This is a genomic window from Mycobacterium sp. E3251, from assembly GCF_001666835.1.
Lineage (GTDB): Bacteria > Actinomycetota > Actinomycetes > Mycobacteriales > Mycobacteriaceae > Mycobacterium.
In genome coordinates, this window is sequence record NZ_LZJF01000085.1 from 1 (window position 1) to 57,671 (window position 57,671).

At 68.3% G+C, this 57,671-nt stretch carries 47 protein-coding genes and 3 tRNA genes (1 of these 50 running past the window's edge); 18 read left to right on the forward strand and 32 right to left on the reverse strand.

Features of this window, described 5'->3' with window-relative positions:
* Positions 1-912 (reverse strand): PirG (locus A5697_RS11630; RefSeq protein WP_197500977.1); only part of this gene is annotated, 912 nt, incomplete at its 3' end.
* A 265-nt stretch (positions 913-1,177) separates the two neighbouring features.
* On the opposite strand from A5697_RS11630, the gene glf reads away from it, so the two are divergent.
* From glf to A5697_RS11685, 11 genes are all read left to right on the forward strand, one after another.
* Positions 1,178-2,401 carry a UDP-galactopyranose mutase gene (glf, locus tag A5697_RS11635; protein ID WP_068010482.1) on the forward strand — a complete coding sequence of 408 codons (1,224 nt, stop codon included), beginning with the start codon at positions 1,178-1,180 and terminating at the stop codon, positions 2,399-2,401.
* Positions 2,401-4,290 (forward strand): glycosyltransferase, encoded by a 1,890-nt coding sequence (locus tag A5697_RS11640; protein WP_067948244.1) that lies wholly within the window; start codon positions 2,401-2,403, stop codon positions 4,288-4,290. The genes glf and A5697_RS11640 overlap by 1 nt, the downstream gene beginning before the upstream one ends.
* Positions 4,283-4,822: a phosphatase PAP2 family protein gene (locus A5697_RS11645; RefSeq protein ID WP_067948246.1), complete on the forward strand. Its 540-nt coding sequence runs from the start codon at positions 4,283-4,285 to the stop codon at positions 4,820-4,822. Before A5697_RS11640 ends, A5697_RS11645 begins: the two co-directional genes overlap by 8 nt.
* On the forward strand, positions 4,815-5,732 hold the full coding sequence (locus tag A5697_RS11650) for a decaprenyl-phosphate phosphoribosyltransferase (RefSeq protein WP_067948248.1): 918 nt from the start codon (positions 4,815-4,817) through the stop codon (positions 5,730-5,732). Before A5697_RS11645 ends, A5697_RS11650 begins: the two co-directional genes overlap by 8 nt.
* A complete protein-coding gene (aftB, locus tag A5697_RS11655; RefSeq protein ID WP_304442479.1) occupies positions 5,719-7,689 on the forward strand; it encodes a terminal beta-(1->2)-arabinofuranosyltransferase in 1,971 nt (656 codons plus the stop codon). The genes A5697_RS11650 and aftB overlap by 14 nt, the downstream gene beginning before the upstream one ends.
* Positions 7,690-8,017: 328 nt before the next feature.
* Positions 8,018-9,070 (forward strand): esterase family protein, encoded by a 1,053-nt coding sequence (locus tag A5697_RS11660; protein WP_067948253.1) that lies wholly within the window; start codon positions 8,018-8,020, stop codon positions 9,068-9,070.
* Positions 9,071-9,226: 156 nt separating this feature from the next.
* Positions 9,227-10,129: an esterase family protein gene (locus A5697_RS11665; protein ID WP_067948319.1), complete on the forward strand. Its 903-nt coding sequence runs from the start codon at positions 9,227-9,229 to the stop codon at positions 10,127-10,129.
* Positions 10,130-10,312: 183 nt separating this feature from the next.
* Positions 10,313-11,323, forward strand: a complete 1,011-nt coding sequence (locus A5697_RS11670) for a cutinase family protein (RefSeq protein WP_067948255.1) — start codon at positions 10,313-10,315, stop codon at positions 11,321-11,323.
* A 288-nt stretch (positions 11,324-11,611) separates the two neighbouring features.
* The gene (gene fadD32, locus A5697_RS11675) at positions 11,612-13,510 is read left to right on the forward strand and encodes a long-chain-fatty-acid--AMP ligase FadD32 (protein WP_067948257.1); all 1,899 of its coding nucleotides are present in this window, start codon (positions 11,612-11,614) and stop codon (positions 13,508-13,510) included.
* Between the two features lie 11 nt (positions 13,511-13,521).
* On the forward strand, positions 13,522-18,849 hold the full coding sequence (gene pks13, locus A5697_RS11680) for a polyketide synthase Pks13 (RefSeq protein WP_068010483.1): 5,328 nt from the start codon (positions 13,522-13,524) through the stop codon (positions 18,847-18,849).
* Between the two features lie 8 nt (positions 18,850-18,857).
* Positions 18,858-20,423 carry an acyl-CoA carboxylase subunit beta gene (locus A5697_RS11685; RefSeq protein ID WP_156673262.1) on the forward strand — a complete coding sequence of 522 codons (1,566 nt, stop codon included), beginning with the start codon at positions 18,858-18,860 and terminating at the stop codon, positions 20,421-20,423.
* 134 nt (positions 20,424-20,557) lie between these two features.
* Here the strand turns inward: A5697_RS11685 and A5697_RS11690 are convergent, their stop codons facing one another.
* The 9 genes from A5697_RS11690 to A5697_RS11730 form a co-directional block, all read right to left on the reverse strand.
* Entirely contained in the window at positions 20,558-22,351 is a 1,794-nt protein-coding gene (locus A5697_RS11690; RefSeq protein ID WP_068010487.1) for an acyl-CoA dehydrogenase family protein, read from the reverse strand.
* Between the two features lie 10 nt (positions 22,352-22,361).
* Complete coding sequence (locus A5697_RS11695) at positions 22,362-22,808, reverse strand: FHA domain-containing protein (RefSeq protein WP_067948265.1); 447 nt, start codon at positions 22,806-22,808, stop codon at positions 22,362-22,364.
* Entirely contained in the window at positions 22,805-23,269 is a 465-nt protein-coding gene (locus tag A5697_RS11700) for a hypothetical protein (RefSeq protein WP_067948267.1), read from the reverse strand. Before A5697_RS11700 ends, A5697_RS11695 begins: the two co-directional genes overlap by 4 nt.
* 108 nt (positions 23,270-23,377) lie before the next feature.
* A complete protein-coding gene (locus A5697_RS11705) occupies positions 23,378-23,884 on the reverse strand; it encodes a hypothetical protein (protein ID WP_068010491.1) in 507 nt (168 codons plus the stop codon).
* Between the two features lie 157 nt (positions 23,885-24,041).
* Positions 24,042-27,239 (reverse strand): arabinosyltransferase domain-containing protein, encoded by a 3,198-nt coding sequence (locus A5697_RS11710; protein WP_068010494.1) that lies wholly within the window; start codon positions 27,237-27,239, stop codon positions 24,042-24,044.
* The gene (locus A5697_RS11715) at positions 27,236-30,562 is read right to left on the reverse strand and encodes an arabinosyltransferase domain-containing protein (protein WP_068010496.1); all 3,327 of its coding nucleotides are present in this window, start codon (positions 30,560-30,562) and stop codon (positions 27,236-27,238) included. The genes A5697_RS11710 and A5697_RS11715 overlap by 4 nt, the downstream gene beginning before the upstream one ends.
* Positions 30,563-30,629: 67 nt before the next feature.
* Positions 30,630-31,253 carry a maleylpyruvate isomerase family mycothiol-dependent enzyme gene (locus A5697_RS11720; protein ID WP_068010498.1) on the reverse strand — a complete coding sequence of 208 codons (624 nt, stop codon included), beginning with the start codon at positions 31,251-31,253 and terminating at the stop codon, positions 30,630-30,632.
* Positions 31,250-31,735 carry an SRPBCC family protein gene (locus A5697_RS11725; RefSeq protein WP_067948276.1) on the reverse strand — a complete coding sequence of 162 codons (486 nt, stop codon included), beginning with the start codon at positions 31,733-31,735 and terminating at the stop codon, positions 31,250-31,252. The genes A5697_RS11720 and A5697_RS11725 overlap by 4 nt, the downstream gene beginning before the upstream one ends.
* Positions 31,732-32,058, reverse strand: a complete 327-nt coding sequence (locus A5697_RS11730) for a helix-turn-helix transcriptional regulator (RefSeq protein ID WP_068010500.1) — start codon at positions 32,056-32,058, stop codon at positions 31,732-31,734. The genes A5697_RS11725 and A5697_RS11730 overlap by 4 nt, the downstream gene beginning before the upstream one ends.
* 131 nt (positions 32,059-32,189) lie before the next feature.
* Here A5697_RS11730 and A5697_RS11735 point away from each other — a divergent pair, with 131 nt between their 5' ends.
* Positions 32,190-32,540 carry a hypothetical protein gene (locus tag A5697_RS11735; protein WP_068010502.1) on the forward strand — a complete coding sequence of 117 codons (351 nt, stop codon included), beginning with the start codon at positions 32,190-32,192 and terminating at the stop codon, positions 32,538-32,540.
* Positions 32,541-32,543: 3 nt separating this feature from the next.
* Here A5697_RS11735 and A5697_RS11740 read toward each other — a convergent pair whose 3' ends face one another.
* The 9 genes from A5697_RS11740 to A5697_RS11780 form a co-directional block, all read right to left on the reverse strand.
* The gene (locus A5697_RS11740) at positions 32,544-35,822 is read right to left on the reverse strand and encodes an arabinosyltransferase domain-containing protein (RefSeq protein ID WP_156673259.1); all 3,279 of its coding nucleotides are present in this window, start codon (positions 35,820-35,822) and stop codon (positions 32,544-32,546) included.
* Positions 35,822-37,699: a galactan 5-O-arabinofuranosyltransferase gene (locus A5697_RS11745; protein ID WP_068010505.1), complete on the reverse strand. Its 1,878-nt coding sequence runs from the start codon at positions 37,697-37,699 to the stop codon at positions 35,822-35,824. Before A5697_RS11745 ends, A5697_RS11740 begins: the two co-directional genes overlap by 1 nt.
* Before the next feature lie 2 nt (positions 37,700-37,701).
* The gene (locus A5697_RS11750; RefSeq protein ID WP_067948284.1) at positions 37,702-38,466 is read right to left on the reverse strand and encodes a decaprenylphospho-beta-D-erythro-pentofuranosid-2-ulose 2-reductase; all 765 of its coding nucleotides are present in this window, start codon (positions 38,464-38,466) and stop codon (positions 37,702-37,704) included.
* A 10-nt stretch (positions 38,467-38,476) separates the two neighbouring features.
* Positions 38,477-39,868: an FAD-binding oxidoreductase gene (locus tag A5697_RS11755; protein WP_067948286.1), complete on the reverse strand. Its 1,392-nt coding sequence runs from the start codon at positions 39,866-39,868 to the stop codon at positions 38,477-38,479.
* Positions 39,869-39,900: 32 nt separating this feature from the next.
* A complete protein-coding gene (locus tag A5697_RS11760) occupies positions 39,901-40,329 on the reverse strand; it encodes a GtrA family protein (RefSeq protein ID WP_067948288.1) in 429 nt (142 codons plus the stop codon).
* 42 nt (positions 40,330-40,371) lie between these two features.
* Complete coding sequence (locus A5697_RS11765) at positions 40,372-40,851, reverse strand: GreA/GreB family elongation factor (protein ID WP_067948290.1); 480 nt, start codon at positions 40,849-40,851, stop codon at positions 40,372-40,374.
* Between the two features lie 97 nt (positions 40,852-40,948).
* On the reverse strand, positions 40,949-42,088 hold the full coding sequence (locus A5697_RS11770; RefSeq protein ID WP_067948292.1) for a flotillin family protein: 1,140 nt from the start codon (positions 42,086-42,088) through the stop codon (positions 40,949-40,951).
* A gap of 57 nt (positions 42,089-42,145) precedes the next feature.
* Entirely contained in the window at positions 42,146-42,361 is a 216-nt protein-coding gene (locus A5697_RS11775; protein WP_082953347.1) for a hypothetical protein, read from the reverse strand.
* 43 nt (positions 42,362-42,404) lie between these two features.
* Positions 42,405-42,926: a 6-carboxytetrahydropterin synthase gene (locus tag A5697_RS11780; RefSeq protein WP_068010507.1), complete on the reverse strand. Its 522-nt coding sequence runs from the start codon at positions 42,924-42,926 to the stop codon at positions 42,405-42,407.
* 90 nt (positions 42,927-43,016) lie between these two features.
* Here A5697_RS11780 and A5697_RS11785 point away from each other — a divergent pair, with 90 nt between their 5' ends.
* The gene (locus A5697_RS11785; protein WP_068010509.1) at positions 43,017-43,382 is read left to right on the forward strand and encodes a DUF732 domain-containing protein; all 366 of its coding nucleotides are present in this window, start codon (positions 43,017-43,019) and stop codon (positions 43,380-43,382) included.
* A 56-nt stretch (positions 43,383-43,438) separates the two neighbouring features.
* Here A5697_RS11785 and A5697_RS11790 read toward each other — a convergent pair whose 3' ends face one another.
* The 5 genes from A5697_RS11790 to A5697_RS11810 are packed head-to-tail and all read right to left on the reverse strand — an operon-like array spanning position 43,439 to position 48,524.
* The gene (locus A5697_RS11790; protein ID WP_067948300.1) at positions 43,439-44,269 is read right to left on the reverse strand and encodes an ABC transporter permease; all 831 of its coding nucleotides are present in this window, start codon (positions 44,267-44,269) and stop codon (positions 43,439-43,441) included.
* On the reverse strand, positions 44,266-45,180 hold the full coding sequence (locus A5697_RS11795) for a glycosyltransferase (RefSeq protein WP_068010511.1): 915 nt from the start codon (positions 45,178-45,180) through the stop codon (positions 44,266-44,268). Before A5697_RS11795 ends, A5697_RS11790 begins: the two co-directional genes overlap by 4 nt.
* Complete coding sequence (locus tag A5697_RS11800; RefSeq protein WP_068010514.1) at positions 45,173-46,012, reverse strand: ABC transporter ATP-binding protein; 840 nt, start codon at positions 46,010-46,012, stop codon at positions 45,173-45,175. Before A5697_RS11800 ends, A5697_RS11795 begins: the two co-directional genes overlap by 8 nt.
* A gap of 10 nt (positions 46,013-46,022) precedes the next feature.
* Entirely contained in the window at positions 46,023-46,529 is a 507-nt protein-coding gene (locus tag A5697_RS11805) for a bacterial proteasome activator family protein (RefSeq protein ID WP_068010516.1), read from the reverse strand.
* 21 nt (positions 46,530-46,550) lie between these two features.
* A complete protein-coding gene (locus A5697_RS11810; RefSeq protein ID WP_068010519.1) occupies positions 46,551-48,524 on the reverse strand; it encodes a DUF6541 family protein in 1,974 nt (657 codons plus the stop codon).
* Positions 48,525-48,642: 118 nt separating this feature from the next.
* Between A5697_RS11810 and A5697_RS11815 the strand changes: the two genes are divergently transcribed.
* Entirely contained in the window at positions 48,643-49,839 is a 1,197-nt protein-coding gene (locus A5697_RS11815) for a cysteine desulfurase-like protein (protein WP_067948311.1), read from the forward strand.
* Positions 49,840-49,853: 14 nt separating this feature from the next.
* Here A5697_RS11815 and A5697_RS11820 read toward each other — a convergent pair whose 3' ends face one another.
* Complete coding sequence (locus A5697_RS11820) at positions 49,854-50,822, reverse strand: NAD(P)H-quinone oxidoreductase (protein WP_067948321.1); 969 nt, start codon at positions 50,820-50,822, stop codon at positions 49,854-49,856.
* Positions 50,823-50,859: 37 nt separating this feature from the next.
* Here A5697_RS11820 and A5697_RS11825 point away from each other — a divergent pair.
* Positions 50,860-50,946: transfer RNA gene (locus A5697_RS11825), tRNA-Ser, on the forward strand.
* Between the two features lie 4 nt (positions 50,947-50,950).
* Here the strand turns inward: A5697_RS11825 and A5697_RS11830 are convergent.
* The 4 genes from A5697_RS11830 to A5697_RS11845 are packed head-to-tail and all read right to left on the reverse strand — an operon-like array spanning position 50,951 to position 54,410.
* Positions 50,951-52,069, reverse strand: coding sequence for a hypothetical protein (locus A5697_RS11830; protein ID WP_067948313.1), 1,119 nt, complete (start codon positions 52,067-52,069; stop codon positions 50,951-50,953).
* 34 nt (positions 52,070-52,103) lie between these two features.
* Entirely contained in the window at positions 52,104-52,295 is a 192-nt protein-coding gene (locus A5697_RS11835; protein ID WP_066953390.1) for a hypothetical protein, read from the reverse strand.
* Between the two features lie 29 nt (positions 52,296-52,324).
* Positions 52,325-53,560, reverse strand: a complete 1,236-nt coding sequence (gene lipE, locus A5697_RS11840; RefSeq protein ID WP_068010521.1) for a lipase LipE — start codon at positions 53,558-53,560, stop codon at positions 52,325-52,327.
* Between the two features lie 25 nt (positions 53,561-53,585).
* Positions 53,586-54,410: a crotonase/enoyl-CoA hydratase family protein gene (locus tag A5697_RS11845; protein ID WP_067948317.1), complete on the reverse strand. Its 825-nt coding sequence runs from the start codon at positions 54,408-54,410 to the stop codon at positions 53,586-53,588.
* 23 nt (positions 54,411-54,433) lie between these two features.
* On the opposite strand from A5697_RS11845, the gene A5697_RS11850 reads away from it, so the two are divergent.
* On the forward strand, positions 54,434-55,018 hold the full coding sequence (locus tag A5697_RS11850) for a TIGR03086 family metal-binding protein (RefSeq protein ID WP_197500978.1): 585 nt from the start codon (positions 54,434-54,436) through the stop codon (positions 55,016-55,018).
* A 53-nt stretch (positions 55,019-55,071) separates the two neighbouring features.
* On the opposite strand, the gene A5697_RS11855 is transcribed toward A5697_RS11850, so the two are convergent.
* Complete coding sequence (locus A5697_RS11855; RefSeq protein WP_068010524.1) at positions 55,072-55,533, reverse strand: DUF4334 domain-containing protein; 462 nt, start codon at positions 55,531-55,533, stop codon at positions 55,072-55,074.
* Between the two features lie 11 nt (positions 55,534-55,544).
* Complete coding sequence (gene hisC / locus A5697_RS11860) at positions 55,545-56,612, reverse strand: histidinol-phosphate transaminase (protein WP_068010526.1); 1,068 nt, start codon at positions 56,610-56,612, stop codon at positions 55,545-55,547.
* An 84-nt stretch (positions 56,613-56,696) separates the two neighbouring features.
* Here hisC and A5697_RS11865 point away from each other — a divergent pair.
* Both A5697_RS11865 and A5697_RS11870 read left to right on the forward strand, forming a co-directional pair.
* Positions 56,697-56,785 (forward strand) — tRNA-Ser (locus A5697_RS11865).
* A 42-nt stretch (positions 56,786-56,827) separates the two neighbouring features.
* A tRNA-Arg gene (locus tag A5697_RS11870) sits at positions 56,828-56,900 on the forward strand.
* 444 nt (positions 56,901-57,344) lie between these two features.
* On the opposite strand, the gene A5697_RS11875 is transcribed toward A5697_RS11870, so the two are convergent.
* Positions 57,345-57,671 carry the 3' end of a serpin family protein gene (locus A5697_RS11875; protein WP_156673260.1) on the reverse strand. Its footprint extends 993 nt past the window's final position, so 327 of the gene's 1,320 nt are visible here — the last part of the coding sequence; its start codon lies beyond the right edge, outside the window; its stop codon occupies positions 57,345-57,347.

Here is a 57,671-nt window from a genome sequence, read left to right on the forward strand (position 1 = left end):
GGTGGCGGTGGCACCGGCCTCGGCGGCGGTGGCGGCAGCAGCAGTGGCGGCGGCGGCCTGGTCAACGACGTGATGCAGGCGGCCAACCAGCTCGGTGCAGGCCAGGCCATCGACCTGCTCAAAGGCCTGGTAATGCCGGCGATCACGCAGGGCATGCATCACGTCGTTGACCAGGCCGCCGCCGCCACTGCTGCTGCCGCCACCGCCGCCGAGGCCGGTGCCACCGCCACCGAGCGGTGATCCGTTGCCGAAGGACGACGGGTCGCCGAGGATCGGGTAGGTGCCGTCGGCGCCCGGGTCCAAACTGGCCGGAGCGGTGATCGGCACTTCACCCGCGGCCGTCGGGGTGCCCAGTCCGGGCGCGACTCCGGCCGGGCTGGTCAGCCCGGGGTTGGAAAGCGCCGGGTTGAGCCCCGCGCCCGGGGTCGCCACTCCGGCGCCCGGGGTGGTCGGCAGCGCGCCGGGCGCGGTGAGTCCCGGCGTCGTGGGCGTCAGGCCGGGGCTCGCCAGACCCGGGCTCGTCAAACCGGGACTGGTGAGTCCCGGGCTCGTCAAGCCCGGACTGGTCAAGCCCGGACTGGTCAAGCCCGGACTGGTCAGGCCAGGCGTCCCCAGCCCTGGGGTCCCCAGGCCGGGGCTGGCCAGGCCAGGAGTGCTGGCGGCGGTGCCGCCGTTCAGAGCGGGCACCGGGGGCAGGTTGATCCCGAATTGCGACAGCCCCTGCGACAGCGCTCCCATCAGCTCGCCGGGCAGGTCGGTCATCACGGCAGCCTGCTTGAAGTCGTGGTGCTCGGGCTGCTTGCTGCCGGCCGTCGATTCGTAGACAAGGAAGTATGCGCAAGGACTCGCCACTGCCAGGGCGGCGACCGCGCTCATGGCTGTCGAAAGCTTGCGTCGGCGTCGGTTCGGCACGGAAGTCTCCTCAATCTGGACAACTCAATCTCAACTGTGTTGTTTCGGTGCGGCCTGCCGTTCTAGCCGGCGAGAACCACACAGAGTCGATGGTACGAGTGAGATTGCTGTGACTAGAGTGGTGATATTGAATCGTGAGGTAATTGCGACTCGGGCTGTGATCCTCCTTGGAGGCGTCCCGCGGGCGCCGTCATTTGGCCGAAGGCGGACTCCCTGGCCTCGCCAGATGGGTTAGGCCGACGCGGTCGGATACCCTAAGCAACCGATGACCGCTCGTTTCGATCTCCTCGTCGTCGGCTCTGGATTCTTCGGCCTGACCATTGCCGAGCGCGTGGCTACCCAACTCGGGAAGCGCGTGCTCGTGGTTGAACGCCGCCCGCACATCGGCGGCAACGCCTATTCCGAGGCCGAGCCGCAGACGGGCATCGAGGTCCACAAATACGGCGCCCACCTGTTCCACACCTCTAATAAGAGGGTCTGGGACTACGTGCGGCAGTTCACCGACTTCACCGACTACCGGCACCGGGTATTCGCCATGCACGACGGGCAGGCCTACCAGTTCCCGATGGGGCTGGGCCTGGTGTCGCAGTTCTTCGGCAGATACTTCACCCCGGACGAAGCGCGCAAGCTGATCGCCGAGCAGGCCGCCGAGATCAAAACCGAGGACGCGCAGAACTTCGAGGAGAAGGCGATCTCACTGGTCGGCCGGCCGCTCTACGAGGCATTCCTCAAGAACTACACCGCCAAGCAGTGGCAGACCGACCCCAAGGAACTGCCCGCGTCCAACATCACCCGGCTGCCGGTGCGCTACACCTTCGACAACCGATACTTCAGCGACACCTACGAGGGTCTGCCGGTAGACGGGTACACGGCGTGGCTGCAGAACATGGCCGCCGACGACCGCATCGAGGTCCGGCTGGACACCGACTGGTTCGAGGTCCGCGACCAGCTGCGGGCGGAAAGCCCGGATGCGCCCGTCGTGTACACCGGCCCGCTGGACCGCTACTTCGACTACGCCGAGGGCCGGCTCGGTTGGCGCACACTGGATTTCGAGGTCGAGGTGCTGCCGATCGGTGATTTCCAGGGCACCCCGGTGATGAACTACAACGACCCGGACCCGCCCTACACCCGCATCCACGAGTTCCGCCACTTCCACCCCGAGCGCGACTACCCCACCGACAAGACGGTGATCATGCGGGAGTTCTCGCGGTTCGCCGAGGACGACGACGAGCCCTACTATCCGATCAACACCGAGGCCGACCGCACCCTGCTCGCCGCGTACCGAGCGCGGGCGAAGGCCGAAACCGCCTCCAACAAGGTGCTTTTCGGTGGCCGGTTGGGCACCTATCAATACCTGGACATGCACATGGCGATTGCCAGCGCACTGAACATGTACGACAACACCGTCGCGCCGCACCTGCGCGACGGCAAAGCTTTAGTGGAGGAAGGCGCGGGGGGCGCGCCGGCGACGGGGAGGAGCGGCGCCTGATGACTGCTGTAAGCCTGCTTTCCAGGATCATCCTGCCGCGTCCGGGGGAGCCCCTCGACGTGCGCAAGCTGTACTTGGAGGAATCGACCACCAATGCGCGGCGCGCGCACGCGACCAGCCGCACTTCGCTGGAGATCGGCAAAGAGTCCGAGGTGTCGTTCGCCACCTACTTCAATGCGTTCCCCGCGAGCTACTGGCGCCGCTGGTCGATCTGCACGTCGGTGGTGCTGCGGGTCGAGCTGACCGGAACCGGACGCGTCGACCTGTACCGGACGAAGGCCACCGGGGTGCGGATCTCCGTGGACGGCCGCCAATTCGTCGGCACCGACGACCAGCCCGCAATCGTGGAGATCGAGGTGCCGCTCAAGCCGTTCGAGGACGGCGGCTGGATCTGGTTCGACATCACCACGGACACCGCGGTCAACCTGGTGAGCGGTGGCTGGTATGCGACCGAGCCCGCCCCGGGCACGGCCAACATCGCCGTCGGCATCCCCACGTTCAATCGGCCCGCCGACTGCGTCAACGCGCTGGCCGACCTGACCGCGGATCCGTTGGTGGACGAGGTGATTGGGGCGGTGATCGTCCCCGACCAGGGCACCCGCAAGGTGCGCGATCACCCGGACTTCCCGGCCGCCTCCGCCGGCCTGGGCAACCGGCTGTCCATCCACGACCAACCCAATCTCGGCGGTTCTGGCGGTTACAGCCGCGTGATGTACGAGGCGCTGAAAAACACGGACTGCCAACAGATTCTGTTCATGGACGACGACATCCGCATCGAGCCGGACACGATCCTGCGGGTGCTGGCGTTGCACCGCTTCGCCAAGACGCCGATGCTCATCGGCGGCCAGATGCTCAACCTGCAGGAGCCGTCGCACCTGCACATCATGGGCGAGGTCGTCAACCAGTCGAACTTCATGTGGACGGCCGCACCGCACGCGGAGTACGACCACGACTTCGCCCAATTCCCGTTGAACGACAAGAACGCCCGGAGCGCGCTGCTGCACCGGCGCATCGACGTCGACTTCAACGGTTGGTGGACGTGCATGATCCCGCGGCAGGTCGCCGAGGAGCTGGGCCAGCCGCTGCCGCTGTTCATCAAGTGGGACGACGCGGAATACGGCCTGCGTGCGGGAGAGCACGGGTATCCGACCGTCACGCTGCCCGGCGCGGCGATCTGGCACATGGCCTGGAGCGACAAGGACGACGCCATCGACTGGCAGGCGTACTTCCATCTGCGCAACCGACTGGTCGTCGCCGCGATGCACTGGGACGGTGACATCACCGGACTGGTTCGCAGCCACCTGAAGGCAACGCTGAAACACCTTGCCTGCCTTGAGTATTCGACCGTGGCGATCCAGAACCGGGCCATCGACGACTTCCTGGCCGGCCCCGAGCACATCTTCTCGATCCTGGAATCCGCTCTGCCCGAGGTACATCGGCTGCGCAAGGAATATCCGGACGCGGTGGTGCTCCCGGCGGCGAGCGAACTGCCGCCGCCGTCGAACAAGACCAGGGCGATGAAGCCGCCGGTCAACCCGGTGTCGATCGGTTATCGGCTGGCCCGCGGCATCGCGCACAACGCCACCAAGGCCGATGCCGAAGCCCACCGCCGCCCGCAATTCAACGTGCCGACCCAGGACGCGCGCTGGTTCCGGCTGTGCACCGTCGACGGCGTTACCGTGACGACGGCCGACGGGTGCGGCGTGGTGTACCGGCAGCGCGACCGCCGCAAGATGTTCCAGCTGCTGTTCGCCTCGCTGCGGCGGCAGCGCCGGCTGGTGAGCCGGTTCGACGAGATGCGCAAAACGTACCGGGACGCGTTGCCCGTGCTGTCCAGCAAGCAGAAGTGGGAGACGGCGCTGCTACCTGCCGAGCGAGAGCATGCCTGAATCGCCACCCCCTACGGGTGAGGTGGCCGCGCTGGTGGCTGTGCAGTCGGCCCTGGCCGACCAGCCCGGCGTGCTGACGGCGGCGCGCGGTCTGTCGCACTTCGGCGAGCACAGCATCGGTTGGCTGGCCGTCGCGGCCGTCGGCGCGCTGCTGATGCCGAAGCGGCGCCGGGAGTGGCTGGTGGCCGGGGCCGGCGCGTTCGCCGCACACGCCGCCGCCGTGTTGGTCAAGCGCGTGGTGCGGCGTCAGCGGCCCAACGATCCGGCGGTCGTGGTGAACGTCGGCACGCCCAGCCGGCTGAGTTTCCCGTCAGCACACGCCACCTCGACGACGGCCGCGGCCATCCTGATGGGCCGGATCACCGGCCTGCCGCTGCCCGCCGTCTTGGTTCCCCCGATGGCGTTGTCACGCATGCTGCTGGGGGTGCACTATCCCAGCGACGTGGCCTGCGGCATCGCCCTCGGAGCCATCGTCGCTCGAATCACCGTCCGGCTCGAGGGCCGGGCGCGGAAGGTCTGGCCGAATGAGTGAGGACGTGGTGACGGGCCCGTCGGGCAACGTGGTGATCGGGGTCGTCAAGGCGATCCGCCCGCGCCAGTGGGTGAAGAACGTTCTGGTGCTGGCCGCGCCGCTGGCCGCGTTGGGCGGCCCGGTGCGCTACCACTACCACGACGTGCTGGACAAGGCATACCCCGCCTTGGGCGCGTTCGTGGCGTTCTGCCTCGCCGCGTCGGCGATCTACCTGATCAATGACGTGCGCGACGTCGAGGCCGACCGCGAGCACCCCACCAAGCGGTTCCGCCCGATCGCCGCGGGCGTCGTGCCGGAATGGCTGGCGTATGCCCTGGCGGTGGTACTGGGCGTCGCCTCGCTGGTCATCGGCTGGTGGATCACCCCCAATCTGGCGTTGGTGATGGCCGTCTACCTCGCCATGCAACTGAGCTACTGCTATGGCCTCAAACACCAAGCGGTGATGGACATCTGCATCGTGTCGTCGGCGTATCTGCTGCGGGCCATCGCCGGGGGCGCGGCCACCGACATCCGCCTGACCCAGTGGTTCTTGCTGGTGATGGCCTTCGGGTCGCTGTTCATGGTGGCCGGCAAGCGGTACGCCGAGCTGCAACTGGCCGAGCGCACCGGGGCCAAGATCCGCAAGGCGCTGGAGAACTACACCAGCACCTATCTGCGGTTCGTCTGGACGTTGTCGGCCACGGCGCTGGTGGTTTGCTACGGGCTGTGGGCGTTCGACCGGGAGCACGGCGCGGCCGGCTGGTTCGTGGTGTCGATGGTCCCGTTCACCATCGCCATCCTGCGGTACGCGGTGGACGTGGACGGCGGGCTGGCTGGCGAGCCCGAGGACATCGCGCTGCGGGATCGGGTGTTGCAACTGCTGGCGCTGACGTGGATCGCGACAGTTGGAGCCGCCGTTGCCTTCGGCTAGCTCCGAACTGCAGGCCCTCAAGGCGCGCATGATGCGCGGACGGCCGGTCATCAGGCGGTTGGGCTGGCCGGTATTCCCCTACACCGCCCTGGTCCGGGTCAGCCTCTGGATCAGCGTGGTGGTTGTCGCCATCCTGTTCGCCTGGGGCGCCTGGCAGCGGCGCTGGATCGCCGACGACGGGCTGATCGTGCTGCGCACGGTTCGCAACCTGCTGGCCGGCAACGGCCCGGTCTTCAACCAGGGCGAGCGGGTGGAGGCCAACACCTCGACGGCCTGGACCTATCTGATGTATGTCGGCAGCTGGGTGGGCGGGCCGATGCGCATGGAATACGTCGCGCTGGCGCTGGCCCTGACGCTTTCGGTTGCGGGTGTGGCGCTGCTCATGCTGGGGGCCGCCCGGTTGTATGCGCCCAGCCTGCGGGGCCGCAGGGCCGTGATGCTGCCCGCCGGGGCGTTGGTCTACGTCGCGCTGCCGCCCGCGCGTGACTTCGCCACCTCGGGGCTGGAGAGCGGGCTGACCCTGGCTTACCTCGGGTTGCTCTGGTGGATGATGGTCTGCTGGGCCCAACCGGTGCGCAACCGCCCGGATCGCAGGCTCTTCATCGGTGCGCTGGCGTTCGTGGCCGGTTTCAGCGTCTTGGTCCGGCCCGATCTGGCGCTGATGGGCGGGCTGGCGCTGATCATGATGTTGATCGCGGCGCGGACGTGGCGCCGCCGGGTGCTGGTCGTGGTGGCGGGCGGCCTGCTGCCGGTGGGCTATGAAATCTTCCGGATGGGCTACTACGGCCTGCTGGTGCCCGGCACCGCCCTGGCCAAGGACGCGGCCGGCGACAAGTGGTCCCAGGGCATGATCTACCTCTCGAATTTCGATGCGCCCTACGCGGTCTGGGTGCCGGTGGTACTCCTCGTGCCGCTCGGGGTGCTGCTGCTCGCCGCCCGCCGCCGGCCCTCATTCCTGCGCCCCGCGCTGTCGCCCAACTACGGGCGGCTCGCCCGGGCGGTCCAAAGCCCCCCGGCCGTCGTGGCCTTCGTTCTGGTGAGCGGCCTGCTGCAGGCGCTCTACTGGATCCGGCAGGGCGGCGACTTCATGCACGGGCGGGTGCTGCTCGCGCCACTGTTCTGCCTGCTGGCCCCAGTGGCCGTGATCCCGGTGGCCATACCGGACGGCCAGGATTACTCGCGGGAGACGGGCTATTGGGTGCTCGGCGCGGCGAGTGCGCTGTGGCTGGGTGTGGCGGGTTGGTCGCTGTGGGCGGCGAATTCACCGGGAATGGGTGACGACGCCACCCACGTCACCTACACCGGCATCGTCGACGAGCGGCGCTTCTACGCGCAGGCCACCGGTCACGCGCATCCCCTGACCGCCGCCGACTACCTGGGGTATCCGAGGATGGCGGCCATCCTGACGGCGCTCGACAACACCCCGGACGGCGCGTTACTGCTGCCGTCGGGCAACTACATCCAGTGGGACTTGGTGCCGCAGGCGCAGCAGGGCCCCGACAAGCCGCCCCAAAAGCCGCAGCACACAGTGTTTTTCACCAACCTCGGCATGGTGGGCATGAACGTCGGGCTTGATGTCAGGGTGATCGACCAGATCGGATTGGCGAATCCGCTTGCGCAACACACGGAACGGTTGAAGCACGGCCGCATCGGGCACGACAAGAACCTCTTCCCGGATTGGGTGATCGCCGACGGACCGTGGGTGAAGGTGTATCCCGGCATCCCGGGTTATCTGGACCAGCAGTGGGTCGCGGAGGCGGTGACGGCCCTGCAATGCCCCGAGACGAAGGCGGTGCTGAGTTCGGTGCGCGCACCGATGACCCCGCACCGATTCCTCTCCAACCTGCTGCATTCCTATGAATTCACCAAATACCGGATCGACCGCGTTCCGCGTTATGAGCTCGCCAGGTGCGGTCTCCCAGTGCCCGAAGAGGTCCCGCCTCCGCCTCGCGAGTAAGCCGCGCGCAGAACTATTTTCAACCGATCTCAAAACGATCACGATTCACGCCCATGAAAGATTGCCAGCAACATCACATTTGGGCCTTCACCAGCTGGCACTCGTGCCCAAGCACATGCGCAAACGCCGCATAAGGCGTCGATGTTTCGCCTGGAAAACCCCGGGTAACGACCGCCGAATGACGCTTTGCGGGGCGGCCTCGATGCGACTCGACGGCTGTAGGTGTGGTTGACTACACGAGCACTGCTGCGCGGAGATCGTATGCAGTACGACCCAAATCATGGACGCGTCCGGGTGATGGGCGCGCCGAAAGGATGAGGAAGCAAGGATGACGCTTGTCGACAGGTTTCGCGGCGCCGTGGCAGGTATGCCGCGCCGGCTCGTGGTGGCGGCCGCCGGTGCGGCCCTGCTCTCGGGCCTGATTGGCGCCGTGGGGGGCTCGGCGACCGCCGGCGCGTTCTCGCGCCCCGGTCTGCCGGTGGAGTACCTGCAGGTTCCTTCCGCAGGAATGGGCCGCGATATCAAGGTCCAGTTCCAAAGCGGTGGGGCCAACGCACCCGCGCTCTACCTGCTCGACGGTATGCGCGCCCAGGACGACTTCAACGGCTGGGACATCAACACCCCGGCGTTCGAGTGGTACAACCAGTCGGGCATTGCCGTGGTCATGCCGGTCGGCGGCCAGTCCAGCTTCTACTCCGACTGGTACAAGCCCGCCTGCGGTAAGGCCGGCTGCACCACCTACAAGTGGGAGACCTTCCTGACCAGCGAGCTGCCGGCGTACCTCGCCGCGCAAAAGCAGGTCAAGTCGACCAACAACGCCGCCGTGGGTCTGTCGATGGCCGGATCGTCGGCCCTGATCCTGGCCGCATACCACCCGAACCAGTTCACTTACGCCGGCTCGCTGTCGGCGCTGCTGGACCCGTCCCAGGGCATGGGGCCGTCGTTGATCGGCCTGGCCATGGGTGACGCGGGTGGCTACAAGGCCGCCGACATGTGGGGCCCGAAGGAGGACCCGGCGTGGGCGCGCAACGACCCGTCGCTGCAGGTCAGCAAGCTGGTCGCCAACAACACCCGGATCTGGGTGTACTGCGGTAACGGCAAGCCGTCCGACCTCGGTGGCGACAACCTGCCCGCCAAGTTCCTGGAGGGCTTCGTGCGGACCAGCAACCTGAAGTTCCAGGACGCGTACAAAGCCGCCGGCGGCAACAACGCGGTGTGGAACTTCGACGCCAACGGCACGCACGACTGGCCGTACTGGGGTGCGCAGCTGCAGGCGATGAAGCCTGACCTGCAGGCGACCCTGGGCGCCACGCCTGGCGCCGGTCCGGCCACGGCCGCTCCGGCTCCCGCCGCTGCTGCCGGCAACGGCCAGGGCACCTAAGCCCAAGAACGACGCGACTGGCGGCGGAAACCTTCGGGTTTCCGCCGCTGGTTGTTTTGGTGTGTGATTTGTTTCACTACCCCGCGGGCGGGGGAGCTACGGCGCTGGCTAATGTGCTCCACAGCGACTAGACGATGGAGGGTGGACATGAGGGTCGTGCGGGGTATGCCAGCGCTTCTTCGGATGATCTCCGTGGTCGCGCTGGCGGTCGGCTTGATCGGTGTGACGGTGACGGGCGGACCGGCCGGCCGCGCGCGGGCGGCCGGTTACGAGAGTTTGATGGTGCCGTCGGCGGCGATGGGCCGCGACATCCCGGTGGCCTTCCTGGCCGGCGGTCCGCACGCGGTCTATCTGCTGGACGCATTCAACGCGGCCCCGGACGTCAGCAACTGGGTCACCGCGGGCAACGCGATGAACACGCTGGGCGGCAAAGGCATCTCGGTAGTGGCGCCTGCGGGCGGTGCGTGGAGCATGTACACCAACTGGGAGCAGGACGGCAGCAAGCAGTGGGACACCTTCCTGTCCAGCGAGCTGCCCAACTGGCTGTCCGCCAACAAGGGCCTGGCGCCCGGTGGCCACGCCGCCGTCGGCGCCTCGCAGGGTGGCTATGGCGCGATGGCGCTGGCCGCCTTCCACCCCGACCGCTTCGGCTTCGCGGGTTCGCTGTCCGGATTCCTGTATCCGTCCAGCACCAACTACAACGGCGCGATCCTGGCCGGCCTGCAGCAATTCGGCGGTGTGGACGGCAACGGGATGTGGGGCGCCCCGCAGCTGGGCCGGTGGAAGTGGCACGACCCCTACGTCCACGCCTCGCTGCTGGCGCAGAACAACACTCGCGTCTGGGTCTACAGCCCGACCAATATGGGCGGCGACGACGCCGCCATGATCGGCCAGGCGGGCGCGGCGATGGGCAGCTCCCGGGAGTTCTATCAGCAGTACCGCAGCAACGGCGGGCACAACGGTCACTTCGACTTCCCGGGCGGCGGCGACAACGGCTGGGGCTCGTGGTCGGGGCAGCTGGGCGCCATGTCGGGTGACATCGTCGGCGCCATTCGCTAGCGGCGATCGCGAGCGCGGCGCAGCCGGGTGAAGCGGGTCGGCGCCATTCGCTAGCGGGTCGGCGCCATTCGCCTGTGGTCGCTGTCCGACGGACGTCGTCGGGCGAGCCGGTACCGTGTAGTGGTGTGCGGCAGGGGTCGGGAGGACCGCGTCGCGATCCACCCACTCTGCTAGCAGGAGAACATGGCTACCAACGCCCAGCGTAAGCGCCACCGAGTCCTCGCCTGGGCCGCCGCGTGTGCGATGGCGGTCGTGGTGCTGTTGGTGATCGTGGCCGTGGTGGTCTTGCTGCGCCACCGCGAATCGCCGCCCAGTGCGGTGCCGCCCGGCGTGCTGCCGGCGCCGTCCACCACCACCCACCCGCACAAGCCCCGGCCCGCTTCGCAGGACGCGTCGTGTCCCGACGTCCAGTTGGTCAACGTCCCCGGCACCTGGGAGTCCGCCCCGCAGGACGATCCGGCCAACCCGATGCAATTTCCCAACGCGTTGCTGCACAAGGTGACCGCGGCGATCAGCCAGCAGTTCCCCGCGTCCAGGGTGCAGGAGTACACCACTCCCTACACCGCGCAGTTCCACAACCCGCTCAGCGGTGACACGCAGATGTCGTACAACGAAAGCCGCGCCGAGGGCACCCGTGCGACGGTCCAGGCGATGACGGACATGAACGCCAAGTGCCCGCTGACCAGTTACGTCTTGATGGGCTTTTCCCAAGGCGCGGTGATCGCCGGTGACATCGCCAGCGACATCGGCAACGGTCGCGGACCCGTCGACGACGACCTGGTGCTCGGTGTGACCTTGATCGCCGACGGTCGCCGCCAGCCCGGGGTGGGCAACGATGTCGGGCCCAACCCGCCGGGGCAGGGCGCCGAGGTCACGCTGCACGAGGTGCCGGTGCTGTCCGGGCTGGGGTTGACGATGACCGGGGCGCGGCCCGGAGGCTTCGGTGCGCTCAACGACAAGACCAACGAGATCTGCGCGCCGGGCGACCTCATCTGCGCCGCGCCGCAGGAGGCGTTCAGCGTGGCCAACCTGCCCAACACGCTCAACACGCTGGCGGGGAATGCCGGACAGCCAATCCACGCCTTGTACGCGACGACGGAGTTCTGGAATGCCGACGGACAGGCGGCGACGGATTGGACCTTGAATTGGGTTCAAGGACTGATCAATAATGCGCCCCACCCCAAACATGGATGACCGGCGGCGGGACACAGCAGCCAGGAGCCCGTCACGGGTTCATATCAGCGGTACCTTGTGATTTGGTGTGCTGCGGGCAGCCCCTTAACATTAAGAGGAATTTAAGAGCTATAAGACTTTGTTGCGGACCCGGTCCTGCTAGACGCCGGCCTGTGATGAGCAGGAGGCCGGCGCCCGTGGCGCCGCGCGAGGGCTGGTCCGCGTAGAGATGGAAACCGTCGGCGTCGCCGACCAGAGGACAAAACGTCGGCGCACGCCGACCTAAAACAGGTGTGACAGGAGAGCGGAATGCCGTACCACAACCCGTTCATCGTGAATGGAAAGATCAGGTTCCCGGAGAACACCAACCTGGTCAAGCACGTTGAGAAGTGGGCGAGGGTCCGCGGCGACAAGCTTTCCTACCGTTTCATCGACTACTCCACCGAGCGCGACGGGGTGTACCGCGACATCGTCTGGCGCGACTTCAGCGCCCGCAACAGGGCGGTGGGCGCCCGGTTGCAGCAGGTCACCCAGCCCGGTGACCGCATCGCCATCCTGTGCCCCCAGAACCTGGACTACCTGATCGCCTTCTTCGGCGCGCTGTACGCCGGCCGGATCGCGGTGCCGCTGTTCGACCCGGGCGAGCCGGGTCACGTGGGCCGGCTGCACGCGGTGCTCGACGACTGCACGCCGTCGACCATCCTGACCACCACGGAGGCCGCGGAAGGCGTCCGCAAGTTCATCCGCGCGCGCTCGGCCAAGGAACGGCCCCGCGTGATCGCCGTCGACGCGGTGCCCAACGAGGTGGCGTCCACCTGGGTCGAGCCCGAGGCCGACGAGAACACCATCGCCTACCTGCAGTACACCTCCGGCTCCACCCGTACCCCGACCGGCGTGCAGATCACCCACCTGAACCTGCCCACCAACGTGCTGCAGGTGCTCAACGGCCTCGAGGGCAAGGAGGGCGACCGCGGTCTGTCCTGGCTGCCGTTCTTCCACGACATGGGCCTGATCACGGCGCTGCTGTCGCCGGTGCTCGGTTACAACTTCACGTTCATGACTCCGGCGGCGTTCGTGCGCCGGCCCGGCCGCTGGATCCGGGAGATGGCACGCAAGCCCGAAGACGCGCCGAACTGCGAGGTCGTCACCGTCGCGCCGAACTTCGCGTTCGAGCACGCCGCGGTGCGCGGCGTCCCCAAGGACGGCGAGCCACCGCTGGACCTGAGCAACGTCAAGGCGATCCTCAACGGCAGCGAGCCGGTGTCCCCAGCGTCGATGCGCAAGTTCTACGAGGCGTTCGCGCCCTACGGCCTGCGCGAGACGGCGATCAAGCCGTCCTACGGCCTGGCCGAGGCCACGCTGTTCGTGTCCACCACGCCCATGGACGAGGCGCCCAGGGTCATCCACGTCGACCGCGACGAGCTGAACAAGCAGCGCTTCGTCGAGGTGGCCCCCGATTCGCCCAAGGCCGTCGCGCAGGTTTCCGCCGGCATCATCGGCGTCGACGAGTGGGCCGTCATCGTGGACCCCGACACCGCCAGCGAGCTGCCCGACGGGCAGATCGGCGAGATCTGGTTGCACGGCAACAACATGGGCACCGGCTACTGGGGCAAGGAAGACGAGACCACCGAGACCTTCCGCAACCTCCTCAAGTCGCGCATCAGCCAGTCGCACGCCGAGGGCGCCCCGGACGACGGCATGTGGGTGCGCACCGGCGACTACGGCACCTACCACGACGGTCACCTCTACATCGCGGGCCGGATCAAGGACCTCGTCATCATCGACGGCCGCAACCACTACCCGCAGGACCTCGAGTACTCGGCCCAGGAGGCAAGCCGCGCCCTGCGCACCGGCTACGTGGCCGCGTTCTCCGTGCCGGCCAACCAGCTGCCGCAGGAGGTGTTCGACAACCCGCACACCGGCCTGAAGCACGACCCCGACGACAGCTCCGAGCAGTTGGTGATCGTGGCCGAGCGTGCCCCCGGCACGCACAAGCTCGAGTACCAGCCGATCGCGGACGAGATCCGGGCGGCCATCGCCGTCCGTCACGGGGTGACCATCCGCGACCTGCTGCTGGTGCAGGCCGGAACCATTCCGCGTACCTCCAGCGGGAAGATCGGGCGCCGCGCGTGCCGCGCCGCCTACCTCGACGGCAGCCTGCGTAGCGGTGTCGGTTCGCCGACCGCCTTCGCCGGCGCTAACGACTGAACCCAGGAACCATGGCTGAACTAGACGACCCCCAGGACCAGCAGGAGAATCCGCCCGCCAAGAAGACGGACTTAACGGTCCCCGAGATGCGCGAATGGCTGCGCAACTGGGTGGGCCGGGCCGTCGGGAAGTCACCGGACGACATCGACGAGTCGGTGCCGATGGTCGAGCTCGGCCTGTCGTCGCGCGACGCCGTGGCGATGGCCGCCGACATCGAGGACATGACCGGTGTCACCCTGTCGGTCGCGGTGGCGTTCCAGCATCCGACCATCGAGTCGCTCGCCACGCGGATCATCGAGGGCGAGCCCGAGATCGACACATCGGGCGACGACGTTTCGGACTGGACGCGCAACGGCCCGGCCGAGCGCGTCGACATCGCGATCGTGGGCTTGTCGACCCGGTTGCCCGGCGACATGAACAGCCCCGACGAGACGTGGCAAGCGCTGATGGAGGGCCGCGACGCGATCACCGACCTACCGGAGGGTCGCTGGGCGGAGTTCCTGGAGGAGCCGCGGCTGGCCGAGCGGATGGCGAAGGCCCGCACCCGCGGCGGCTACCTGAAGGACATCAAGGGTTTCGACTCCGAGTTCTTCGCGGTGGCCAAGACCGAAGCCGACAACATCGACCCGCAGCAGCGGATGGCGCTGGAGCTGACCTGGGAGGCGCTCGAGCAGGCGCACATCCCGGCGTCGAGCCTGCGCGGACAGTCCGTCGGCGTGTACGTCGGCGTCTCCAACAACGACTACAGCTTCCTGGCGGTGTCCGACCCGACCGTCGCGCACCCGTACGCCATCACCGGAACGGCGACGTCGATCATCGCCAACCGGGTCTCCTATTTCTATGACTTTCGGGGTCCGTCGGTCGCCGTCGACACCGCGTGCTCGAGCTCGCTGGTGGCCATCCACCAGGCCGTGCAGAGCCTGCGCAACGGCGAGGCCGACGTCGCGGTCGCCGGGGGTGTCAACGCGCTGATCACTCCCGTGGTGACGCTCGGTTTCGACGAGATCGGCCAGGTCTTGTCGCCCGACGGCCGGATCAAGTCGTTCTCCTCCGACGCCGACGGTTACACCCGCTCCGAGGGCGGCGGGATGCTGGTGCTCAAGCGGGTTGACGACGCCCGCCGCGACGGCGACCAGATTCTGGCCGTGATCGCGGGCAGCGCGGTCAACCACGACGGCCGGTCCAACGGCCTGATCGCGCCCAACCAGGACGCGCAGGCCGACGTGCTGCGCCGGGCCTACAAGGACGCCGGCATCGACCCGCGCACCGTCGACTACATCGAGGCGCACGGCACCGGGACCGTCCTGGGCGACCCCATCGAAGCCGAGGCCCTGGGCCGCGTCGTCGGCCGGGGACGTCCGGCCGACCGCCCGGCGCTGCTGGGTGCGGTGAAAACCAATGTGGGCCACCTGGAGTCGGCGGCCGGCGCCGCCAGCATGGCCAAGGTGGTGCTGGCCTTACAGCACGACAAGCTGCCGCCGTCGATCAACTTCGCCGGGCCCAGCCCCTACATCGACTTCGACGCGATGCGCCTGAAGGTCATCGACCAGGCCACCGACTGGCCGCGCTACGGCGGTTACGCGCTGGCCGGGGTGTCCAGCTTCGGCTTCGGTGGCGCCAACGCGCACCTGGTGGTGCGCGAGGTCTTGCCCCGTGACGTCGTGGAAAAAGAGGCGCGTGAGCCGGAACCCGAGCCCGAGGTGAAGGCCGCCGCTGACGCAGCCGAGGCCCCCACGATGGAAAGCCACGCGCTGCGGTTCGACGACTTCGGCAACATCATCCCGGATGCCGAGGCCCCCGAGGAGGACGAATACGAGCTGCCGGGCGTCACCGACGAGGCGCTGCGGCTCAAAGAGATCGCGCTGGAAGAGCTCGCCGCGCAGGAGGCGGAGGAGCCGACCAAGCCGCTGATCCCGCTCGCCGTGTCGGCGTTTCTGACCTCGCGCAAGAAGGCGGCGGCCGCCGAGCTGGCGGACTGGATGGAAAGCCCGGAGGGCCAGGCGTCGTCGCTGGAATCGATCGGGCGGGCGCTGTCGCGGCGCAACCACGGCCGCTCCCGCGCGGTGGTGCTGGCGCACGACCACGAGGAGGCCATCAAGGGCCTGCGCGCCGTCGCCGAGGGCAAGCAGCGGCCGGGCGTGTTCAGCGTCGACGGGCCGGTGACCAACGGCCCGGTGTGGGTGCTGGCCGGGTTCGGCGCGCAGCACCGCAAGATGGGCAAGAGCCTGTACCTGCGCAACGAGGTCTTCGCCGAGTGGATTGAGAAGGTCGACGCGCTGATCCAGGACGAGCTGGGCTACTCGGTGCTCGAGCTGATCCTCGACGACTCGCAGGACTACGGCATCGAGACCACCCAGGTCACCATCTTCGCGATCCAGATCGCGCTCGGTGAGCTGCTCAAGCATCACGGCGCCAGGCCCGCCGCGGTGGTGGGCCAGTCGCTGGGCGAGGCCGCCTCGGCGTACTTCGCCGGCGGTTTGTCGCTGCGCGACGCCACCCGGACGATCTGCTCCCGCTCGCACCTGATGGGTGAGGGCGAGGCGATGCTTTTCGGCGAGTACATCCGGCTGATGGCGCTGGTGGAGTACTCCGCCGACGAGATCAAGACGGTGTTCTCCGATTTCCCGGACCTGGAGGTGTGCGTCTACGCCGCCCCCACGCAGACCGTCATCGGCGGTCCGCCCGAGCAGGTGGACGCGATCATCGCCCGCGCGGAATCCGAGGGCAAGTTCGCCCGCAAGTTCCAGACCAAGGGCGCCAGCCACACGCAGCAGATGGACCCGCTGCTCGGCGAGCTCGCCGCGGAGCTGCAAGGCATCAAGCCGACCAGCCCGACCGTCGGCATCTACTCGACCGTGCACGAGGGCACCTACATCAAGCCCGGCGGCGAGCCGATCCACGACGTCGACTACTGGAAGAAGGGCCTGCGCCACAGCGTCTACTTCACCCACGGCGTCCGCAACGCCGTCGACAGCGGGCACACCACCTTCCTGGAGCTCGCGCCCAATCCGGTTGCGCTCATGCAGGTCGGGCTGACCACGGCCGCGGCCGGGCTGCACGACGCCCAGCTGATCCCGACGCTGGCCCGCAAGCAGGACGAGGTCGAATCGATGATCTCGACCATGGCGCAGCTCTACGTCTACGGCCACGACCTGAACATCTGGACGCTGTTCACCCGCGCCGCCGGGCCGGCCGACTACGCGAACATCCCGCCGACCCGGTTCAAGCGCAAGGAACACTGGCTGGACGTGCACTTCTCCGGCGACGCGTCGGTGATGATGCCGGGCAACCACGTCGCGCTGCCGGACGGTCGCCACGTGTGGGAGTACAAACCCCGCGGCCAGGCGGACCTGGCGGCGTTGGTGAAAGCCGCCGCGGCGGCGGTGCTGCCGGATGCGCAGCTGGCCGCCGCCGAGCAGCGCGCGGTTCCCGGCGAGAACGCCCGGCTGGTGACGACGCTGAGCCGGCACCCGGGCGGGGCCTCGGTGCAGGTGCACGCCCGCATCGATGAGTCCTTCACGCTGGTCTACGACGCGCTGGTGACGCGGGCCGGGGAAGGGGGTGTCGCCCTGCCGACCGCGGTCGGTGCCGCAGCCGCGATCACGGCCCCGTCCAACGGGGCGGCGGCCGTGCCGGAGGCCCCCGTCGACGAGGCGGATGCGGAAACCCTGACGGACAGCCTGACCAACCGGTACTTCTCGGGCAGCGTGGGCAAGTGGTCACCTGACACGGGCGAGACCGTCGCGGAGCGCCTGGGCATGATCGTCGGCGCGGCCATGGGCTACGAACCCGAGGACCTGCCGTGGGAGGTCCCGCTGATCGAGCTCGGCCTGGACTCGCTGATGGCGGTGCGAATCAAGAACCGGGTCGAATACGACTTCGACCTGCCGCCGATCCAGCTGGCCGCGGTGCGCGACGCCAACCTCTACAACATCGAGGAGCTGATCAAGTACGCGGTCGAGCACCGCGACGAGGTCGAGCAGCTGCACGAGTACCAGAAGACGCAGTCGGCCGAGGAGATCGCCCGGCTGCAGGCGGAAATGATGAGCGGCGCGTCGCCGAGCACGGTGACAGCCCCGGCGCCCGACCCGCAGGCGGAGCCGGAAACGCAACCAGCGCCACCGTCGGCATCCGACATGCCGATCCCGCCGCCCCCCACCGACCCGTCGGGACCCAACGGCAATGGCGCCGCGCAGCCCAAACCGAACCTGGCCGGGGCCGCCGAGGCGCTGAACCAGCAGGCGGTCGCCGCGGCGCTCAACTCCGACGTGCCGCCGCGCGACGCGGCCGAGCGGGTCACGTTCGCCACGTGGGCGATCGTCACCGGCAAGTCCCCGGGCGGCATCTTCAATCCGCTGCCCAAGCTGGACGACGAGCAGGCCGCCAAGATGGCGCAGCGCCTGTCGGAGCGCGCCGAGGGGCCGATCAGCGTCGAGGACGTGGTGACGTCGGAGAACATCGAGGCGCTGGCCGAGAAGGTGCGCGAGTACCTGGAGGCCGGCGTGATCGACGGGTTCGTCCGCACCCTGCGGCCGCGGCCTGAGGGCAGCACGAAACCGCCGGTGTTCGTGTTCCACCCGGCCGGCGGCTCGACGGTCGTCTACGAACCGCTCCTGAACCGGTTGCCCTCGGACACCCCGATGTATGGCTTCGAGCGGGTCGAGGGGTCGATCGAAGAGCGTGCGGCGCAATACATTCCGAAGCTGATCGAGATGCAGGGCGACGGGCCGTACATCCTGGCCGGCTGGTCGCTGGGCGGCGTCCTGGCCTACGCGTGCGCGATCGGGCTCAAGCGGCTCGGCAAGGACGTCCGGTGGGTCGGGCTGATCGACGCGGTCCGCGCGGGCGAAGAGGTCCCGCAGACCAAGGAGGAGATCCGTAAGCGCTGGGACCGCTACGCCCGGTTCGCCGAGAAGACGTTCAACGTCACCATCCCGGAGATCCCGTACGAGCAGCTCGAGGAGCTCGACGACGAGGGCCAGATCCGGTTCGTGCTCGAGGCGGTCAGCCAGAGCGGTGTCCAGATCCCGGCCGGGATCATCGAGCACCAGCGCACGTCGTACCTGGACAACCGGGCCATCGACACCGCACAGATCCAGCCGTACGACGGGCATGTCACCCTCTACATGGCCGATCGCTACCATGACGACGCGATCATGTTCGAGCCGCGGTACGCCGTTCGTCAGCCGGACGGCGGCTGGGGCGAGTACGTGTCCGACCTCGAGGTCGTGCCGATCGGTGGCGAGCACATCCAGGCCATCGACGAGCCGATCATCGCCAAGGTCGGCGCACACATGACCGAGGCACTCAACGTGATCGAGGCGAAAGTAGGCAAGTAGTGACGGAAATGCTGCCCGCTCCCGTTCAGCATTCGACGGCCGAGAAGCTGGCCGAGTTGCACGTTCGCCTGGAATTGGCCAAGGAGCCGGGCGGTGAGAAGGCGGTCGCCAAGCGCGACAAGAAGGGCATCCCCAGTGCCCGCGCCCGCATTCACGCGCTGGTCGACCCGGGCACCTTCCTCGAGGTCGGGGCGCTGGCCAAGACGCCGAACGACCCGAACGCGCTCTACGGTGACGGCTGCGTCACCGGGCACGCCATGATCGACGGCCGGCCGGTCGGGGTGTTCTCCCACGACCAGACGGTGTTCCAGGGCACGGTGGGCGAGATGTTCGGCCGCAAGGTCGCGCGGCTGATGGAGTGGTGCGCCATGGTGGGGTGCCCGATCATCGGCATCCAGGACTCGGGTGGCGCCCGGATTCAGGACGCGGTGACCTCGCTGGCGTGGTACGCCGAGTTGGGCCGCCGCCACGAGGCGCTGTCCGGCCTGGTGCCGCAGATCTCCCTCATCTTCGGCAAATGCGCTGGGGGAGCGGTGTATTCGCCCATCCAAGACGATCTGCTCGTCTCGGTGCGCGACCAGGGTTACTTCTTCGTCACCGGTCCCGACGTCATCAGGGAGGTCACCGGCGAGGACGTCACCCTCGACGAGCTCGGCGGCTCCGACGCGCAGGCCGGCTACGGCAACATCCACCAGGTGGTGGATTCCGAGGCCGAAGCGTTCCAGTACGTGCGTGAGTTCTTGTCGTTTCTGCCGTCCAACTGCTTCGACAGTCCGCCGATCATCAACCCCGGGCTGGAGCCGGAGGTCACGCCGACCGACCTGGAGCTCGACGCGATCGTGCCGGACTCCGACAATGCGGCCTACGACATGCACGAAATCCTGCTGCGCATCTTCGACGACGGCGACTTCCTCGAGGTCGCCGCGCAACACGGGCCGGCCATCATCACCGGGTACGCCCGGGTCGACGGGCGCCCCGTCGGCGTCATCGCCAACCAGCCCATGCACCTGGCCGGGTCGATCGACAACGAGGCCTCCGACAAGGCCGCGCGGTTCATCCGGTTCTGCGACGCGTTCAACATCCCGCTGGTGTTCGTGGTGGACACCCCGGGCTTCCTGCCGGGCGCCGAGGAGGAGAAGAGGGGCATCATCAAGCGCGGCGGCCGGTTCCTCTACTCGGTGGTCGAGGCCGACGTGCCGAAGGTGACGATCACCGTGCGCAAGTCCTACGGCGGCGCCTACGCCGTGATGGGATCCCGGCAGCTGACGTCGGACTTCAACTTCGCCTGGCCCACCGCGCGCATCGCGGTGATCGGCGCGGAGGGGGCCGCGCAGTTGCTGATGAAGCGGTTCCCGGATCCGACGACGCCCGAGGCGCAGCAGATCAAGAAGGACTTCATCGAGGGCTACAACCTGAACATGGCGATTCCGTGGACCGCCGCCGAACGCGGCTTCATCGACGCGGTCATCGACCCGCACCAGACCCGGCTGCTGCTGCGTAAGTCGCTGAAGTTGTTGCGGGACAAGCAATTATGGTTCCGCACCGCGCGCAAGCACGGGCTGATCCCGGTTTAACTCTGCTGCGGCACAATCACATTGGTCACACCCGCACCGCGGGTCCGACTATGCGCCGACCGCGAAAAGCGATATCGCAGGCGATATCGAATCTGCGGATTGGGTGGTGTGCCCGGCGTGCGACGGCGTGACTTCTAGCTCGTGAACGCGCCGTCGATGAGTTCGTCGAAGCGCTCCAGCGCCTCGTCGCAGTCGGCGTCGATGCCCCGCAGCGCCCCGCGGTCGGCGAGATACCGCTGCGCGTAGAGCCGGGCGACCAGCGCCTTGCGCTCCCCGCCGCGGGTGGCACGCTCCCAGGCGGCCTGCTCGGTGAGCAGCGCCGCCGCGTACACGTCACCCATGAATTGGGCCAGCGGGAACAGGCGCGCCTCGGCGATGTCGCGGTCCAGCTTGGACCATGCGGTGATCGCCGCGTCCAAATCCTCGATGCGCCCGGCGACCAGCCGGGTGGTGTCGTCGTCATCGGAAACCGACACGGCATCGCGTAGCCGCGCCAACAACGGCTCATGGGCGCGGGTCTGCTCGATGCCACGCCGCACGTCCAGGCAGAGGATGTTGTCGGGCCCTTCCCAGATGGTGTTCACCTGCGCGTCGCGCAGCAACCGGGCCACCGGCCAGGTCTCGATATAGCCGTTGCCGCCATGGATTTCGATCGCGTCGGACGCGGCGGTGATCCCGAGCCGGCACACCTTGAGCTTGGTGACCGGCACGGCGATGCGTTGCCGCATGCTGCGGGGCTGACGATGGTTGGTGGCGCCGGTGCCGTCGAAAACCATCGCCTGCGCGGCTTCGACGTCGACGACCAGCTCGGCGAGCTTGCGCCGCATCAGCGGCTTGTCGATGAGTGTCCCGCCGAACGCGTGCCGCCGCCGGGCGTAACACAGCGACTCGACCAGGGCGCGGCGCGCGTTGCCGAGCCCGAACAGGGCGATGCCCAGGCGCGCGGCGTTGGTCAGCTCCATCATGCGGCCCAGCCCCTTGCCGTCCGACGGTCCCGCGTGTCGTCCTGAGCCGCTCGGCTCCTCGGATAGCAGAAACGCCTCGGCGTCAACGAATTCCACCTCGCCGGAGGCCACCGATCGGGTGCCGAGCTTGTCCTTCAGGCGGCGCACCCGCACCCCGTTGCGCGAACCGTCGCGGCGGGTACGCAGCACCAGGAAGTTGGCGATGCCCCGCGACGAGTCGGGTGCGCCCTCCGGCTTGGCCATCACGACGAACGCCTCGCCGCCACAGTTTGACGCAAACCACTTAAAGCCGTTGAGAATCCACGCACCTTCATTTTCGCCGCCTACGCGTCGAGCAGTCGTCTCGAGCGCGCCCAGGTCCGAGCCGCCGGTGCGTTCGGTCAGCAGTTGCGCCGTCTCGCCCGCCCACTCGCCCGAGGCGAACTTGGCCAGCACGTGCTCTCGCACGTCGGCCGGCGCGTAGGCGGCCACCAGCGACTGGACCATGCCGCCGCCGGTGCCCAGCGCGCAGCCCATCCCGATATCGGCCTGGTTGAGTAGATAGTTGGACGCGAACAGGCTTAGGCCCGAGCTCACTTTGGCGGCGCGCGCGTCGTCGCGCAGGGCCTGCTGGGCATCCAGGACCGCGCGCTTGGACTGGGTGAACGAGGCCGGCATGACGACCTGGCTCACGTCGTGTCCCCAGCGGTCATAACGCTCCAGCCGGGGCGGGTTGCGGTCGGTCTCCTCCGCCCATCGCGCGACCGGGCCGGCCATCAACTCGCCCATCCGCACCAGATGCGGCTCTACGACCGCGAGTTCGTCCGGTTGCAGGTAGTACGCCATGGTGAACTGCAGGGTGGGATCGGTGCGATACCAGTTGAGACCCACGGCCCCGCGGTAGTTTTCGGTTTGGTAACGCTGCGACTTCTCCTCCGTGGAGAAGGGCAGCCTGTCCACCGCCTCTACGGCGTAGTCGCTCATGGAAGAGACGCTACGCGCCCGTGAGGAAAACCAGGCGAACCCTGCCGATCTGGATCTCGTCGCCGTTGGCCAGCACCGCCGAGTCGACGGGCTCCCGGTTGAGATAGGTGCGGTTCATACTGCCCACGTCGACGATGCGGAATTGGCCACCCTCGCTGCGCAATTCGGCGTGCCGACGGCTGACGGTGATGTCGTCGAGGTAGATGTCGCTTTCCGGATGCCGGCCCGCCGACATGACGGGTTGGGTCAAGGCAAACCGCGAGCCGGCGTTGGGGCCGCGCGTGACGACGAGCAGCGCCGAGCCCGGGCTCAGTGTCGGTGTGTCCTCGAGCGCCGCGGCGGCTGCGGTCGCAGGCGCGTCGAACTCGGCCGGCAGCGCAGTGCCGATGTCGCCGGTGAGTTCCTCCGAGCCTTCGCGCTGCGTCGGCCGGTTCGGCGTGGACCCGGTGCTGCTCACGCGGCTCGCGGCAGATCCGGGTTGGCCGCGGCCGCCTGCGACGTCGGCCGCGTCGGTGCCGGTGCCCAGCCGACGTAGGTCAGGTACACACCGACGAGGGCGAAGACGACGCACGCGGTGATCCACCAGGCCTGCGCGCCGATCATGTCGTTGGCGAGCGAGGCGAAGAACTTGGGGAAGGCCACCAGCAGCAGGCCCCGCAGCACGATCAGCCAGCCGAGCAGGGAAACGATGATCGCCGCGGCGCCGCGCCAGCTCTGGTGAGCGGCGACAATGGTCAGGCCGAGCAACAAGATGAAGGCGCCGGTGACGAAGGTCCACATCGAGTTCGCCTCGAACTGCGACAGCAGCGACTGCATGTCGGACACGCGCGCCACCGCCGTCACATCGACAATGACGAGGAAGGGACCGAGCACGCGGGAGAAGAAGCGTGTCGTGTGCGACTGTTGTGGAGCGTTCATTGCCGTACCTCTCATGCGGCGCCGGTCATTCGGCGATCTCCTTTATCGGAGCACTTGACCGCGGCGTCGAGATAGGGACTTATGGCACTGCCTGGCAGGGCGTGGGGCTTATACCGGTGCCACGAACTCGGACGTGTAAAACTCCGCCGGATTCTGCGAGTTCGGGTTGGCCCGCTCGATAATCACCCACACACCAGTGGTGCCGGGGCGAATGGTGTCTTGCACGGTCGCCGTTCCGTTGCCCGCCGGGTCGATGTCCATGCCGGAGAAGGCGGTGCCCGGATCACCCGGCCCGCAGGGACTCGACGACGGCCGCGGCATCTGGATGAGCCCGACGTCGAAGTGGGTGCCCGGCTCGGGCTCGTCGTACAGGTGCACCTCGGCGACCGCTTTTGACCCGGAGGTATGGATCAGGGCCGAACCGGTGCCCAGCCCGGGCCGGGGCACCTTGGGGGCGACGCTGACGCGGCTGAAATCGCAGCGCCGATAGTAATTGTCCAGGGCTACCGTGGTGCCGCCCTCGGCGGCCGCTTTGGCAATTTCGAACGCCGCCGCGGGGGTGATCACCACGGTGATCGTCGCCGCACATGTTCCGAGTCGTGTCAGCGCGTGCATGGGGGCCGCCTATTGGGTCCGTGTGAAGGGGATCACAGCGGAATAAGTATTGACCCGAAATTGGCGGAAATAAACCTATCGGGGACAATTACTCGACCGTCAATTTAATGCGGCTATTTGGCGGCTGACCAATTACTGCGAGACCTATATAAAGCGGCTAAGGCTTAATGCGGATCGGTCCCGGGGACCACCACCCGGTGCGGGTCGCGGTGCCGAGGTCGAGCAGCGCGGGCTGGGCATCGGCGACGGTGTCGAACTTGCGCAGCGATCCCCAGTCGCGGCCCCAGTCGTGGGACAGGTAGGTCGACATCACGTGAGCACGCAGGAGCAGGTCGGTGATGCCCAGCAGGCCGCCGTTGACCCCGTCCTGCCAGGTGTCGGTGTCCTGTTTCTTGGCGTTGTAATCCGGAGTGATCCGGAACTTGGGGATCTCGGTGACGCCGTTGGCGTGCAGCATCGGGTGCTGACACGGGAAGGCCAGCCCGACCGCCCAGTCCATCAGCACCGGCTGCGTCGAGCCGACGTACTCCTGCAACGAGCGCAGCTCCGGCACCCGCGGCGGGGTCAGAGCGATCCAGTCGTCCGGCGTGAGGGAGAGGTCCTCGGCGACCACCCGCACCGCGACGGCGTCGGCGGGCATCTGGGAGCGGGCGAAGCGCAGGTTCCGCCAAACCTTAGGTTGTTCCCCGTACAGGTCGTAAGGCACCAGGCGCCCGGCCGGAAGCACGGCGCCGCCGGGACCGGGCTTGCCGAATTCCAATTCCACGGTCTGCCCGTTGGTGTGGTGGTGCAGGATGCTGTTGCCGGCGATCGTGCCGGCGGCGGTCACCACTACCAGCGGGTGTCCGGCGTCGGGCTTGGGCAGTTGATACCAGGCCGAGGTCAGCTTGCTCTGCTGTTGCGCGCCGCTGGTGTAGCTGCCCGCCAGCGGTACCTGATCGGGGTTGAGGCCGTACGGCAGCGGCACCGTCGATCCATTGATACCCGGCGTCGTCAGCTTGAGCGGCGCATCCCAGTCGTAGTCGGTGCCGGGCTGTGGCACCGACGTCTCCTTGACCGACTCGGCCAGCGTGCGATCCGGTACGCCGTTGGGGGTGAATCCGGTTGGGTTGACGCCACCCAGCGGCCCCAGCGGGCCGTAATTGTCGGGCAGCGGCGCCATGAAGCCGGCATTGCTGTCCGGCTCGACGAGCACGTCGTCGGCCAGCCCGCAACCGCCGCTGAATTCCCTCAGGTTGTCCCAGGCGTTGGAGTAGGTGGGGTACTGACGCACGATCCCGGCCGTCATCGACGCGATGAACACCACCGCCATGAATCCCGCTGCGACGGGAATGGGCGCTGCCGTCACCAGCCGCGCCAGCCGTCCCTCGCCGCGGCTCCTGGATGCGAAGTGCAGGTACATCGCCCACAGGGCGGCGATCGCGAACAATGCGAAAAAGATTGTGCTGATCGTGATTCCGCCGATTTTCGGCATGCTGCTGTTGAACGGCACGCCGTAGCTGGAGACGTACCACCAGCCGTTGGTGGTGGCGAAGCACAGCGCCAAGATGAAAAGCACCGCCGCCAGGAACGCCATCCGGTTGCGCGACCAGCGCAGCACCTCATGCGACACCAGCACCGTCGTCAGGGCGGCCATCGCGGCGCCCACAGCGGCGAACAGCCCGAAGTGGTGCACCCACTTGGTTGGCGTGAACATCAGGAAGAACATGGTGCCGAAGATGACGCCCATCAGCCGCCACGCCGGCCCGCGCGCCACACCGGGAACTCGCTTGCGCCGCAACATGATGAACACCGCCGTGAACAGGCACAGCGCGGTGATCAGGAAACCGAAGCGGCGCGAGAGCGATCCGTCGACGGTGGGCAGAATTAGGTAGTAGTACCGCAGGTTCTCGGTGTACCAGGCCTGGCTGGGCCCGATGTCGGTGCGAATCCTGGTGGCTTCCAACACCGTTGACAGCGTCTGATCGGCGAACACCACGGTCAGGATGACCGTGCCGGCGGCCAGCATGGGTGCCACCAGCGGCCAGGTGCCGACCAGGCGATGGCGGCGGACCAGAATCCGCAGGATCGGACGGCCACCGGCGACCAGCGCCGCCACCGCGATCAGTCCGGTGGGCTGGACGCCGAGGGTGAATGCCGCGGTGACGACCGCCAGCGCCGCGGGCGTCAGCCGGCTGTAGCGCATGGAGCGCTCGATCAGCACATAGGTGATCAGCGACCCGACGGCGATGATCGGCTCGGGTCGCAGACCGTTGTCGAACGGCATCCACGCGGTCAGCAGGACCAAGCCCGCCGCCCAATTCGCCGCCTTGCTGCCGGCCACCGCGGGCCCCAGCCGGGGCAGCACCTCACGCGAAAGCAGCAGCCAGCAAACAATTCCCGCGATCAGGTCCGGCAACCGCATCCACAGGCTGGCGTCGCTGACGTGTGTCATCAGCGCCAGCAGGTTGTAGTACCAGCCGAAGGGGTCCTCGGGGCTGCCGAACCAGCGGAAGTAGTTCGACATGTAGCCCGCGTGGTCCGCGACCCGGGCCATGCCCAGGATGTAGCCGTCGTCGGAAGAGTTGGCCCCGATCACGTGCCAGAGCACGAAACCGAAGATCACCACGACATCGGCCAGGGTGAAGGTGCGCCAGTTCGCGGGGATGAGCCGGCGCATCCGGTGGCCGTCCAGCTGGTCGAGGCGCCACAGCGCAACCAGCGCAACGATGGTGGACACGATCGCCACCACCATTGCGACCAGTTTCAAAGTCGTTGGGGTGGTGGAGAACCGGGTGTCGATGGTGGCCGACAGTTTCAACCCAGGCGGGGCGGGACCGGTCAGGTCGGTGAACACCCCCACGATCTGTGGCCGCAGGTTCGGGTCGGGGAAGCCGCCGCTGATGGGTTTGCCCGCCGGATCATTCAGCCCGACGAAGGTGGCGAAGGCGCCGGCCTTCGTCGAGGTGATCTCGATGCGTTGACATTGCGGGGAGGCCACCTGGTCGCGCGCCGCGCTGGCGATCACCACGTTGCGGTCGGTGACGTCCACGCGCTTGCCGTTGACCACAACGAACAACGCGTTCAGCGCGGCGTCCTTGCCCTTTTTGGGTGCCGTGCTCAGCACCACCCCGCCCTCCGGCGGCAGGGCGCGCACCGCGGAGCAGGGCACGGTCGCCGTCACGTCGACCGGGGTGAGCGAAATCAGCGGGGCGGTAACGCTATTCAGTTGACCGCTCTGTGGCCAGTTCAGGGTCGCGGTGGTCTGCACGACGGGCAGCAGCGGGGTGGCCACCGACAACACGAATCCGACCAGGCCGGCGATGGTCGCCACCCAGCGCGTCACCCGCACGTCCTTGACGGTCTGCACGCTCATGGGAGTGCCCGAATCGGTCCCTGCCGGCTCCAGCCGCGCACTGTCATCACACCCTGTTCGATTACGGCGTCCGGCGCCTGATCAGCCGGCACCAACCGGAAGTACTGCTCCACGGATCCCCAGTCGCGGTACCAGTCGCCCCGCAGATACGTCGCGACCGTCGAGGTGCGCAGCATGGTCTGCAGGAACAGGAACGGTCCGCCGGCCTCACCGGACTGCCACCCGTTCGACGACGACGCGGTTTGTTTGTGATCGGGCAGGATTCGGTACTGCGGAAGTTCGGCAACGCCAAGGTGTTCGGAGAACGGCCGCTGGCACGGGAAATTCGCGGCGGTCGCGATGTCCATCAGCACCGGTGTCTGCGATCCCATCAATTGCTGCAGGGTTTGCAGCACCGGGACCCGCGGCGGCGTGAACGCGAACCACTGATCCGAACTCAGGTTCGGGTCGTAGGCGACGATGCGCGCCACATTCGCCTCGGGCGGCGCCCAGGTCAGCGGGAACCGCAGATTGCGCCACGCCGGCTCGGGCCCGATGTCGATCGGCTGCACCTCCCCGAGCGGCTGGGTGCTGCCGTCGGGGCGGGCGATGCCCCACTGCAACTTGAGCGACTGTCCGTAGGTGAAGGTGCCGTCCTCCTTGTACGACCAGATGGCGCCGGACGCCGACACCACGACGATCGGGCGGTCCGGCGTGCGGGGCGGCAGCTGGTACCAGGCCGAGGTGGCGGTGGCAGCCAGCGAGTTCTCGCCGTAGCTGCCCATCACCGGCGTGCGGGCCGGGTCGAGGCCGAACGGCAGCGCCGCGTGCGAGCCGTTGACGCCGGCGGGGCCCTTCCCGCCAGCGGTGCCCGCGGAGTCACTCATGGCGGCGTTCGGCTTGTTCGGTGACGCGTCGGAATTCACCACCCCCGGTTTGGTGACCACCGGATAGGACCTCAGGTCATCGCCGACGCCGTCGGGTTTGAAGCCGACCGGGTTGGCGCCGCCGAGCGGGCCGTCCGGGCCGAACGTCTGCCCGGGCGCCGGCTGCAGCATGCCGGCGTTGGGGTCGGGCTCGGTCAGCACGTCGTCGGCCATCGCGCAGCTGGCGGGCGACAGGCCCGAACTGATGGCGGCCAGATTGGCCTTCCCGGTGGTGTAGAGCGGGTAGCGGAACACCGCGCCCTTGGTCAGCGAGGCGACTTCGCCGACCACCATGATGGTCGCGACCACCAGCAGCGGGGTCGACGCCAGCACCCGGTTGCGCCGGTTGTCCTTGACCTCGGTGTGTCCGGCGTAGTCCATCCGGAAGTGCTGCCAGGCGGCCAGCAGCCCGGTGAGGATCGACAACGTCAGGAACATCGACGTCACGGGGTGGCTGGCGACCACCGGCTGGATGTCGTACCACGGCACCCCGTAGTTGCCGACGTAGAACCAGCCGTTGATGCCGGAGGTCGCCACCGCCACCACGAACAGCAGGGCCGTGACGTACAGCGTCAGGTTGCGGCGGTTGTGCAGGCCGATCCGCGCCAGCGCGAACGCGGTTACCGCACCCAGCGCCCCGGCCAGTCCGGCGAACGCGCCGAACTGGACGGCCCACTTCGTCGGGGTGAACGTCAAGAGCAACAGGCCGACGGCCGTGGTGCCGATCAACCGCCAGGCCGGCCCGCTGGCGACCCCGGGCACCCCGCCCCGGCGCAGCAGGATGACCAGCATGCCGAACAGGCACAGCAGCAGCACCAGCACCGCGAATCGCCTCGCCATCGACCCGTCGGGGTTGGACTCCACCGTGAGGAAGTAGTAGCGAAGCCAGTCCTGGTACCACGCGATCGTCGGCCCGACCTTGTATTTGATGCGCGCCGACTCGGCGACGGTCGCCAGCGTTTGGCTGCGGAACACCACGACGGTGATCAGCGACAGCGACGCCGCCAGCACCGCCAGCGGGGCGAGCAGCCCGTCGGTCACCCGGCGCCGCCGGATCGTCTGGGCGACGGCCCGCGCCCCGGTCAGCAGCGCCGCGACGGCGATCAGGCCCTGCGGCGCCAGCGTCGCGGTGAGCATCGCGACGAAGATGGCGACGGCGGCCGGGGCCAGGCGTTGCAGCGCGATCGCGCGTTCGACCAGGATCCAGGTGACCAGCACGCCGAGGGCGATCAGCGGCTCGGGCCGCAGACCGTTGTTGAACGGCAGCCAGGCGGCCAGAAACACCGCGCCCGCGGTGAAGACGGCCACCCGGTTCGCCGCCAGTCCGCCCCTGGCGGGCCCCAGCCTGCGCAGGATCAAGTGGCTGATCACCAGCCAGCAGGCGATGCCGGCCAGCGTGGCCGGCAGCCGCATCCACACGCCTGCGGTGCTCACCGATGCCAGCCTGGACAGCAGCCCCAGGTACCAGTCGAACGGCGCGTCCGTCGTGCCGAAGTAGCGGTAGTAGTCGACGATGTAGCCGGCCTTCGGGGCGACGCGGGCGATGGTCAGGTTGTAGCCGTCGTCGGACGAGGTGGCGCCGATGACGTGCCAGAGCAGCAGCGTCGCGATCACTCCGGCGTCGGCGATCCAGGTGGCGATGCCGACGCGCCGCCACGAATTCCAGCGCGCACGGGGACGGTACCGGGAGAGCCAGGCGATCGGGGACTGCCAATTGATCAGGGTGCCGCCACCCCGGCTGCGCCGGTCGAGCGCGGCCAGCGCGATGACGGCCGTCAGGACGGCCAGCGCGCCCACGCCCATGGCGAGCTGCTTGAGGGCCGTTGGGGCCGTGATGAACCGGGTGTCGATGTCGACGCGGGCCGACAGCCCGGGCTGTGCGGGCACCTTCAGGTCGGTGAAGATCCCGCCGACCTGCGGCTTCTTCTCCGAGGGCAGTACCCCGGAGGCGCCTGGCATGCCGACGAACTCCGCACCGGCCGCGCCCGCGTCGGCCCAGGCGTGCAGCACGCTGCAGGCCCCGCCGGCGACCGCCGGGCGCGGTGCCGCCACGGCCACGGTGTCGCGGAACGCGACGACCACCAGGTCCTTGTCCGCGCGCACGAACAGCCCGTTCTTGCCGGCGTCCATGCCGCCGGCGGGCAGGGTGGAGACCACCAGTCCGCCGCCGGGGGGCAGGGTGGCGATCGCCGCGCACGGGATGGAGATGTCCAGCGCGCGCGGCGCCCCGGACACCAGGGGAGCGGTGATCTGGGTGATGTGACCGTCCGCGGTGCCCTGCGGCCACAGCACGGTCGCGGTGGTCTGTTTCACCGGGAGCAACGGGACCAGCACGCACAACAGCAGACCCACGAGGCCGGCGACGACTGCCACCAAGCGAGGGATCCGCTGCGAACGCTGATCATCGTCGTGGGGCACGAGGCTCGATCGTAAGCGAAGCTGCTTTGTCCGCTGAGGACGCGGGGCCGCGCGGGGCCGCCCGGCGTCAGCGGGCCAGCCGCGCGGCGAGCGTGTCGAGACCCGGGCCGGCGAGGTCGGCGAGCGCCGCGCGGCGGCCGGACATCGCCATCAGCAGCGCCTCACCCGGTCCGGTGACTTCCGGCCCGTGGCCGTGTTCCCAGTCGACATCGGTGGCGCGCAGGCGCAGGCCCCTGATCCGGCGGCCGGCGCCGAGCCTGGGGTTGCCCGGCACCAGGCCGAGGACCCGTTCGAGCCGATCGGCCGGCACGCTGCGCGGCAGGCCCAGCGCGCGACGGATGTCTTGGTGATGGATGGTGCAGTCGACGAGCGCGATCATCCCGCCGAAACCTGCTGTCAGCCCGCGTGGTTCGAGATGGGCACGCAGTAAGTCGAGCAGCTGCCCGGCGGTCAGGTCGGCGAGTTCGTCGACGCCCACCTGGTTGGCCCGGACGACCCAGCCCTTGGCGAAGCGCTTCAGCAGCCCCAGTGTGCCGAGCTCTTCGTAGCTGATCACATGCGCGACAACGTCTTTCACGGTCCACTTCGAGCACAGGCTGGGGGCGTCCCACTGCTGCGGCGTCAGGGTGGCCAGGAAATCCGCCAGGTCGGCACGCTCGTCGTGGGCCATGCTCATCAGGGTGGCAGTCATTGCCGGGCCCCGGCGAGCAGCAGCCGGCCATACCGGTCCAGGTACAGCGGCCAGCCCGCGTCACCGTCGACACCCTCGGCGACGGATTCCCACCCGGGTCCGTGGCGGTCCAGGTGGCGATGCTCGAGGTCGACCCGGGTGCGGTCATCGGATTCGGCGGTGAAGCGCACTTCGACTTCACTGGTTTTCGATTGGTCGGGTTCCAGTTGCCAGGTTGGGCCGATATCCCAGGTGAACACGAGGCGGCGGGGTGGCTCGTAGGCCAAGATCCGCGCCCAGCGGCATACGCTGCCGTCGACGCCGCGGTCGTAGATGTGCCCGCCCACCCGGCGCTCGAAGACCGTCTCGGCGATCGCGACCGCCAGCAGATTGTGCTCCCGAGGTTTGAAGTCGCCGAACTGCTCGGTGAAGACGGCGAACGCCCGCTCGATCGGCGCGTTGACCACGACGTGGTGTGTGACATTCGGAATCCGTTGCGTCACAGGGGTTCTCCTTTACTCTCATCGATCTTCTGGGCGTAGCCGGCCAGCGCCTGCGACCAGAACCGGTCGAGATCGGCGCGCAACGCCTCGAGGCCCGTCGGGTCGAGTTGATAGACGCGCCGGGTGCCCGCCGCGCGGTCGCGCACCAGCCCCGCGCATTTGAGCACCTTGAGGTGTTGCGAAACGGCCGGCCTGCTGACGGGCAGATGCCGCGCCAGTTCTCCGACGGCGGCCGGGCCGTGCGCGAGCCGCTCCAAGATGGCCCTGCGCGTCCGGTCCGCCAGGGCGTCCCAGGCATCCCCATCGGCTTGGTAAGCCGCCACGAACCGTAAGCCTACGCTTACCGACAGCGGCGCGGCAATGCCTGCGACGCCGGGGATCGGGGCAACGGGCCATCGATCGGACGCGCGCGACCTTGGGATCGGTAGCGGGCCCGACCTTCTGCACTGGCGGGATGAACATCCTCCGCGTCACAAAGCGGGTACTCGCTGGTGCATTGCTTTCGGGCGGCTTCGTCGTCGTCGGGTCGGGCCTGGCCGCGGGAACCGGCCATGCTCAGCCCGCCCCGATGGTGTGCCAGGACCCAAGCCGCGGGCCGAGCCCCACCAACAGCTGCACCTACCAATGGTGCCCAGGCTCACCGGAGCTGAAGAATATGCCGGACTGGGACAGAAACGTCTGCCACCCTTGGTATTTCGATCAGAACAGCCCGGTGACCAATTCGACCATCATCGAAGGTTTTCCACCGCCGCGGCCGCCGTCGCCGCCGTGCATCCCGTTCATCAACTGCCTGCCCGGGTTGTGACGGCTAGGTCTTGCGCAGGGGCGCGGGATTCCACAGGCCGCTGCGGGTTGCCGTGCCGAGCTGCAGGCGGGCGGGCTGCGCATCGGCGTAATAGGGCGTCAGCCGTTGCAGCGAGCCCCAGTCGCGCGACCAGTCGTCCTTCAGATAGGTGGCCATGGTGGCCGCCTTTACCAGCAGCTCGGTGACGCCGAGCGGTCCGCCACCGTTGTTGTCCATCACCGGCGAGTTGGCCTCCGCGCCGAAACGGTCCGGCAGGATGCGCCATTTCGGCGTCTCGTCGACACCGTTTTGATGGCCGAACGGCCGCTGGCAGGGGAACGCCAGCCCGACCAGCCAGTCCAGGAACACCGGGTCCCGCGATCCCACCACGTCCTGCAGCGTGCGCAGCTGCGGGATCCGCGGCGGTGTGAGCGCGATCCAGTGCTGCGGCGCCAGGTCCTCGTCGTCGGCGACCAACCGGATCTGGGTGGCGCCGGTGGGGATGGCCGACAACGGCAACCGCAAGTTACGCCAGGCCGGGGAGGCGCCCACATCGGCGAGCTGGAACGATCCGCCGGGGTGTCCGTGGGCGGCTTCGTCATCGGTGGCCCATTGCACCTGGACCTCGCGGGGGTCGAAGCGGCCGGCCGCGCTCACCACCAGCAGCGGCCGCGCCTGGTCGCGGGCGGGCAGTCGGTACCAGCCCGATCGCAGGTGGGCGGGCACCTGGATGCCGGGTCGCCAGCTGCCCAGGACGGGCGTGCGCGACGGATCGAGGTTGTAGGGCAGCTGGGCAACCGAACCGTTGATTCCCGGCGCCGGAGTGGTGCCGCCCTCGGTGCCGGCTTCGGCGCCGGTAACCAGCTTGTCGTCGTTGATGAAGCTGCGGTCACCCGGCCGCTCCATCACGGGGTCGGCGCGGACGTCCGCGGGAATCCCGTTGGGCGTGAAGGCTTCCGAGAGGCCCGCGCCAAGTGCGTCGCCCACCGTGGCGCTCACCGGCGACAGCGTGCCGGCGTTGGGGTCCTGTTCCACCAGCACGTCCTCGGCCAGTCCGCACGACTTGCCGGTCAGCGCCTCGAGGTTGGAGCGGCCCACCGTCCACGCGGGGTACTGGTCGGTCATCGCCAGGGTCAGCGATGCCACCTCGAACACCACCAGCAGCCATGTCGCAATCGCCAAGGGGGACTGGACGATTCCGGCGGCCCGCGCGCCGAGGCGGGTTTTCGGTGCGCCGTTTTCGGGATCGACGAAATGGAACCACGCGGCCAGCAGGAGCACCACGACGGTCAGCCCGAGCAGCGCGGTGGCGAAGGCATAGTGCCACGCCGGGAACGAATTCGACCATGGCACACCGAAATTGGACACATACCACCAGCCGTTGACGCTGGCGAACGACAAGGCCACCAGGAACAGCACGACGGCGGCGAACATGGTGCGGTTGCGCCGGGATCGCATCGCCACGGACGTCACGGCTATCGCGGCCAGCGCGCCTAGCGGTCCGGCCAGCCCGGCGAACACCCCGAAGTGGTGGGTCCACTTGGTGGGAGTGAACATCATCGCGAGGAACGAGATGATGGTGATCCCGACGATGCGGCGGCTCGGCCCGGCGGCCGTGCCCGGAATCCGGCCCTTGCGCAACGACATTGCGACCGTGATCCCGAGCGCCAGGACCAGCGCCAGCACGGCGAAGCGGCGGGCGACCGACCCGTCGGGACTGGCCATGAACAGCCGCTCGTAGCGGATGTGTTCGTCGAACCAACTCAGGCTGGGCCCGACGGCGCGCTTGAGCATGCTGGCCTGAACCTCGCCGGCCAGCGTCTGGTCGCGGAATATGAGGATGGCGGTGACGGTGACCGCGGCGAACAGGGGCGCCACCAAAGGCAGCGCGCCGAACCGCTTGGACCGGCGGTGCAGGATGGTCCGCAGCGGTCCGATCGCGACGAGCAGCGCACCGATCGAGGCGATACCCGTCGGCCCGGAAAACAGCGTCAGCGCACCGATGATGCAGGCGACCGCCACCGGCAGCAGGCGGCTGGTGGCCACCGCGCGTTCCACCGAGCACCAGGTCAGCAGGATGCCCAGCGCGATGATCGGCTCGGGCCGCAGGCCGTTGTTGAGCGGCAGCCACACGGCCAGGAACATGCCGGCCGCCGTCCACGCCGCGCCACGGTTCAGCTTCACGGCGTGACCCAGGCGGGGCATGACTTCCCGGCTGATCACCCACCAGCACGTCAGCGCCATGGCCAGGGTGGGCAACCGCATCCAGATGCTGGCGGTGCTGACGTGCGCCCACAGCGCCAGCAGGTCGTAGTACCAACCGAAGGGGGCCTCCGGCGTGCCGAACCAGCGGTAGTAGTTGGCCATGTAACCGGCGTGCTCGGAGACCCGGGCCATGGTCAGGATGTAGCCGTCGTCGGACGTGTTGGCCCCGACGAACTGCCACCACACCAGCACGGCGATCACCAGGGCGTCCAGGCCGCCGACCGACCACCAGCGCGACGGCAGGAAGCGGCGATGTCGGGTGCCGTCCGCGGTGTCGAGCAGGTGCAGCGCGACCAGGGCGGCGGCGGTCAGCACGACCCCGAGGACCATCGCCGCCATCTTCAGTTGGGTGGGGCTGCTGCTGTAGCGGGTGTCAACGGTCGCCGAGAAGGTCAGGCCCGGCGGCGCCGGCCCCGCCAGATCGGTGAAGACACCGACGATTTGGGGCCGGAAGTCATAGCCGCTCTTCTCCCCGCGCAGCGGCGAGCCGGGATGCTCGGCGTTGGGGCCCTGGGTCAGCCCGACGAACTCGGCGGTGACGCGGTCGGCGTGCGCGGTGAAGGTCAACCGCTGGCAGGCGGGGCTGAGCACCTGGCTCAGCGGGGCGGTCACCACCGCCACGTTGCGCACCACCACCACCAGGTAGTCGTTGGCGCGTTGGATGAGCAGCCCGCGGTCGACGGCCTTGGGAGCCTGCTTGGGCACCGTCGACAACAGCACCGTCTTCGCCGCGTTCGCCGGGCCGGCGAGGCCCGCGGCGGCCTGGCAGGGCACGGTGACGTTGAGGTCGGTGGCGACGTACCCGATCAGCGGCGCGTCGACGCTCTCGAAGTTGCCGTTCTGCGGCCAGTTGAGCTGGGCGGTGGTCTGGTTGACCGGCAGCAGCGGGGTGGCGATGGCCAGCAGCGCCCCGAGCAGCCCGGCGACGGTGGCAACCAACCGAGTGATCCGGTGGTTCGCTCCCGTGTCGGTCACGGTGGTAGATGCTAGTTCTTCGACGCCCGGCTGCCCCTTTTGAGGCACGGTGTCGGTGCTCATCAGCGGCCTGCCGGGGGCTTGCGGATGGCCACCACGAACGGGCCGGCGCTGTGGACGACGAACTGCGGGCTGTCGAAGAGGGCGGCCCGCAGGTCGACGGTGTAGCGACGGACGTTGGGCTGGTTGGGATACACGTCCTCGGCAAGCCGCAGCGTGTAGTTGCCGTTCGCGCCGCGCCGCATGAGAAACACCGTGGGCGGTGGCCAGGGGCAGGTGTCGAGCGCGTGGATGAGGTCGTCGGCGGACTTGAGTTTCGACCACTTGTTGATCTGGGCGGCCCGCAGGTCGAACTGCGCCAGCGGGTTGGCGTAGTGCGACGTCAATCCCTGGAATCCCCAATAGGGATAGAAGGACAGGAAGCTGTAGTCGGCGGTCATCACGACGGTCTGATCGCGGGGCCTGCCGGTCACCGTGGCGATGGCGTGGTCGATGTCGGGGTAGAACTTCTCCGAACTCGGTGGGCGGCGGTCTCCGCGCTGGCCGTTGCCGTCGGTGTCGGTGTAGGCGATGGTGAGATCCGGGCGCAACACGTCGGGGATGTCCTGGCTGAACGCGATCGCGGCGGCCAGGCCGACGGCGCCGGCGACGGGAAGGACGGCCCGGCCGCGCGCTGACAGCGCCCGGACGGCCTCGACGAAGCCGAATGCCCCGGCGGCCACCAGCAGCACGGTCAACGTCGGTTGCAGCCGGAAGGACAGCAGCGTGGTGCGCGCCAGCGTGGTCAGCATCGACAGCAGCGACCACAGGTAGACGGCCAGCACCCCGATGGCCAGGGCCCCGGCCCGCACGGACGACCCGGCCCGCACCACCAACCAGAGGGCGCCCAGCAGGCAGACCGCGCCCAGCAGGGAGAACTGCAGCATCGGGAAGGTCAGCACGGCGCCGTCGGCGGGCAGGTAGTGCTGGGCGCTGCCGGAGTTGCTGACCGGGCTTCGCACCGCTCGCAACAGGAACGGCAGCCAGGTGGTGCTCGCGATGGCCGCGGCGATGACCGCGACGACGGCCAGCCGGCGCAGCGGGTCGAGCGCGGCCCTGGCGCCGCCCCGCCGCCAGCGCAGGCCGGCCAGCCACACGGCCATCAGCAGGACGGTGAACGCGCCGAACGCGAACAGCAGCAGGTACCAGGTGGCCATCCAGCCGACGAATAGTCCGGCGCCGACGATCGCGGCCCAGCCGCCGTTGCGCTCGCCGCCGCGCAGACCCGACCAGGTCAGCACCAGCACCGGCGGCAGCAGCACGGTGATCATGGCCGCGTAGGGCTCGGGCGAGCCGTAGGCGAGCGTCGCCGCCGCCGTCGCGGTGGTGACGATCAGCGCGTACTCGAAGCGCACCATCCGCCACCACAGCACCAGGGCGACGGCCACCGCGATCGTGATGGAGGTGACGGCCCACGGCTTGTAGACCTCCCAGGCCGGTGTGCCGCTCAGCGCCGCGGCGCGCCCGCCGAGCCAGAACCAGCCGGGCGGGTAGAACGGCGGCAGCCCGATGTAGGTCATGTCGCGCAGGGCGGGGCTGTCGGCGAGCCGGGTCAGGTATTCGGTGCGGAACTGCTGGTCGACGGAGATGCCGAACAGGTACAGCTTGGTCGCGCCCAGCGGCATGCCCAGCGTCACGACGGTGAACGCGGACACAAACGCCAGCCCGCCCAGCTGCGCGAGCCAGCGAAACCGGCCGGAGCGTCCCCAGGCCCAGCCCACGGCGACCAGACCGGCCAGGCAGCCGACCTGCCCCACGGTGGTCAGCGCGTGCAACTGGTTGGACGACGGGAAGGCCGGCCACTGCACGCGGGAGATGGCGACCAGCGAGATCACCGCGACCACGACGGCCACCGCCACCGCGACCGCCATCTGGCCCAGGACGGCCAGCGCGTTGCGCATGATCAGATTGGCAGCTTGCGGAAGACGCTCCGCGGGATGTGTCGCAACACCATCATCACGTAGCGGAATGCTGCTGGCGCCCAAACCAATTCCTTACCCTTTGCGGCGGCGGTCACGGCGAGGTTGGCGACGTACTCCTTGTCCACGGTCAACGGAGCTTCCTTGACGTGCGCGCTCATCCGGGTGCGCACCTGACCCGGGCGGATCACCAGGACGCGAACACCGTACTCGCGCAACGCCTCTCCCAGGCCCAGGTAGAAGCCGTCCAGCCCCGCCTTGGTGGAGCCGTAGACGAAGTTGGATCGCCGTACCCGCTCCCCGGCGGCCGAGCTCATCGCGATGATCTGGCCGAAGCCCTGGGCGCGCATCTTCTCGCCGAGCAGCACACCCACCGAAACCGCTGCGGTGTAATTGATTTCGGCGGCCAAGACGGCCTTGCGCTGGTCCTGCCACAGCTCCTCGGCATCGCCGAGGATGCCGAAGGCGACGATGGCCACGTCGACGTCACCGTGGGCGAAGGCAGCGTCGATCGTTTTCGGGTGGCTGTCGGGGTCGGTGGCCTCGAAATCGATCAGCTCGACCGAGCGCGCGCCCGCCGCCTTCATCTGGGCGACCGCGGCGTCGCGGCCCGGGTCGTTCGGCATGGCGGCCAGCACGATGCGGGCGTGCGCGTTCTGCAGGTAGCGCTCACAGATGGCCAGCCCGATCTCGGAGGTACCGCCGAGTAGCAGGATGGTCTGCGGATTTCCCACGGCATCTAAAACCATTGGCGCACCATTACAACAGCTCCAAACGTCGGGCCATGTCCGAGGCGAACACCCCGGCGGGATCAACCTTGCGGCGCACCGCGATCCACTCGTCGATGCGCGGGTACATGGCGTGGAAGGTCTCGGCACTCGCGCGGGAATCCTTGGCGGTGTACACCCGGCCGCCGAACTCCAGGACCCGCCGGTCGAGTTCGTTGAGGAACTCGTTGATGCCCGGCTTGTTGGGGAAATCCATCGCGACGTTCCAGCCGGCCATCGGGAAACTCAACGGCGCGCGGTTGCCCGGCCCGAACAGTTTGAAAACGTTCAGCGCCGAGTAGTGGCCGCGGGTCTGGATCCAGCGGATGATGGCCTTGAACTCGTCCATCGCGTCCGGCGGCACCAGGAACTGGTGTTGCGCGAAACCCATTGGGCCGTAAGCGTTGTTCCAGCCACTGACCAGGTCGAGCATGTGGTAGAACTGCGACAGGTTCATGATCTTGCCGGTGTAGTTACCGCCCAACCGGTAGTACACCTCGCCGATCGCCATGAAGGACAGCTTGTTCATCGCGCTGACGGGAAATACGTTCGGCACCGTCAACAGTTGTGGCGCATCGAATTTCAGCGGATCCTTGGCCAGCTTCTTGGGCAGTTGGTCGAGCTTCGCCAGGCTGCCGCGGCTGACGGCGGCCCGGCCGAGCTTGGGGGGCGGACTGATCAGGTCGAACCAGGCGCTCGAGTAGGTGTAGTTGGCCTCGCTGCCGTCGAGGTGCACGGCGACCGTTTCGTCGAGGTCTTTGGTGGCCACCCCGTCGGCGACGAAATAGGCCGTCTCGGTGGGCGTCATCTCGATGGTCGCGCGCAGCACGATCCCGGTCAGGCCGTTGCCGCCGACGGTGACCCAGAACAGCTCGGCGTCATCCCCGTCGGGGGTGAGGGTGCGGACGCTGCCGTCGGCCATCAGCAGGTCCATCGAGCGCACGTGGTTGCCGAAGCTGCCCGCGCTGTGGTGGTTCTTGCCGTGGATGTCGCAGGCGATCGCGCCGCCGACCGTGACCTGGCGGGTGCCCGGCAGCACCGGGACCCACAGCCCGAACGGGAGCGCCGCCTTCATCAGCTGGTCCAGGCTGACGCCGGCGTCGACGTCGACCAGCCGGGTGTCGGCGCTGATCGAGTGGATGCGGTTGAGCCCGGTCATGTCGATCACCAGGCCGCCGCCGTTTTGCGCGTTGTCGCCGTAGGACCGGCCCAGCCCGCGCGCGATGACGCCGCGACCGTGCGGGCCGCCGGATTCGGCCACCCGGGCGACGGCCTTCGCGATCACCTCGGGGTCGCGGGTCGAGAGCACCTCGGCCACCGACGGCGCGGTGCGGCCGAAGCCGGTCAGCCGGGTAGTGGTGGTGGGAATATCGGTGCTCAACATCGTCACAGAGGGTACCGCTTGCGAGCGTCGGCTCAGCGGATGCGGAAGATTACCGCCCGCTGCACGACGAAGTTGATCACCGTCGCGGTGCCCTGCGCTATCACGAACGCGACGGGTATCGCCCACCCGCGGTAGTGCAAAAGCGCCAGGCACAGATGGTTCAGGCCGACCTGCACGGCGAAGGTGATGCCGTAGAGAACCATGACCGCGACGAACCGCGCGGTGCTCGGGGCGGCCTGGAACGTCCACCGGCGGTTGATCAGATAGGCGGTGATGGTGCCCACGACGAAGCTGCTGGCCTTGGCCAGGTCAACCTGGACGCCGACGGCTTTGTACAGCGCCAGGTACAGGCCGAAGTCGACGATCCCCGCCAGGCCGCCGGTGACGACGAACCGCGTCACCTGTGTCGTCAGACTCAACTGCGGGCTCGGCGGCGCGGCGTCGGGCAGCGGGGCAACCATTGGGGGGAGTTTAACGGGACCGGCGGGGCCTCCCGGGACGCGTTACCGGGGCAGCTTGACCGATATGAGCTCGACCTGATCCTCGCCCTGCGGGGTCGAGTAGGTCACCGTGTCGCCGGCCTTGTGTCCGGCCAAGGCCTGGGCCAGGGGGCTGCGCGCCGTCAGCGTCTCGCCTTCCCGGCCGACCGGCGTCTCTTCGACGATGGAGATCACGTGCATCGTGACCACTTCCCCGTCGGAGAACCGAAGGGTCACCTCGGTGCCACCCGGCAGCGTTTCCGACGCGTCGGGCTGCGACGGCCCGGTCCGCATGCGCCGGTCCAGCTCGTTGATCCGGTCGCTGAGCCCAACCAGCTCCTCGGCGCGCTGAATCGCCTCGGCCGCGTCGCCGTGATCGCCCACCATGCCGCGGTCGTTCCGGACCTCCACCTCCAGGCGGTCCCGCCGCTGCCGCAGCCGCTCCAGCTCAGCGGCCAGGTTCGCCCGCGCCGCGTCCGCTGCTGATTGGACCTTTTTGCTCACGTCGATGGACCTTTCGCCCCGTTTGCTCAAGTGGCGTTCCAGTGTCGCACCACGACGAGGCGGCCGCCACCATTATCGAGTAAGCGGCGGGTCCCACTCAGCGACTGGTCGAGCCGGATTCGGAGTTCGTGGTGAGCGGCGGTGCGCCGTCCTCGTCGTCGTAGTACTCGACGGTGCCCCGCAGGGCGTCGAAGATCGCCCTGCCCTGGGCGACCAGGCCGCTGGCCACCTCGGTGAGCCCTTCGGCGCCGTTGAGCACGGTCACGTTGGCGTTGGCGAGCCCCCGGGCCGCCTTCTCCACGATCTCGGGCAGCTGGTCGATGAGCGCCTTGTCCAGCGCGACCCGGTTGTGCGACGCCGCCGCCTCCGCCTGGATCTTCATCTTCTCCGCATCGGCGACGGCCAGGATGCGCACGCGTTCGGCCTCGGCCTCGGCGGGTTTGACCACTTCGGCGACCAGTTCCTGCTGGCGCAGCTCGGCCGCGCGTTCGGCCAGTTCGGTGCGCATCTGCAGCACCTCGCGCTGGGCCTCGGCCTCGGCCAGCGGCCCGGCCTGCGCGGCTTCGGCCTGGGCCTTGTCCACCTCGGCCTTGTACTGCGCCTTGACGATCGCGGTTTGGCGGGCGAATTCGGCCTGCTTGCGCTGGGATTCCTGCTCGGCTTCGGCGGCCGCCTGGTTGGCCTGCGCCTGCGCGATCTGCGCCTGCTGCTGGATCGCGGCGTTGTGCGGTGCCGACATGGCGTCGATGTAACCCAGGCCGTCGTCGTCGATGGACTGGATCTGCAGGGCGTCGACGGTCAGCCCGATGCGGGCCATCTCTTCCTTGGACCCGTCGAGGACTTCGGTCGCCAGTTTCTGGCGCTCCCGGATGATCTCCTCGACCGTCATCGAGCCGATGATCGAGCGCAGGTGACCGGCGAAGATCCGGCCGGTCAGCACGGACATCTGGTCCTGCTCGGACAGGAATCGCTGTGCCGCGCTGATGATGCTCTCGGTGTCGTTGCCGACCTTGAAAGCGATCACCGCCCGGACGTTGAGGGTGATGCCCTGTTGGGTCACGCACTTCTCGGCGACCTCCGCCTCGCACATGGCCAGCGTGAGGAACCGAGCCTTGCGGAAGACCGGCAGGATGAACGCACCGTGACCGGTCACCACACGGAACGGGGCGTTGCTTCTGGTTCGGGCACCGGAGATGAGCATCGCCTCGTCGGGGGCGGGCACCTTGTAACCGAGCATCGGGAACTCCTTTTTCGGGTTTCGCTGTTGTATCCCGGCGATCCGGGCCGTCTTGGGTCAGGCGAGGCCCTGCCAGGGCTCGACCACCACCGTCCGGGCGTCCCTGACTTCGACCACCAGCACCTCGGCGCCCTTGGGCAGGGGATGGTCGGACCACGCCAAAAACGCTTCCTTCGCACCCCGCACGGTGACCAGCACCTCGCCGGCCCCACGGTCCCCGCGGGTTGCCACGGTCAACGTCCCAACACAGCCGATTGCCGCGGCGTCGCTCACGAACGCATACTCTCGCATCGGCAAAGCGGGCGTCGTGTTTCGTCTAAACGGGCCCCGCCGTGAGGGTGACGACGTGGTTACGGCTCTCCCGGGCCTTGATCCGGGACACCCAGACCCGGCCGCCGGTGGCCAGCCCGACTATGCCCTCGACCGTTTCGAACGTCCAGGCGGCCGTGCCCGCCATCCCGGTGTCGTCCATGATCCGTAGGTCGATGACGCCGCGGTCGGCCAGCAGCTCGAACAGATCGCGCTGTGGGTCGTCGACCGCGATCAGGGTGGTGTGGTCGAACTGGTCGCGCAGTGCCGTCCTGACCTCGTCGAGGGTGCCCTCGTCGATCACCGCGTCGGTGCCGGTTTCGGTTTCGGCACAGGCGAACTCGATGTCGAAGGCCCGCTCGTAGCCGTGCAGGAAGAAGCGTTTGCCTTGATTGGCCCACGAGCGATGGCAGCATGGCAGGTTGTCGAACAGCCTGCGCTGGTGGAACCTGGCCGTGCGGCCCAGTGGCGCGTCGGCGCGGTGCACGGTGGCGACGCGGTCGCCGTCGACGAAGAGGGTGTTGCGCATGGGTCCCAGCCTCCGGCGCACGCCTTGCGGGATCCTCAACGAATTCTTGGAGCCGTCCCTCGATCGCGGTCGGTGCCTATCTTGGTAGGTATGAAGGGTGGTCCCGGACGGTGGTCGTCGACGGCGGTGGCGGCCGTGCTGGCCGTCGCCGCGCTGCTTTCCGCGGCCCCGGCGTCGGCGGATCCACCCGACGACGCGTTCCTGGGGGCCCTGGCGGACAACGGGATCGTGCTGAACGACGACGCCGCGATCTCGATGGCCCGCGCGGTCTGCGCCGGACGCGACCGAAACCAGAAATCGAGCGTCCTGGCGATGAAGGTGATGAAAGACGCCAACCTCTCGGCGCGGCAAGCCGGGTTCTTCGTCGGCGCTTCCGTGTCCGCCTACTGCCCGCAATACAAGGGGCAGGGCGACGGTTCGGTGGACTGGCTGAATCCGCTGCCCCCGCTCATGTGAGCGCTACATCGATTGCCCGGCTCCTCGCGCCGCGTGCGCGGCGCATCGTCGCCGGGCTAGACCCAGTACGGCACCCGGGCGCGGTACTGCCGCATCGCGAACGCCGCCAGCACCCAGCCGACGACCGTTAGCACCCCCACCACGGCCCAGTGCCGCAGCTCCTGATGGGCGCCAAGCAGGGGGGCGCGAACGATGTCGAGATAGTGCAGCAGCGGATTGAGCTCGACGATCTTCGACCAGCGCCCGGCGCCCTGCTGCCGCAACGTGTCGTCGTTCCAGATGATCGGGGTCATGAAGAACAGCAACTGCACGACGGAGAACAGCAGCGGGCCGATGTCGCGGTAGCGGGTCGCCAGGATGCCGAAACACAGTGACACCCAAATGCAATTGAGGACGATCAGACCCAGCGCCGGGATCACCGACAGATCCGCCCACGACCACGCCTTGGGATAGATGATCGCGATGACGGCGTAGATGACGATGTTGTGCGCGAACAAGATCATCTGCCGCCACACCAGCCGGTAGACGTGCACGCTCAGCGGCGTCGGCAACTGCTTGATCAGTCCCTCGTTGGCGACGAAGACGTCGGCGCCCTCGAGGATGGCCGCGTTGATGAGGTTCCAGATGATCAGCCCGAGCGTGACGTACGGCAGGTGCACGGAGAGCTCGAGGTGAAACAGCTTGGAGTACAGGCCACCCATGGCGACGGCGGTGGTGCCGGTCGCGATGGTGATCCAGAACGGCCCCAGCACCGAGCGGCGGTAGCGCTGCTTGATGTCCTGCCAGCCCAGGTGCAGCCACAACTCGTGCCGACGGAAGCCGGCCACCAGGTCGGCCCGGGCGCGGGTGAAGGTCCGCGACTGCGCGGCGGCGTCGATGAATGTCAAGTGGAGTCTCCCGGTTTGCCGAACTGCTCCCGACGCCCCAAGCGGCGCAACCGAATCCACTCGGACAGCCCCTTGGGGTCGCGGCGGGTGATCAGGAAGTACCAGCCGAACCGAACCCATTCCTGGGGCAGCAGCTTGCGCAGGCCCGGTTGGGACAGCAGGTAGCCGCGGTTGCGATAGGTGTAGAACCGCTTAGTCGGATTGTCGGGGTACTGGGTGTGCATGCGGCCGCCCAGAATCGGGCGGAACTCGTCGGATCCGCAGGGATGCAAGTAGATCGCGTCCAGGCAGGTGCCGAATGGTAGGCCGGACCGAACCAGCCTGCGATGCAACTCCACCTCGTCGCCGCGGATGAACAGCCGCATGTCCGGGACGCCGACCGCATCCAGGGTGGACGCCCGGAACAGCGCGCCGTTGAACAGCGACGCGATCCCGGGCAACAGGTCCTGTCCCGGTTCGGTGCGCAATTCGCTTGCGCGCCTGCGCCATACCAGGCCACGGCGCAACGGGAACGCCAGCCGTTCCGGGTCGTCGGAGTTGCACACCATCGGCGAGACTTCGGCCAGGCCGTGCTTTTCGGCGCAGGCCAGCAGCGTGGCCAGCACGCGGGAGTCCTGCGGCCGACCGTCGTCGTCGGCGAGCCACACCCAATCGGCGCCCTGCGCCAGCGCGTGCAGCATGCCGAGCGCGAAACCCCCCGCACCGCCGAGATTTCGGCGGGAGGGCAGGTACGTCGTCGAGATCGGCTGGGCCGCAACCAGTTCGCGGATGCGGGCGTCGGCGCCACCGTCGTTGTCGACGACGATCAGATGATCCGGCAGCCGGGTCTGCGCGCTGAGCGTGTCCAGCGACTTGGCGAGTTCGTCGGCGCGCCGGTGCGTGACCACGACGGCGATGATGGATTCACTCATCCCCGGATGCGCTCTGCGACAGCGGTTCGTCGGTGCGGCCCTGCAGGCGGGTCTCATCCAGTACTTCGCGCACGTGCCGGGCCGCGTCCTCGCCCTCGTAGGCGCGCACCACGTCTTCAATGTCACCGGCCTGGCGAATGACTCCGTGGTCGATCCACATCGCGGTCTTGCACAACCGGGCCAGGAACTCGTTGGAATGGCTGGCGAACACCAGGATTCCGGACCGCTCGACCAGGCCCTGCAGCCGCGACTGTGCCTTCTTCAGGAAGTCGGCGTCGACCGCGCCGATCCCTTCGTCGAGCAGCAGTATCTCGGGGTCGATGCTGGTGACGACGCCCATCGCGAGGCGGACCCGCATCCCGGTGGAGTAGGTCCGCAGCGGCATCGACAGGTAGTCACCCAGCTCGGTGAACTCGGCGATCTCGTCGACCTTGGCCAGCATCTGCTTGCGGGTCTGCCCGAGGAACAGCCCGCGGATGATGATGTTCTCGTAACCGGAGATCTCCGGGTCCATGCCGACACCCAGATCGAAGACCGGTGCGACCCGGCCGGTGACCGTCGCCCAGCCGCGGGTTGGTTCGTAGATGCCCGAAAGCAGGCGCAGCAGAGTCGATTTGCCGGCCCCGTTGTGACCGACCAGACCCACCCGGTCGCCCAGCTCGAGCGACATGGTGATGTCGCGCAACGCCTCGACGACGACCACGTTGGAGCTGTTGCGGCCGATCGTGCCGCCCGCCTTGCCCAGGAAGGCTTTCTTCAGGGAGCGCGACTTCGCGTCGAAAATGGGGAATTCCACCCACGCGTTGTGCGTCTCGATGTGAGGACCCGCCACCGTGCTTCGCTTACAGGTACTGACCGTGCCCGGACGCGCCCGGCTTGCCTACGCCGGGGGGCAGCGCGCCCTGGCGCATGTTCTCCAGCTGCGCGCGGGCGGCCATCTGCTGGGCGAACAGCGCCGTCTGGATGCCGTGGAACAGCCCCTCCAGCCAGCCGACCAGCTGGGCCTGGGCGATGCGCAATTCCGCGTCCGACGGCGCCGAGTCCTCGTTGAACGGCAGGGTGAGGCGGTCGAGCTCGTCGCGCAGTTCCGGTGCCAGGCCCTCTTCGAGCTCGCGAATGCTGGTCGCGTGGATCTCGCGCAGGCGGTTGCGGCTGGCCTCGTCGAGCGGTGCGGCACGCACCTCCTCAAGGAGTTGCTTGATCATCGTCCCGATGCGCATCACCTTGGCGGGCTGCTCAACCAGATCGGTCAGGGAGCGCTCGTCGGAGTCGTCCTCCGCCACCGCCGTGGTCCGCGGGTCGACGCCGCCGATGATCTCGATGTCATCGTCGTCGTTGCGGGTAGTCAATCCATCACCATCCTTTGCGGACTAAGAGTGCGGCGCCGCGCCGCTTCCGCGCCATTCGTAGATTCGGGCTCCACCATTGTCGTAGATCAGCGCCCACGACTTCGATTTATCCAGTGACACTAGTCCGTCGGGTACGGCGAAGCCCCGGACCGTCGGCGTGCTGGTGTAGATGTACCGGATATTGAGCGCCTTAATCGCCTCGACCACCCGCGGATCGGACTCGCCCTTGCGGGCTCCGGTCCAGAAGATGTAGCGGTTGGGTCCGGGGCCCATTTGCTGCGGGTAGTCGTAGTGGGTCCACAGCGGGTGCAGGTCGGCGACGGCGTACATCCAGGCGGTTCCGTCGGTGTTGGCGTTGCCGATCACGGTGGTGTGCGCGCCCGGAAGCGTGGCCAGGTAGGCCATCGCCATCAGGTCGCGTTGGTCGATCATCACCGAGTCGTACTTGTCGCCGAACAGAACCAGGTGCCGATAGAAGTAGTGGCGGGCGGTGAAGACGGTCGTCGCCAGCAACAGCACGGCCGTGGCCGCGGTCCACGCCGGCGCGGGTGACGGTCGGGACCGGTCGGCGACTCGTTTGGCGCCGGCGACCACCCCGGTGACGATCACGAACAACGCGACGCCGACCATAGGTTGCAGCAGCAGAGTGATGGCCGCCGAGATCCGGCGCGGGTCCTTGTAGAAAAACTCCCCGAACGCCCCGGCCAGCGCGCCGAGTGGGCCGCCCAGCGGTGTTCCCGCGTCGACGTCCACCACCACCAACAACAGCCAGACGGCCAGCGGCCACCAGATCTTCTTGTAGGCGAAGAGGATCCCGCCGAGGATCGCCAGCGACATGAGCCCGTACTGGTAGGGGAAGTCGTTGAGATGACGCGAGTGCTGGAAGACGGCGTCGAACAGGCCCCGCTTCTTGCTGAGGTGGGTCAGGAACGAGTGCCCGGCGATGATGTCTTCCTGCTGCCGCACGCTGATGAACTGCGGCAACAGGATCAGCCCGGTGGCCGTCGTCACGCCGGCGACCGTCACGGCGTCGGCGACCCGGCCGCGCACCGGGCGCCGCAGCACGTCCAGCAACCACCAGGCCACCACGAACAGCACGACGATGAACCCGCCGGTCAGGTGGACCGACATCACCCCCACGAAGGCCAGCACCGCCACCGGGATGCGGTCGCGGTGCCGCAGCGTCGAGGCGATCAGCACGAACGTCGGGATGGCGACCCCGTAGGCCGCCAGGTTGGGCATCGCGGCGACGCCGAACTCGACGTAGGGGAGGGCGGTGAACGACGCCGACAGCGCGGCGGCGGTGGCGGCCGCGGCGGCGGTGCGCCATTCACACCAGGTCCCGCGCATCAACCGCCAGGTCAGCATCGCCGCGCTGGTGGGAAACAGCCAGACCGAGGCCGCCACCGAGCTCACCGTGTAGCCGGTGGTGGGCGCCGCCCCGGTGAGCTGACAGAAAACCGCGGTCAGGGCGTGGAACACCGACGGGTAGTACAGCGTCTGGTGCGTTTCGACGTTGCGCAGCTCGCCCATGTGCGTCGACGACGCCTGCCCGGTGTCGAGGATGAACCGCACCTCGTTGGCGTGCCAGACCGCGTCCCAGGTGCTGGGGATGGTCTGCCAATGCGCACCCAGACCGCGATAGGCCGCCCACATGATCAGCAGCGACCCGAGCAGCACCCCGGCCGCCACCGTCACCGCCGGCCACCGGCCGATCCCGCGGGCCTCCGCCTCGACGTCGCGGTAGCGGCCGACCAGCAACTGCAGGACCGTCATCAGCAGGCACACCCCGACCAGCGTCGCCAGCGCCGTCCAGCCGTTCCACGGGATTCCGACCGCGCCGAACGGGATGATCGCCAACGCGATCGCGCCGTAGGTCAGGGCCGGGCCCACCGCGACGGCGACAGGCCAACTGAGCTGACTGATTCGCGCGACGATCGCCCCGGGCGCTATCAGCAAAAACAATGCGATCAGCGTTCCGAACCAGAGGCCCACTCGACTAGTATGGCTGGCCGGGTGTCCTGCCTCGGGAAGCCACCGGCCGGCTTGAAGCTGTATGGCACCCGCTACGGTCACAGTTTCGCGGAAATGCGCAAGCTCTAAGGTGGCTGGCATGGCTTACGACGTCGCCCGGGTGCGCGGACTGCATCCGTCGCTGGGTGACGGGTGGGTGCACTTCGACGCGCCGGCCGGGATGCTCATCCCCGATTCCGTCGCGACCACCGTTTCGACCGCCTTCCGCAGGTCCAGCGCCACCACGGCGGGCGCCCACCCGTCCGCGCAGCGCAGCGCCGCCATCCTGGAGGCGGCGCGGGCGGCGGTGGCCGACCTCTTCAACGTCGACCCGGCGGGCGTGGTGCTCGGGGCCGACCGCGCCATCCTGCTGTCGGCGCTGGCCGAGGCGTCGTCGTCGCGCGCCGGGCTGGGCTACGAGGTGGTCGTCAGCCGCCTCGACGACGAGGCGAACATCGCCCCGTGGCTGCGGGCTGCGCACCGCTACGGCGCCAAGGTGAAGTGGGCCGAGATCGACATCGAGACCGGCGAGCTGCCGACCTGGCAGTGGGAGGGTCTGATCGGGAAGTCGACCAGGCTGGTGGCCGTCGCATCCGCGTCCGCGACGCTGGGCACGGTCACCGACCTGCGAGCCATGACCAAGCTGGTGCACGACGTGGGCGGGCTGGTCGTGGTCGATCATTCCGCCGCGGCGCCGTACCGGTTGCTCGACGTCAAGGAGAGCGACGCCGACGTGGTGGCGGTGAACGCCCTGGCGTGGGGCGGTCCGCCGATCGGCGCGGTGGTGTTCCGCGATCCGGCGCTGCTCAACTCGTTCAGCTCCATCTCGACGGACCCCAAGGCGACCGGCGCGGCGCGGCTCGAGATCGGCGCGCACCAGTTCGGTCTGCTCGCCGGGGTGGTCGCCAGCATCGAGTACCTGGCCGCACTCGACGAGTCCGCCCGCGGTAGCCGCCGCGAACGCCTGTCGGTGTCGATGCAATCGGCCAGCCTCTACCTGAACCGGATCTTCGATTACCTCATGGTGTCGCTGCGGTCGTTGCCGTTGGTCATGGTGATCGGCCGTCCGGAGGTGCGGATCCCCGTGGTCAGCTTCGCCTTGAACGGCGTGCCCGCCGAACGGGTGGTGCAGCGGCTGGCGGACAACGGAATCCTGGCCGTCACCAACGAGAATTCCCGCGCGCTCGACGTGCTGGGCGTCAACGACATCGGCGGCGCGGTCACCGTCGGGCTCGCGCACTATTCGACGACGGCCGAGGTGGACCAGTTGGTCCGCGCGCTGGCCTCCCTGGGCTGAGCTTTCAGGGGCCGCTAGACCGTCAGCACGATCTTGCCGGTCACCTTGCTCGACGTCAGCTGTTGATGTGCCTCCGCGGCCTGCTGGATGGGCATGCGGGCGCCGATGATCGGCCGGACGCGGCCCTCGGCGATCATCGGCCACACCGACCCGATCACCGCCTGCACGATCTCCGTCTTGCTGTTCGGGCCGGTCACCGGCCGGGCGCGCAGCGTGGTGCCGATGACCCGCGCGCGCTTGCCGAGCAGCTTGGCGATGTTGAGCTCGCCCTTGATGCCGCCCTGCATGCCGATGATGACCAGCTGCCCGTCGGTCGCCAGAGCGTCGATATTGCGGTCCAGGTAGGCGGCGCCCATGATGTCCAGGATCACGTCAGCCCCACCGCATTCGCGCAGCCGCTCGACGAAGTCCTCGTCGCGGTAGTTGATGGTGATCTCGGCGCCCAGCTCGCGGCAGAACTCCAGCTTCTCCACCGAGCCGGCCGTGACGGCCACCCGGACGCCCAGCGCCCGCGCGACCTGGATCGCGTGGCTCCCGATCCCGCTGGCGCCGCCGTGCACCAGCAGCAGCTGCCCCTTGCCGAGGTGGGCGGTCAGCACCAGGTTCGACCACACCGTGCAGGCCACTTCCGGCAGCCCGGCCGCGTCGACGAGGTCGACTCCAGAGGGAATCGGCATCACCTGGCCGGCGGGGACGGCGACGTATTCGGCGTATCCGCCGCCGGCCAGCAGCGCGCAAACCTCTTGGCCGACGGGCCAATCCGAGACGCCGTCGCCGGTTTCCGCGACGACGCCCGACACCTCCATGCCGATGATTTCGCTGGCGCCCGGTGGCGGCGGGTATTTGCCGGCGGCCTGCAGCAGGTCGGCGCGGTTCACGCCGGCCGCGGTGACCTTGATCAGCACCTCGCCGGGCCCGGCGGACGCGTCTGGGACGTCTTGCCAGGACAGCTGATCGGGGGATTCGGCGACTATGGCGCGCATGGTGGCCACGCTACCGACCCCCGTTACCCTTACTCGTGGTGGCGTGGCAGAGCGGCCTAATGCACTCGCCTTGAAAGCGAGAGACGGCTAACACCGTCCGGGGGTTCAAATCCCTCCGCCACCGCGTGTCAGCCGGCGGGCTGGTGCAGCGTTAGGGCGTAGCGAAGCAGCGCACCGACACCGTCGGCCGGTGCGATCCGCTCGTCGGTGCGCACCAGCGACGCCCCGATGGAAACCGCGAACAGGGGCAGCGCCTCGTCGGCCCGCAGCGTCTTGGCGGGCGCGGCGCCCTGCTCCGACAGCACGTTCTCATTCGGGGCGATCGTCGTCAGCGCCTCGTCGGCGACCACGGTGGCGTCGCCGAGATCGCCGACGATCAACGTGTCGACCGCGCCCTGGCGCAGCGCGGAGCAGACGGCGTCGAGCCCCTCGGCGGCGAGCCCGGACTGCCGGCCCACCTCGGCGGTGAACCGACCGGCGGCAGCGTCGATCACCTTCAACCGTCGCTCGACGAAAGCGGCTTCGATGGCCCGCTGCACTTCCTCGTCGTCGTGGCCGCTGTGCCGCGCGCCCACTTGTAGCTGAATTACCTTGTCGTGCAGCCGATCCGGCAGGGTGGCCAGCAGGTCCGAGCGCGACCGCACCTCGCCGACGATGAAGACCAGCTCGATGGACTTGTCGTCGACGAGCTGTCCGATCCGGTCGGCGACGGCGCGCACGTTCTTGCGGGCGGCTTCGTCGGTGCGCAGTTGCGGGTCGCCGTATCCGGCAGTTTCTGCCCCGGCGGCTTTATGCACGGGATAGCCTCCGCCGTCGACTGTTTCCGTTCGCAGCGTGCCGTTGACGTGGGTCGTGATGTCGGCGCCGGTGTGGTCGACCACCACCAGCAGATAGTCGGGGTAGTCGAAGCCGAGTTCGACGAGCGGAAGGACGAACGGCAATTCGGAGACCCGGACGACCGCTTCGGCGGTGGGCCGGGTCAGGTGTTCGTTGAGCAGCACGCCCTCGGCGCTCGCCACCACGCCGCGGCCACTGCGGCCGATCGGCGGACGCAAATCCTGCACGGCACGGCCGATTTCCTCGGTCACCGCCGCGGGCGCGCCCTGCCGTTCCAGGTCTTCCTTCAGCGCCCGCCATTTGAGGTCGAGCTGAGCTTCGGCGTCGTGGGTGTCGTGCGAGTCGTCGAAGTAGACCGACGCGAACGGCGCGGGGGCCTCTAGCAGCTTGCGGAAGCGTTCAGAGTCCATGTCTTTGGGTGCCCGACGAGGCGGGCCGCAAACACTAGTAGCTGCGATCGCCTTCGCTGCTGTCGAAGAACCGCCATTCGCCGTCGGCTTCGACCTCCATGCGCCAGCCCAGTTCGTTGCCCTCGACCGCCTCATCGGCGAACCACGCGTGCGCCTTGTCGGCGCTTTCGATGTCCTTCGTCGCGACGACGTCGCCCTTCGGGTTGAGCACTCGGTAGGTAGCCATGGCGGCAGTGTTCCCACCGGAGGCGACCCTCAACCGGCGGGGATCTCGGCGGTGATCGTGTCCATCAGGGCGGTGTACCGCTTGGCTTCCGGGTCGCGCCCGGGCTTTCCGCTGCTGACCACGCCGGCGGCCAGGCCGCGCGCCGGGTCGGCCCAGATCGCGATGTTGACCAGGCCGAGGTTGCCGAACGCATGCGGCGAGTTGAGCCCGAACGGACCCCAGCGGTTCGTTCCGAGGATGAATCCGGTGCCCCACCGGGCCGGTTGCAAACCGACCGCGAAATCCGGTCGCAGTCGGCGGCATTCCTTGATCGCGCCGTACATCGTCTCCGGGCTCATCACCCGCACGCCGTCGAGATTCCCACCGCGACGCCAGATTTCGGCGAACCGTGACATCTCGTGCGCGGTCGACACCGTGTTGGACGACGGGATGATGGTGGTGAGAAACATCGGGGTGTTGGTGATCGGGATCATCTCGTGCACGGTCCCACCGATCGCCTTGCGGAAGATCTGCGCGACCACCGGCGGCAACGGGCGGCCCGTCGCGTGGCTCGGCGCCACCAGGGGCAGGTCCTCCTTGGCGACACCGAAGTTGGTCCACCGGAAGCCGAGAGGGTCGAGGACCTCAGTGGCGAGGATCTCGCGAATCTCCTTGCCGGTGGCCGCGTAAACGATCTCGCGTACCAGCGGACCCCAGGTCAGCGCGTGGTAGATGTGCACCAGTCCCGGCCGGTAGAGGGGGCGCAGCTCACCCAGCTTTTGTTGCGCGTACTCGTGGTCGTCCGCGCGTTTGACGTCGGGTTTGGGCCCGGTCGGGAAGGGAAGCCCGGCGCTGTGGGTCATGACGTGCCGGATGGTGATCCGATGCTTGCCGTGACTGGTGAACGTGGGGATGTAGTCGCAGACCCGGTCGTCGAGCGAGAACACGCCACGCTCGACGAGCATGTGCACCACCGTGGCCGCCATTCCCTTGGCCGCCGAGTACACGCAGAACGGAGTGTCCGGCGTGACGGGGATCTTCTCGGCGTCGGGCGGGTCGCTCGGCGCGTTGCCCCAGCCGTGGCCGATCGCGCGGTTGAGCACGACGCGCCCGTGCCGACGGATGCACAGCTGGATGGCGGGGTGGAAGCCGCCCTGGTACCAGTGCCGCGCGGCGCCCCAGATCCGCTCGACCGCGGCGCTGTCGATTTCCGAGTGGTCTTCGTCGCCGATCGTCGTCACGGCGTCCAGGTCGCCCGGGACGCGGATCTTGCCGTCTGGTGTCACCTCAGCGAGGGTACGTGGCGCCGGATCACTCCCCGGTGAACCGCGGCGGCCGCTTCTCGAATGTCGCCGCGATGCCCTCGGTCAGGTCCTTCGACGGCAGGAAGGCGGCGTTCCAAGCGGCCACGTAGCGCAGGCTCTCCGACACCGCGGCGACGCGCTGCTGGTCGAGGACGTCCTTGATGCCGTGCACGGCCAGCGGCGGGTTGGCGGCGATCTCGGCCGCGGTGGCATGCGCGGCGGCCAGGGTCGCCTCTGGGTCGTCGTACACGTCGTTGACCAGGCCGATCGTCTCGGCCCGGGCCGCGTCGATGTCCTTACCGGTCAGCGCGAGTTCGCGCAGGTGCCCGTCGCTCAGGATGTACGGGAGGCGGGCCAGGCTGCCGACGTCGGCGACGATCGCCAGCTTGACCTCGCGCACCGAGAATTTGGCGTCGGAGCTGGCGTAGCGGATGTCGACCGCGGAGATCAGGTCGACCCCGCCGCCGATGCACCAGCCATGCACCGAGGCGATGGTCGGGGTGCGGCAATCCGCGACCGCGGTGATCGCGCCCTGCATGCGCTTGACCTCCGCGTGGAAGACCGCCCGCGGGCCGGCCAGCGCGTCCCCGGACAGCAGCGGGGTGAACGAGCCGCCCATCGCGGGCACGTCCAGGCCGTAGCTGAAGTTCCTCCCGGAGCCGGTGATGACGATGGCCCGCACTTCGGGGTCGGCGTCCAGCGCCGCGAACAGCTCCGGCATCTCCGACCAGAACGCCGGGCCCATCGCGTTGCCCTTGCCCGGGCCGATCAGCGTCACCTGGGCGACGTGATCTTTCGTTTCCACCGTGACGGATTCGTATGCTTGCGCCATATCGAGACCGTAGCGTGGCAAACATGGCTCCTGATTTGCGGCCCGGCCCCCATTCGCCGCCCACCGACGAACTGCACAGCGCTGAGGACACGCTCGGGGTTTTGCAGCGGGTGCTGCACACCATCGCGGCCGACGACCTGTCGCGGCAGACCCCGTGTGCGGAGTTCGACGTGGCACAGCTGACCGATCACCTGCTGAACTCGATCACCGCCCTGGGTGGCATGGTCGGCGCGGAGGTCCCGGAGCGCGACGAAGCCGATTCGGTGGAACGCCAGGTGGTAGCGGCGGCCCGGCCCGCGCTGGACGCCTGGCACCGCCACGGCCTGGACGGGTCGGTGCCGTTCGGCAAGACCGAGATGCCCGCGAAGAGTGCGTGCGCCGTCTTGTCGATCGAATTCCTGGTCCACGCTTGGGATTTCGCAGCAGCCGTGGGACACGAGATCAACGCGCCCGAGCCGCTGTCCGAGTACGTGTTGGGGCTGGCGCGCAAGGTCATCAGGCCGGAGTTCCGCGGCGGCGCGGGGTTCGACGACCCGGTGGACGTGCCCGAAGATGCCGGCGCGCTCGAGCAATTGGTCGCGTTCACCGGCCGCAACCCCGAGCGGTAACGCTCGTCGCTTGGCCGAGTGTGCGTCCAGCCGCACATTCGAAGGCTCAGCCGCTACACCCGTTCGAGGTAGAAGTAGTAGTACCGGCCGTTATCCCGGACGCCCTTGCCGTTCATGATGCCCATCACGGTGTCGTCGTCGATCTTCTTGAAGTGGTCGTGCACCGGCTGGCCGTCGTAGACCATCGTCGCGGTGACCTCCCCGCGGAACTGTTCGAGCCACAGGCTGGCCTCGCCCTTGCCCATCTCCTTGTTAGAGAACTTGTTGCCGTCGGCGTCGAGGCAGACCAGCGGCTGCACGTCGCGGGCCGAGGAGAAGGTCTTGCCGAACCAGCCCGCCTTCTCCAGCTGGCCGTTCATCCGGTGGCCGGTGCGGAACTCGCCGCCCTTCCACTCACCCAGCATCCCCTCGATCGTCGCGGGCTCGAGGCCGGCCCAGAAGTCGTCGAGCTCGGTGTCGGGGATCTCGCCCTCGCGCTCCTTGAACTCGGTGAACTGCTTGCGCGCCAAGTCCAATGGAGTGCTCCTTAAGCTTCGGTGCGGGAAATCCAGTCGCGGGCGAAGTGCAACAAAGCGTCATTCTCCTCCACCGCACCGATGGTGATGCGCACCCCCTCGCCCGCGAACGGCCGTACCACCAGCCGAGCGTCGGCGGCCTGCTCGGTGAAGTCCGCGGTGCGGGCACCCAGCGGCAACCAGACGAAGTTGGCCTGCGAGGGCGGCAGGGTGAACCCGGCGTCGCGCAACCCGGCGCTGACCCGGGTGCGCTCGGCCACCAGAGCGTCGGTGCGGGCTGCCAGCTCGTGGGAAGCCTCCAGCGACGCGATGGCGGCCGCCTGGGCGACGTTCGTCACGGCGAAGGGCATGACCACCTTGTCCAGCGCGGTGATGAGGTCGGGGTGGCCGATCGCATAACCGACACGCAAGCCCGCCAGGCCGTACGCCTTGGAAAAGGTCCGCAGCACAACGACGTTGCTGCGGGATAGTGCGAGCTCCAGGCTGTTGGGCAGCATGCCGTCGCGGATGTATTCGACGTAGGCCTCGTCGATGGCGATCAGGATCTGCGGCGGCACGGCCTCGATGAACCGGGCCAGGGCGTCCGGGTCGACCACCGTGGACGTCGGATTGTTCGGGTTGCAGACGAAGATCAGCCGGGTGCGGTCGGTGATCGCGGCGAGCATGGCGTCGAGGTCGTGCGTGTGGTCGGTCAGCGGCACTTTGACCGCGGTCGCGCCGGAAACCTGGACGATGGGCAGGTAGCACTCGAAGCTGCGCCAGCCCATCATCACCTCGTCGCCGGCGGATGCGGTGATCTGCACCAACTGTTGGCACAAGGTGACCGAACCGCTGCCGACCGCGATGTGCTCCGGGGCGACGTTGGAGCCGAGGTGCATGGCCAACGCCGCCTTGAGGTCCACGCTGGCGTTGTCCGGATAGCGGTTGACGACGGCGACGGCGCGCTCGATCGCCGCCCGCACGCTGGGCAGGGGGCCGTACACGGTCTCGTTGCTGGCCAGCTTGATCGAGCCCGGCACGTTCTTGCCGGGCACATAGACTGGCAGTCCGGCCAGTTCGGGACGCAGGCGAGCGGTCACTTCGACAGTTTATGTCGCGGATGTGTACGCTATGGCCGGTTCCGCGAGACCGGAAAGGGGTCGGGTACCCTCAAACAGTCCAAGGGAGGCGTGCCAGAGCGGCCGAATGGGGCTCACTGCTAATGAGTTGTCCCCCTCAAAGGGGACCGGAGGTTCAAATCCTCTCGCCTCCGCTGGTCTTTTCGAGGAACGCGACGCAAGACAACTGAACACGGGCGCCCGTAGCTCAACGGATAGAGCATCTGACTACGGATCAGAAGGTTAGGGGTTCGAATCCCTTCGGGCGCGCTCACTCGGTATGACGATTGTCGATCTCGCTCGATGGGCGCGATCGACAATCCGCGGAATCGCCCCACGCTGTCGCCGGCGGGCGTATGTTAAGGGCCTCGGGCGATTAATTCAGTTCCGCACACACCATCGGAGTTGAGTGCCATGTCCCGTGTCACCAGAACCCTCGCCGCCCTGATGATCGCCTCCAGCGCCTTGCTGATGTCGGGCTGCGGTTGCACCACAACCGCAGGCGTCACCACTTGCACCTTGATGTAAGCGGTCCAACGCTGTTGCGCCTTCAGGTCTGACGGAACCCGGCTGGGTCGCCGCACGGCTCGGCCAAATCCTGTCGCCCCGGTTGTCGCCGCGGTCCCCGCACCGCGTCGGCGGGAAGCTTCCGGCCTTGCAACGCCGCCGGGTAAACCCCTTCCCGCCAACATGATTGCGGACTAGCGCCATGCTTCAGCGCGGATCCATCACCTGCCCCGCGAAGACCACGGCGCCGGTCTTGTCGAGAATGGCGAACAGGAATGGGTGATCGGCCGTCACTTCCTCGACCGGACCAAACCCGCCACCGATGACCGTCGAAACGGCTGCGGCTTCCGTACCGAACTCGTCGATCCCGACGAAGGCCTTCTGCAGCACCCGTGGGATGTACAGCTTCTCGTCGGTGGTGATGTTGGAGAAGTCCGCGCGGTTCTGGTCGAATACGCGGGGCATCCCCACCGCTGCCAAGGTTTCCTTGAATTCCTCGGGTCCCCAGCTGATGCGAAACTTGGGCAAAGTGAG

Excerpts from the sequence above, each read along its gene's own strand:
- fadD32 (WP_067948257.1), top strand. The coding sequence starts at position 11,612 with ATGCCGTACCACAACCCGTTCATCGTGAATGGAAAGATCAGGTTCCCG.
- A5697_RS11785 (WP_068010509.1), top strand. The coding sequence starts at position 43,017 with ATGAAGGGTGGTCCCGGACGGTGGTCGTCGACGGCGGTGGCGGCCGTG.
- glf (WP_068010482.1), top strand. The coding sequence starts at position 1,178 with ATGACCGCTCGTTTCGATCTCCTCGTCGTCGGCTCTGGATTCTTCGGC.
- A5697_RS11690 (WP_068010487.1), bottom strand. The coding sequence starts at position 22,351 with ATGAGCGACTACGCCGTAGAGGCGGTGGACAGGCTGCCCTTCTCCACG.
- A5697_RS11705 (WP_068010491.1), bottom strand. The coding sequence starts at position 23,884 with ATGCACGCGCTGACACGACTCGGAACATGTGCGGCGACGATCACCGTG.
- A5697_RS11745 (WP_068010505.1), bottom strand. The coding sequence starts at position 37,699 with ATGCGCAACGCGCTGGCCGTCCTGGGCCAGATGGCGGTCGCGGTGGCG.
- A5697_RS11660 (WP_067948253.1), top strand. The coding sequence starts at position 8,018 with ATGACGCTTGTCGACAGGTTTCGCGGCGCCGTGGCAGGTATGCCGCGC.
- A5697_RS11755 (WP_067948286.1), bottom strand. The coding sequence starts at position 39,868 with ATGTTGAGCACCGATATTCCCACCACCACTACCCGGCTGACCGGCTTC.
- A5697_RS11750 (WP_067948284.1), bottom strand. The coding sequence starts at position 38,466 with ATGGTTTTAGATGCCGTGGGAAATCCGCAGACCATCCTGCTACTCGGC.
- A5697_RS11640 (WP_067948244.1), top strand. The coding sequence starts at position 2,401 with ATGACTGCTGTAAGCCTGCTTTCCAGGATCATCCTGCCGCGTCCGGGG.
- A5697_RS11710 (WP_068010494.1), bottom strand. The coding sequence starts at position 27,239 with ATGAGCGTGCAGACCGTCAAGGACGTGCGGGTGACGCGCTGGGTGGCG.
- A5697_RS11645 (WP_067948246.1), top strand. The coding sequence starts at position 4,283 with ATGCCTGAATCGCCACCCCCTACGGGTGAGGTGGCCGCGCTGGTGGCT.
- A5697_RS11720 (WP_068010498.1), bottom strand. The coding sequence starts at position 31,253 with ATGACTGCCACCCTGATGAGCATGGCCCACGACGAGCGTGCCGACCTG.
- A5697_RS11830 (WP_067948313.1), bottom strand. The coding sequence starts at position 52,069 with ATGGACTCTGAACGCTTCCGCAAGCTGCTAGAGGCCCCCGCGCCGTTC.
- A5697_RS11845 (WP_067948317.1), bottom strand. The coding sequence starts at position 54,410 with ATGGCGCAAGCATACGAATCCGTCACGGTGGAAACGAAAGATCACGTC.
- A5697_RS11760 (WP_067948288.1), bottom strand. The coding sequence starts at position 40,329 with ATGGTTGCCCCGCTGCCCGACGCCGCGCCGCCGAGCCCGCAGTTGAGT.
- A5697_RS11735 (WP_068010502.1), top strand. The coding sequence starts at position 32,190 with ATGAACATCCTCCGCGTCACAAAGCGGGTACTCGCTGGTGCATTGCTT.
- A5697_RS11795 (WP_068010511.1), bottom strand. The coding sequence starts at position 45,180 with ATGAGTGAATCCATCATCGCCGTCGTGGTCACGCACCGGCGCGCCGAC.
- A5697_RS11770 (WP_067948292.1), bottom strand. The coding sequence starts at position 42,088 with ATGCTCGGTTACAAGGTGCCCGCCCCCGACGAGGCGATGCTCATCTCC.
- A5697_RS11780 (WP_068010507.1), bottom strand. The coding sequence starts at position 42,926 with ATGCGCAACACCCTCTTCGTCGACGGCGACCGCGTCGCCACCGTGCAC.
- A5697_RS11685 (WP_156673262.1), top strand. The coding sequence starts at position 18,858 with ATGCTGCCCGCTCCCGTTCAGCATTCGACGGCCGAGAAGCTGGCCGAG.
- A5697_RS11835 (WP_066953390.1), bottom strand. The coding sequence starts at position 52,295 with ATGGCTACCTACCGAGTGCTCAACCCGAAGGGCGACGTCGTCGCGACG.
- A5697_RS11670 (WP_067948255.1), top strand. The coding sequence starts at position 10,313 with ATGGCTACCAACGCCCAGCGTAAGCGCCACCGAGTCCTCGCCTGGGCC.
- pks13 (WP_068010483.1), top strand. The coding sequence starts at position 13,522 with ATGGCTGAACTAGACGACCCCCAGGACCAGCAGGAGAATCCGCCCGCC.
- A5697_RS11740 (WP_156673259.1), bottom strand. The coding sequence starts at position 35,822 with ATGAGCACCGACACCGTGCCTCAAAAGGGGCAGCCGGGCGTCGAAGAA.
- A5697_RS11815 (WP_067948311.1), top strand. The coding sequence starts at position 48,643 with ATGGCTTACGACGTCGCCCGGGTGCGCGGACTGCATCCGTCGCTGGGT.
- A5697_RS11820 (WP_067948321.1), bottom strand. The coding sequence starts at position 50,822 with ATGCGCGCCATAGTCGCCGAATCCCCCGATCAGCTGTCCTGGCAAGAC.
- A5697_RS11850 (WP_197500978.1), top strand. The coding sequence starts at position 54,434 with ATGGCTCCTGATTTGCGGCCCGGCCCCCATTCGCCGCCCACCGACGAA.
- A5697_RS11700 (WP_067948267.1), bottom strand. The coding sequence starts at position 23,269 with ATGAACGCTCCACAACAGTCGCACACGACACGCTTCTTCTCCCGCGTG.
- A5697_RS11650 (WP_067948248.1), top strand. The coding sequence starts at position 4,815 with ATGAGTGAGGACGTGGTGACGGGCCCGTCGGGCAACGTGGTGATCGGG.